This window comes from Frondihabitans sp. PhB161 (assembly GCF_003814635.1).
Taxonomy (GTDB): Bacteria; Actinomycetota; Actinomycetes; order Actinomycetales; family Microbacteriaceae; genus Frondihabitans.
Map to the genome: position 1 here is coordinate 1244685 of NZ_RKQW01000001.1, position 56399 is coordinate 1301083.

Sequence of the window (56399 nt, forward strand, 5' to 3'; positions counted from 1 at the left end):
GATCCGGGCGGTGGACGACCCGTCTCGCTCGCTGCCCGTCGGCTCAACCGGCCTTATCTGGATGCGACGCCAGGGCTCGCCGACCTACCGCTACCTCGGCGGCTCGTCGCGACGCGATCCGGAGGGCTGGGACACCCTCGGAGACCTCGGTCACGTCGACGCCGACGGCTACCTGTTCATCGCGGACCGAGCCGACGACGTCATTCTCCGCGGCGGCGTGAACGTGCTTCCGACCGATATCGAGCGCGTCGTCGAGGGCCACCCCTCGGTGCGGTCAGCCGTCGCCTTCGGGGTGCCCGACGACGACCTCGGTCAGCGCATCGAGGTCGTCGTCGACGTCGCGGGCCAGGACGAGGATCCCTCGGCCCTGCTCGAGTGGGCCCGGTCACGTCTCGACCCCGAGCGGCGCCCCTCGCGGGTGCACGTGGTGCACGACCCCGTGCGCTCTGACGCCGGCAAGACGAGTCGCCGTGCTTACGCCTCCCGTTTTGCCGACCGCTGATCGGCCAGGCGCGGCTGGCGTGCGCGTGCGGCCCGCCGAGATCGCAGTTGGCGTCGCCTGCACCCGACCACTACTGCGATCTCGGCGAGGAGCAGGTGCGGCGGCCCGGCAGCTGCAAATTCGAAGGAGAAACGCGTCGGCGCGAACGGAAACATCACGATCCGGCGGGGTCGAGCGGCAGTTTCTCCTTCAAATTTGCAAGCGCTACGCCGACGCTGGGCCGGCCTCCGCCGCGATACTCGCCACAGTCGCCGCATCGAGGTCGAAGACCGGGGCGCCGGCGGGGGCGGTAAACGGCAGGATCCGAGTGGTCCCGTCAGCCCGGAGCTTCACGACGCTCGCCGCACTACCCCGAAAGGCCCCCTCGGTGCCGGGCGCGGCAAAGAGGTCGGCCTGGTTGGTGACGCCGCCGCTGACGACGACGCGGGCCCCCGCGAGCTCGTCCAGGAGCGCGAGGTGGTAATGGCCGGCGAGCACCAGGCGGACGTCGGTTCCGGTGATGGTGGCGGCGAACTCCGTCGGATCCTGGAGTTCGAGGGCCGCGAGCAGCGGGGTCTCGGCGGAGACCGGCGGGTGGTGCATGGCGATCACGGTTCCGCGTGGGGCGGGCGTGGCGAGGATGCCGGCGAGCCAGGCCAGCTGCTCGGCCCCGACCCGGCCGTAGCCTTTGCCCGGGATCGACGTGTCGAGCGTGATAACCCGAACACCGTCGACGTCGATGACGCCTCGAAGCGGGTCGGCGCCGGGGGCCAAGACCTCGCGAAATCCGTCCGGGAGGTCGTGGTTGCCCATCGCGTAGGCGACGCGGGCGCCGCGGGCTGCAGCCCAGGGTTCGACGGTGTCGCGGAGGTGGCGGTACGACTCGGGTGATCCGTCGTCCGAGAGGTCGCCGGTGCAGGCGACGAGGTCGAGGCGGGCGATCGTCGACGCTCGGGCCAGAACGAGGTCGAGCTGCTCGCGTGTATCCACCTGGCCGTAGTGGCGTGTGTCGCCGGCCGCGAGGTGGGTGTCGCTCAGGTGCAGGATGTCGAACGTGTCGGCCATGGCTGTCACGCTAGCGCTCGCTGGCGGTCGGCGCCGCGCCACGGCCAGCGCCGCTCCGGCGACCAGCGCAGCCGCAGCCGCTCCCTACTTCCAGCGCGGCACGCCCGAGTAGCGCCCGGGCCGGTGATTGAGCGCGATCATCAGGTTGATGACGACGGCGCCGACGGCCGACAGCAACACGAGCCAAGCCGGCACGACAGTGAGTGCGGCCAGCACGACGGCGACGTCGAACGCCATCTGCACGTAGCCGGCCCGCCAGCCGAGACGCTCCTGCGCGATCAGGGCGACGATGTTGAATCCGCCGAGGCTCGCCCCGTGCCGGAACAGCACGATCATGCCGAGGCCCGCCAGCACGTTCCCGACGATCACCGCGTACACCGGCGACAGGTTCGACACGTCGAGGGCGGCGACGTGCACCGACGACAGCACGGAGACGAGAGCGACCGAGATCGCCGTCTTGAGGGTGAACAGCCATCCCTTCTTCCAGAGGGCCAGCACGAAGAACGGGGCGTTGACGACGAAGAACAGCACCCCGAACGGGATCGGCGCGGCGTAGCTGATCAGCAGCGAGAGCCCGGCGGTGCCGCCCGTGACGACACCGGCCGTCTTGAGCAGAGAGAGGCCGAGCGATGCGGCAAGCGTGCCGGTCGCGATACCCATCACGTCTTCGAGCACGGAGTGCCTCGATTCAGGCGGGGTCGCGGCGAGGGCGGCGGTCGAGGCATCGAGGATCCGGGTCACGGCCTCAATGCTGGGTAGCGGGCCATGTTCGCGCAACTCACCAGGGCACTGTTGCGCAGAATGGGTTGCAAAACGCCCAACGTCCTGCAGAATGCCTAGGTGACCATCGATTCTGTTGACGCTCGACTCATCCAGGTCTTGGATTCGGATCCTGACATCTCTGACGTGGCCCTCGCCCGAGCCCTCGTCATCTCGCGCACCACCGTGCACTCCCGGCGACGGCGGCTGGTCGACGACGGAGTGCTCGGCGCTCAGAGCCGACGCCTCGACCCGGCGTCGCTCGGTCGCCCGCTGATGGCGTTCGTGTCGATCGCGATCAGCCAGGCCGACGAGGAGCACGCCGTCGCGGGCCTCCTCGCGCTGCCCGAGGTCGTCGAGGTTCACGCGATCACGGGCGACAGCGACATGCTCGCGCGGGTGGTCGCGTCGTCGACCGACGATCTGCGGCGCGTGACGGGGGCGATCCTCAGGATCCGCGGAATCGTCCGCACCAACACCACGATCGCGCTCTCCGAGGTCGTGCCGCGACGGATGGCGCCGCTGCTGGCCGTCGTCGCGGGCCGGGGCTAGGTCTTTCGCGCCCGGGTCTCTCGACGCGCACGGGTCTCTCGACGCCGTTAGGTCAGGCTTGCCTAAGTAAGCCTTACCTAATACGGTGGCACGGCACCCAATCCGAAAGGCACCATCCCTTGTCTCAGAAACTTCTCCGCCGAGGAATCGCCGTCGTGGCCGCAGCAGCCCTGGCGTTCTCCCTCGCGGCCTGCAGCACGTCGTCCGACGCAGGATCCGGCAGCACGTCGGGCGCATCGGCCTCTGACGCCTTCCCGGTCACGATCAAGTCGGCCCTCGGCAGCGCGACCATCGAGTCGAAGCCCAAGCGCGTCGTCACCATCGGCTGGGGTGCGGCCGACACGGTCGTCTCGCTCGGCACCACGCCTGTCGGCATCGAGGAGGTCACCTGGGGTGGCGACTCCGAGAAGAACTACCCCTGGGTCACCTCGGCCATCGAGAAGCGCGGCGACGCTCTGCCCAAGACCTTCGCGGTCTACCCCGACATCGACATGACGGCCCTCGCCGAGCTGAACCCCGACGTGATCATCGCCCCGCAGTCGGGTATCACGGCGAAGCAGTACAAGACGCTCAGCGCCCTCGCGCCGACCGTCGCCTACCCCGGTGAGGCCTGGGGCACCTCGTGGAGCGACGAGATGACGATCATCGGCAAGGTGCTCGGCGAGAGCGACAAGGCCGCCGACCAGATCGCGGGCATCAAGACGACCCTCGCCAAGACGGCCGCTGAGAACCCCGACTTCGCGAAGTACAACTTCACCTACATCTACGCCGCCGAGCCGGGCTCGCTGTCGATCTACCAGAAGGGCGACCCGCGCGTCGACATCATCGCGGGTCTCGGCCTGACGCAGGAGAAGACGGCCGCGGCTCTGCCGAAGACCGCCGGCACCTTCGTCTCGACGATCGGCCTCGAGAAGGCCAATCTGCTCGACAAGACCGACATCGTCTTCACCTGGTTCAACGACGAGGCCAACCAGAAGCAGATCGAGAAGCAGCCCCTCTACGCGTCGATCCCGGCTGTGAAGCGCGGCTCGTACGTGCCGAACGTCAACCAGCAGCTCGCGATGGCCTCCACCGTCATCACGCCGCTGAGCCTGCCGTACGCGCTCGACAAGTACGTCGCCATGATCAAGACGGCGGCCGCCAAGGTCGACTGACCGGTTCTGCTCGCGCGGCGGGCCGTCGAGTGCCGCCTTATGCGGTGCCTGGCGGCCCGCCGTTGGCATAAGGCGGCACTCGCGAGTCGGGTCGGGCACCGGTGCCGCGGGCTCGTGCAGCGAGTGCCGCCATATGCCGTCTGAGGGCCCCCGCCGGCGGCATTAGACGGTACTCGGCGACACCGGTGCGCACTCACGAACGAAGGATCCGAGGACGCGCGGCTTCAGGGGCACCGAGTGCCGCCATATGCCGCGTGCGGGCCCCCGCCGGCGGCATTAGGCGGCACTCGGCACCAGATCGGTCAGCGCAGCGGCTCAGACGCAGGGCGGTGGCGCCGTGCTCGCCCGCACAACCAGGTCGACCGGCACCATCGTCACCGGCGCCGGCGTCGTCCGCTCGATCTGCGCCACGAGCATCGCGACCGACGACCGACCGACCTCGTCGAAGTGCTGGTGGATGGTCGTGAGCGGCGGCCAGAACGACTCCGACTCCGTCATGTCGTCGAAGCCGACGATGCTCAGGGTCGACGGCACTTCCCTGCCGAGCTCGTGGCATGCGCGCAGGAGGCCGAGGGCCATTCCGTCGTTCGCGACGAAGACGGCGGTGATGTCGGGGCGGCGGGCGATTTCGAGGCCTGCGCGGTAGCCGGATCCTGTGCTCCAGTCACCGGTGAACGGGGGAGGCACCTCGCGACCGTGCGACTCGAGCACCTCGCGCCAGGCGGCCTCGCGACGCCTGGCCGCGTAGAAGGTCGGCGGCCCGGCGATGTGCCACACGGTCTCGTGGCCCAGGTCGAGCAGGTGCTGGGTGGCCAGCCGGGCGCCGAGGGCTTGGTCGGTGTCGATGAATGGACGTTCGCTGAGGCGGCTGGAGTCGATGATCACGACCGGCACGTCGGCGGGCAGATCGACGTCGTCTTCGGAGAGCAGGTCGGCCTCGATGACGATGACGACTCCGTCGACGGCCTGCTCGGAGAGCCGCGCGATGGCGCCGGTGACCTCTCCGCGGGTGCGCTGCGAGACGGGAAGGAGGGTGATCGTGTAGCCGACCAGACCCGCGGCCTCGGCGATGGCCTCCAAGAACTTCGTGTTGCCGAACGACGAGAGCGTGAACATGATCACGCCGATCGTGTGGAACCGGCCCGATCGGAGGGCGCGGGCCGCACGGTTCGGGCTGTAGCCGAGCTCGACCATCGAGGCGCGCACCCGGTCGCGGGTAGCGGGCTGGACGTTCTCGAGATCGCGGGCGACACGCGAAACGGTCTGCATCGACACGCCCGCGTGGCGCGCCACGTCTGCGGCGGAGGCCTTCTTCGCGGCCGGGCCCGAAGCGGAGCCCACGGCAGGGCCCTCGTCGGGTGAAGGTGCGGAGCCCGCGGCCGGTGAAGGTGTCGCTGAGGTCACGATTTCCTCCAGGTCGGTGGCGATGTTGACGTTGCCATGCTACCGTCGCCTCGGTGATGTTGACGTAAACATCGTGGAGACGAGGAAGTTTCGATGAGTTCTGGAACCCTGACGGGCGCCAAGGCGGCACGGCTCGAGCCGACGCCTCGCAAGCGCCGGCGCACGGGCCGCGGCAAGCAGACGGGCTGGATGTTCGTTGCTCCGTTCATGGTGGTGCTGATCCTTATGTTGATCGTGCCGATCGGCTACGCGATCTACCTGAGCCTGTTCCGCGACCAGCTGATCGGCGGCAACCACTTCGTAGGCCTCGCCAACTACATCCAGCTGCTCCAAGACTCGAAGTTCTGGTCGAGCTTCGGGCGCGTGCTGATCTTCCTGGTGATCCAGGTGCCGGTGATGCTCGTTCTGGCACTGGTCGCGGCTCTCGCCCTCGACAGTGCTCGACTCCACGCCGCGAGCTTCTTCCGAATCGCGATCTTCCTGCCCTACGCGGTGCCTGGTGTCGTCGCAGCCCTCATCTGGGGCTTCATCTACGGCCCGCAGTTCGGCCTCACCGGCTCGTTCAACGATCTGCTCGGCAGCGACCTGCTCAAGCCGTTCACCTCGACCTGGATCCTGACGTCGATCGGCAACATCGTGACCTGGGAGTTCCTGGGCTACAACATGATCATCTTCTTCGCGGCCCTCCGCGTCGTCCCGGCCGAACTCTACGAGGCGGCGTCGCTCGACGGTGCCGGCAGCCTCCGCACGATCATCTCGATCAAGCTCCCGGCTCTCCGCGGCGCAATCGTGATCGCCTCGATCTTCTCGATCATCGGCAGCTTCCAGCTCTTCAACGAGCCCAACCTGCTCAAGACCCTGGCGCCGAACGTGATCGGCACCTTCTTCACCCCGAACATGTACGCCTACAACCTCTCGTTCGCCGGCCAGCAGTTCAACTACTCCGCCACCGTCGCGATCGTGATGGGCGTCATCACCGCCGTCATTGCCTACATCGTCCAGGTCCGCGGCACGCGACAGGAGAACCGATGAGCACCCTGACCAGCCCCGAGGTCATCCCCGAAGAACAGGGCCGAGGATCCGGCGGTCCGTCGAAACGCTCTCGTCGTGACCGGCCCGGCCCCAGTGGCTACCGCGAGAAGAAGTCGCGCGGCCTCACCGCGATCATGGTGATCTTCCTCGTCTACTCGCTCGTGCCGCTGTTCTACCTCGTCGTCAACTCGACGAAGTCGCAAGACTCCCTGCTGGCGTCGTTCGGTCTCTGGTTCGGCGACGGCTTCCACCTGTTCGACAACATCCAGCAGGTCTTCACCTACAACGGCGGCATCTTCGTCACCTGGTTCCGCAACACGCTGCTCTACGTGGTGGTCGGTGCCGGGGGAGCGACGCTGCTCGCGACCCTCGCCGGCTACGGTCTCGCGAAGTTCCGCTTCACCGGTCGACGTGCGGTGTTCGCCATCGTGCTCGGCTCGATCGCCATCCCGGGTACGGCCCTTGCCGTGCCGACGTTCCTGCTCTTCTCGAACATCGGCCTGACGAACACCCCGTGGGCGATCATCCTTCCGTCGCTCATCAGCCCGTTCGGCCTCTACCTGGTCTGGACGTATGCGGTCGACGCGATCCCCGAAGAACTGCTCGAAGCGGCCCGTATCGACGGCGCGGGTGAGATCCGCATCTTCTTCACGATCGCCATCCGGCTGCTGACGCCCGGTATCGTCACGGTGCTGCTGTTCTCGGTCGTCGCGACCTGGAACAACTACTTCCTCCCGCTCATCATGCTCAGCGACCCGAAGTGGTACCCGCTGACCGTCGGCCTCAACCAGTGGTCGCAGCAGGCGAACGGCGTCGCCGCCGACCCGATCTACAACCTGGTCGTCACCGGCTCGCTGATCACGATCGTGCCGATCGTCATCATCTTCCTGCTCCTCCAGCGCTACTGGCAGTCGGGCCTCGGCGCCGGCGGCGTGAAGCAGTAGACCAGCAGTTTCTCCTCCTCCCCCCAGCAATCCCTCCACTCCCCTCACCAACCCACACGAGTCATTCCCACCCTCCCTACCCACACAACGAAGTGAAAGGACCCCTCATGCACAAGCGCTTGAGGACGATCGTCGGTGCCGCAGTCACCACGATCGCAGTAACCGCAGCTCTCACCGGCTGCTCGAACAGCGGCGGCGGATCGTCGAACGACGGCGGAAACGCCGGCCAGGTCGACGCCGCCCTCAAAGCCGGCGGAACCCTGACCTACTGGTCGTGGACCCCGTCCGCGGCAGCCCAGGTCAAGGCCTTCGAGAAGGCCTACCCGAAGGTCACCGTCAAGCTCGTCAACGCCGGTACCGGCACCGACGAGTACACGAAGCTCCAGAACTCCGTCAAGGCAGGATCCGGGGCGCCCGACGTCGCTCAGGTCGAGTACTTCGCGCTGCCCCAGTTCGCTCTCGCCGACTCGCTGACCGACCTCACCCAGTACGGCTTCAACGACCTGAAGAGCAAGTACACCAGCGGCACCTGGGGCTCGGTGTCGCTCGACGGCAAGCTCTACGGCCTGCCTCAGGACTCCGGCCCCATGGCCATGTTCTACAACAAGACGCTCTTCGAGAAGTACTCCATCCAGGTGCCGAAGACGTGGGACGAGTACATCGCCGCCGCGAAGAAGCTGCACAAGGCCGACCCCAAGGCCTACATCAACTCCGACACCGGCGACGCCGGGTTCACGACGAGCATGATCTGGCAGGCCGGCGGCCGTCCGTTCGAGGTCGACGGCAGCAAGGTGTCGATCAACCTGCAGGATGCGGGCACCAAGAAGTGGGCCGACACCTGGAACGAGCTCGTCGAGAACAAGCTCCTCGCCCAGACCCCCGGCTTCACCGACGACTGGTACAAGCAGCTCGCCGGCGGCGAGATCGCGACCCAGATCACCGGTGCCTGGTTCCCCGGCGTCATCGAGTCGGGTGCCAAGGCCGGCTCGGGTGACTGGGCTGTCGCTCCGATCCCGACCTACGACGGCAAGACCGCTGTCACGGCCGAGAACGGCGGTGGCGCACAGGTCGTCATGAAGCAGTCGAAGAACCAGGCCCTCGCGGCCGGATTCGTGAAGTGGCTGAACTCGAGCGACGAGAGCGTCAACACGTTCCTCGCCTCGGGCGGATTCCCGTCGACGACCGCCACGCTCGACTCGAGTGAATTCCTCGCCACGAAGCCCGACTACTTCGGTGGACAGGCCATCAACGAGGTGCTCAAGAGCTCGTCCGACTCGGTCGCCTCCGGCTGGAAGTACCTGCCCTTCCAGGTCTACGCGAACAGCATCTACGCCGACACCGTCGGTCAGTCGTACGCCGACTTCTCCGACATCAACACCGGTCTGAAGGCCTGGCAGACGGCGCTCGTGAAGTACGGCAACGAGCAGGGCTTCACCGTCACGGCCAAGTAGCCCCACCAGCACTGCGTTCGACCAGCACCACAGTCACGGAGCGGGTGCGACCACCTCGGTCGCACCCGTTCTCCGTCCTCCGACTCTGAGAGAGACCCCATGACCACGAGCCGCTTCACGATCGGCGACGACGCCTTCCTCCTCGACGGGCGCCCGCATCGGATCCTCTCCGGGGCTCTCCACTACTTCCGCATCCACCCCGAGCACTGGGCCGATCGCATCCACAAGGCCCGGCTCCTCGGCCTCAACACCATCGAGACGTACGTGCCGTGGAACGACCACGCACCGACGCCCGACGAGTGGATCACCGACGGCCGGCTCGACCTCGGCGCCTTCCTCGATCTCGTGCACGAGGCCGGAATGCACGCCATCGTCCGGCCCGGCCCCTACATCTGCGCCGAGTACGACAACGGCGGCCTTCCGGGCTGGCTGTTCCGCGACCCCAGCGTCGGCGTCCGACGCTCCGAGCCCCTCTTCCTGGCGGCCGTCGAGACCTATCTCCGGCGCGTCTACGAGATCGTCGTGCCGAGGCAGATCGACCACGGCGGGCCGGTCGTGCTCGTCCAGATCGAGAACGAGTACGGAGCGTACGGCTCCGACGCCGCCTACCTCCGCGCCCTTGTCGACCTCACCCGCGACGCCGGTATCGACGTTCCACTCACCACGGTCGACCAGCCCGAGCCCGACATGCTCCGCAACGGCTCGTTGCCCGACCTGCTGAAGACCGGCTCGTTCGGCTCCCGCAGCCCCGAACGCCTCGCCACCCTGCGGGCCGCGCAGCCGACGGGGCCGCTGATGAGCTCCGAGTACTGGAACGGCTGGTTCGACCACTGGGGCGGCGTGCACCACACCACGCCCGCCGAGGCGCAGGCGCGCGATCTCGACGAGCTGCTCGCCCTCGGGGCGTCGGTCAACCTCTATATGGTGCACGGCGGCACGAACTTCGGCTTCACGAACGGGGCCAACGACAAGGGCGTCTACGAGCCGACCATCACGAGCTACGACTACGACGCACCGATCGACGAGGCGGGCCGGCTCACTGAGAAGTACTTCGCCTTCCGCGAGGTCTTCGCGAAGTACACCGACGTGCCCGATCTCGACTTCGACGACCCCAGGAGCATCGAGGATCCGACGGCTCACACCCCAGCACCCGTGCCGGTCGTCGAGATGGCCGGGTCGACGCCTCTGCTCGGCGTCCTCGGTCGACTCGGCCATTTCGCCCGCGCGTCCGCCGCACCGACCTTCGACGAGCTCGGCGTCTACCGCGGCTACCTCGTGCTCCGTGCGGCGCTGCCCGACGCCGGCTCGCCAACGTCGGGCGAGTCCCGCGGCCACGTGCTCGAGGTCGGCGAGGTGCGCGACCGCGCCATCGTCTTCGTCGACGGAGCTCGCATCGGCGTGCTCGAGCGGGCCCGCGGCGATCGACGCCTGGCCCTGCCCGCGGGCGCCGAGCTCATCGTGCTGCTGGAAGACCAGGGGCGGGTCAACTACGACCAGCGGATCGGCGAGCCCAAGGGGCTGATCGGCGAGGTCACGGTGGACGGACGCACCGCCGAGTGGACCGCACTTCCGCTCGACCTCGATCTGCTGGCAGCGAGCGGGGCCGGGGCGGATCCTTTGGTGTCTTCTTCGCCTCTCGTCGGGCCCGGTATCGCGCGCTTCGAGTTTTCGCTCGGGGCTCCCGCCGACCTGTTCCTCGACAGCGGTGGCCTCGGCAAGGGCGTCGCGTTCGTGAACGGGTTCCCGCTCGGGCGGTATTGGAGCGACGGGCCGCAGCGCACCCTCTACGTACCCGGCCCGGCGACCCGGTCGGGTATCAACGAGCTCGTACTGTTCGAAACCGAGGTCGACGCGCCTAGCCCGGCGTTCGCCGCCCTCGCCGACCTCGGCCCCGCGCGGGCGGATGCGTTCGACGTGCAGGGTGCCTGACCGCTCGCCGCTCGCCGCTCGCCGTACTGCGTCTCGCGGATTGGCCCACCTGCCGCGGCGCGCGGGTGTGACCGCGAGACGTTGCGCGGCGAGGTCGCCTAGCCGAGCGGCGTCCCCCGGATCCTGATCCCATAAACAACGCGGGGCGTTGACTCGGCGAAGACGACAGCCGTCGCCACGCGGGCACGGCGAGAAGGGATCCACCATGGCAACCGAGATCACCGAGGGCGGCCAGGCCACCATCGACGCGCTGGCGCGGATGCGCGACACCTCGCTCGAGATGGGCGACCGGTTCGACGTCGATTTCGTCGACCACGACCCCGCCGACGGTCAGCCCGCCGGAGGAGGCGGAATCGCCTGGTTCTGGGAGCAGTTCGGCACCTCGTTCAGCGACGTCGAGCGCACCGAGCTCGAAACGATCGTGACGCCGACGAAGTACATCACCATCGCCGACCTCTCGGCCACCCACACCGGCGAGTACCATGGGCACGCAGCGACCGGCAAGCGCTTCACTGTGCGCAACGTGCAGGTGATCGGCTTCACCGACGGCAAGGCCTCCGACCGGTGGGGCTCGACCGACGAGCAGGGCATCCTGCGGCAGCTCGGCCTTGCCTGAGCGGGGCATCCTCCGGCTAGACCCTCGCAGTCGGCTGCTGAGGTGGACCTAGGGCCACCTCGACTGCCGGCGACGAGGGTCTGTGCCGATCGCGCGGGTGTGGGCCGGTCGCGCGGGTCGGTGCCGGTCGCGCGGGTCGGTGCCGATCATGCGGGTCGATGCCGGCCTCGCGAGCATCCCCCGCGCGGGTGCCACCCCAACGTGGAGGCGCGCCGGGTTGCGGGCGGTGCCTAATCTGGCTGAGGAGCGCAGGATCCTGCGGCTCGTCACCCGGCAGAAGTGAGCTGCGCATGAACCCCGTCACCGGACTCGTCCGCGGCACCTCCGCCTACATCTGGTCCCTCGTCACCGTGGTCGCCGTCGCGTGCGTGGGCCTCGGCGTGCTCAGCCTGGTCGGGGCCGTGCTGGCGGTCGCCGCCAGTGGCCGAGCCGACCTCTCGCCCGTGGGTCTGCCGCTCGTGCTGCTGCTCGCCGGTGCGATCGCACTGCCCCTGAGCCGCCGCGCGCTGCCCCTCGTCACAGCCCGCGAAGCCGCCGCCGGGTACACCACCGTGCCGCTGTTCTCGGGTGAGCTGCCGCTTCGCGACCCGCGCGACGGCCGCGAGCTCATCGCCGCGGGGGCCGACGTGCCGCGGTCGTTCCGCGTCAGCCTGCGCCCTGCGCGCCGCGCTGCCCAGTTCGCGCCCGCCGCCGCAGCTGCCGCCTGACCCGAATTTGAAGGAGATCCGCGCCCGGGCGAACGGACTCATGCCGATCGGCGGGGGTCGGCAGCGCGTTTCTCCTTCAAATTTGCAGGGGGCCCGCGCCTAGGCTTGACGAATGAGCCTCGCCGACGAGTCAGCCCAGTCGCCCGCCACACCCGCAGCAGCACCCGCGCCCGCCTGGTGGACGAAGGCCGTCGTCTACCAGATCTACCCCCGCAGCTTCGCCGACTCCAATGGTGATGGCATCGGCGATCTCGGTGGAATTCGGCAGCACCTCGACCACCTCGTCGACCTGGGTGTCGACGTGGTCTGGCTGTCGCCCATCTACACCTCGCCGCAGGCCGATAACGGCTACGACATCAGCGACTACCGCGACATCGACCCGCTCTTCGGCACCCTCGACGAGTTCGACCTGCTGCTGGCCGAGATGCACGAGCGCGGCCTCAAACTCGTGATGGACCTCGTCGTCAACCACACGAGTGACGAGCACGCCTGGTTCCGGGAGTCGAAGTCGTCTCGCACGAGCCCGAAGCGCGACTGGTACGTCTGGCGCGACGGCGTCGACCGGAGCCCCCGAGACGGCCGCACCGAGCCGAACCTGTGGCGCAGCGCCTTCAGCGGCCCGGCCTGGACGCAGCTCGTGGCCGCCGACGACCCCGCCGGCAACCGATTGACCGACAACCGATTGACCGACAACCGATTGACCGACAACCGATTGACCGACGGCCCCGCCGACAGCCGATCGACCGACAACCGATCGGTCGACGACCAGTACTACCTCCACCTCTTCGCGCCCAAGCAGCCCGACCTCAACTGGGAGAACCCGGAGGTGCGCGACGCGATCTACTCGATGATGAACTGGTGGCTCGACCGGGGAGTCGACGGCTTCCGCATGGACGTCATCAATCACATCGCCAAGATCCAGAGCGACCTCGTGAGCGACAGCGATGGCTTTTCGATGGGCCCGCAGATCCACGAGTACCTGCGCGAGATGAACGAGCGCGTGTTCGCCGGGCGCGAGGCCGACCTGATCACGGTCGGCGAGATGCCCGGGGTGACTGTCGACGACGCGAAGCTCTTCACCGGCGCAGATCGGCTCGAGCTCGACATGGTGTTCCAGTTCGAGCACGTCGGGCTCGATCACGGCCCGGCCTCGAAGTTCGACAACGTGCCGCTCGATCTCCGCGACCTGAAGCGCTCGCTCAGCCGCTGGCAGGAAGGCCTCGCCGACACCGGCTGGAACAGCCTCTACCTCGCCAATCACGACCAGCCGCGCTCGGTCTCCCGCTTCGGCGACGACGACGAGTTCCGCTTCGAGTCGGCGACTCTGCTCGCGACGATCCTGCACCTGCATCGGGGCACGCCCTACGTCTACCAGGGCGACGAGATCGGCATGACGAACGCCGGATTCGCCTCGATCGACGACTACCGCGACATCGAATCGCTCAACTGGTTCGCCGAGCAGCGCGAGGAGGGCCGCGACCCCGAAGAGCTTCTCGAGTCGCTCCGGTTCCGCTCGCGCGACAACGCGCGCACCCCGGTGCAATGGACCGAAGGATCCGAGGCGGGTTTCACTTCGGGCTCACCCTGGCTGGCGGTGAACCCGAACGCCGCTCTGATCAACGTGCACGCCGACCGCCAGTCCGATCGCTCGATCTTTGAGCACTACCGTCGGCTCATCGCGTTGCGGCACTCGTCCGAGGTTGTCGCTCTCGGCTCGTACACGCTCCTCGAGCCCGACCATCCGACGCTCTTCGCGTTCACGCGCACCCTCGCCGACGAGTCGTTCCTCGTCGTGGGCAACTTCTCGTCGGAGGAGCTCGACGCCCCGGCGCTTGGGTCGGGTTCGTGGGGGCGCGGATCCTTGGTTCTCGGCAACTACGCCGACCCCGGAGAGGCGACGACTCTGCGCCCGTGGGAGGCCCGCATCGTCCGTCGCGGCTAGTCGAGCCCCGAATTTGAAGGAGATCCGCGCCGAAAAACCGAAAGTGAGGCGGATCGGGCGGCGTCGTCGCGGGTTTCTCCTTCAAATTCGGAAGGCGAGCGAATCAGGGGATACCCTTGCAGTTGATTTCGAGCGAAGACGACGAACCAGCGCCCTCGCCGGCCTCCTCGTTCGTCAAGAAAGAGGAAAAATGGCCGAGCTGCCGCACATCGTCATCATCGGAGGTGGCTTCGCGGGCATCGCGACGCTGAAGGCACTCAAAGATGCGCCGGTGCGGGTGACCCTGATCGACCGTCACATCTACAACATGTTCCAGCCGCTCATGTACCAGGTGGCGACCGGCGGGCTCAACGCCGGCGACGTCACCTACTTCCTCCGCAGCCTCCGCAGCACCCAGCCGAACGCGAACTTCCAGCACGGGCTGCTCAAAACCATCGATGCCGAGGCGCAGGTCATCGAACTTGCCGACGGCGAGAAGATCTCGTACGACGCACTCGTTCTGGCGAACGGCGTCAACACCAACTACTTCGGCACCCCCGGCGCCAAGGAGTACGCGAAATCGATGTACTCGCGATCACAGGCGCTCAGGATCCGCGACGAGCTCTTCACGCAACTCGAAAAGGCCGCTGTCCGCGAAGATACCTCCGAGGTCCGCGTCGTCATCGTCGGCGGCGGAGCAACCGGCGTCGAGATGGCCGGCGCCCTCGCCGAGCTCCGCGACCAGGCGCTCGTGACGGCCTATCCCGAGATCGACCGCAAGAGCATCACGATCACCCTGGTGCACCGGAGCGGCGAACTCCTCAAGCCGTTCGCACCGCGACTGCGCCGCTACTCGGAGGGCGCCCTCCGCAAACGCGGCGTCGAGCTCCGCCTCAACACCGGCGTCGCCGAAGTGCGCAAGAACGGCGTCGTCACCGCGTCCGGCGAAGAGATTCCGGCAGAGCTCGTGATCTGGGCCACCGGAGTGACTGCACACGGAGAAGTCGACGGCTGGGGGCTCGAGCAGGGTGCGGGTGGCCGGATCCTCGTCGGTTCCGACCTGCGCGTCAAAGGCCACGACCGCATCTTCGCCGTCGGCGACATCGCGCTCACGCCCAAGCCGCTCGACCAGCTGGCGCAGCCGGCACTGCAGGGAGGCGCGCACGTCGCCGAGCAGATCGCGCGCGTGCTCACAGGCAAGCCGACCCGGGCCTTCAAGTACCACGACCGCGGCACCATGGCGACGATCGGCCGCCACGCCGCCGTCGCCCAACTCCGCGGCGGGATCACCCTGACCGGCGTGCTCGCCTGGTACACCTGGATCGTCATCCACATCTACAGCCTGCTCGGCAACAGCAACCGGGTAACCACTATGGCGCACTTCATCTCGCGCTACGCCTGGTTCGCCTACCGGAAGGCCGTGCCGATCGTCGGCGACGTGCGCCCCGTGCGCAAGAACGGCGACCGGGCAGAAGAGATTCCGGCTACGACCGACGCTCGCGGGTAGGTTCGTCGCCCTCGAACGCTTCTCGCTGGGCGAGAGGCGTTCGGGGACGGCGAACCTGCTGGTGCTTGCTGGCGCCTTCGGCGCGCGCGGCGCGAGGCCTTCGGCCCGCACCGCGGCCGCAGCGCCTTCGGCGTGCGGCGAGGGGGCCGGTGTCGAGATCGCAGTTGGGGTCGGGTGGGGGCGACCGGAAGTGCGATCTCGGCGAGCGGCGCGGCGCCGCGTGCGCGAGGTGGCCCGATCTACGTCGTTTGGGGGCGCGTGGCGGTAGTTTCGGCCACCTCGCGTGTCGAGATCGCAGTTGGGGTCGGGTGGGGGCGACCACAAGTGCGATCTCGGCGAGCGACGCGGCGACGCGTGTGCGAGGTGGCCTGATCTGCGCAGGTTGGGGCGCGCGTGGCGGTAGTTGCGGCCATCTCGTGGGTCGAGATCGCAGTTGGGGTCGGGTGGGGGCGACCACAAGTGCGATCTCTGCGAGCGGCGCGGCGCCGCGCGCGCGAGGTGGCCTGATCTACGTGGACGGCGCGCGCGGGGCGGGAGGTTGGGCCATCTCGCAAGGCCACCTGAACCGGTATTCCAGCCACCTGCACCTGCACCTGCACCTGCACCTGCACCTGCACCTGCACCTGCACCTGCACCGCCTCCAGCGCCAGCCCCGCGCGCGAGCACCCGAACCCCGACCCACCCGCCGCACAGCCCGGCGAGCGGCGTCAGAACAGGGTCGGCGCTGCGGGCGCGTCGGAGGGCGCGGGCGACGGGCGCTTGCCGCGAAGCTGGAAGAGCTCGTGGGTGTCGCGATTCGGGATCGGCAGCCCGTGCCGCACAAGAGCATCGCGAAGGCGCCGGTAGACGAGCTTCTGGTAGTCGCCACTCGCCTGGGTGCCGCCGGCGTAGAGGCGACGGTAGCCGGCGACGAGGTCGGGCCGCTCGCGCTGCAACCAGGCGAAGTACAGCTCCTTCACGCCGGGCTGGAGGTAGAGGAGCGTCGGCAGCACGTTGGTGGCGCCGGCATCGGCCAGGGCGCCCACGAGCGAGTCGATCTGCTCGGCGCTGTCGGCGAGCCCGGGCAAGAGCGGCGCCGCGAAGACGGTGCAGTCGAGGCCGGCGTCGCGGATCGCCTTGAGGGTCTCGAGCCGGGCCGTCGCTGACGGGGTGCCGGGCTCGATCGAACGCTGGAGGTCGTCGTCGAGCACGGCGATGGACAGCCCGAGCTGCACGTCGACGTGATCAGCGGCTCGACGCAGACGGCCGATGTCGCGTCGAATCAGCGTGCCCTTGGTGAGGATCGAGAACGGCATTCGTGCGTCGGTCAGGGCATCGATGATGCCGGGCATGAGCGCGTAGCGCCCTTCGGCCCGCTGGTACGGGTCGGTGTTGGTGCCGAGGGCGACCCGGTCGGGCAGAACGCGTTTGCGCGACAGCTCCCGTCGCAAGACCTCGGCGATGTTGGTCTTGACGACGATCTGCGTCTCGAAGTCGTCTCCGAGACCCATGCCGAGGTGCTCGTGGGTGGGTCGGGCGTAGCAGTAGACACAGGCGTGTGAGCAGCCGCGGTAGGGGTTGATCGTGTATTCGCCCGGCATCACGCGGGCTGTCGCCGCCACGTGGTTGAGAGCGGATTTGGCGAGCACCTCGTGGAACGTGATGCCCTGGAACTCGGGGGTCTGCACGCTCCGTACGAGGCCGGTGATCTGAGCGAGACCGGGGAGCGCACCGCCGTCGACCGCATCGACCCGTTGACCCTGCCAGCGCATCGCGGGGGCCTCGGTCTTCGTGCCGGTCGGCCGGAAGGGTGTCGGTTCGCTCATGGTGTCAGAACGGTATCGAAGACCACCGACACTGCGGCGCGGTTAGGAGACGAGAACGGCTACGCGGCGCGAGGCAGGCGGATCGAGCCGGTCGAGGTGTATCGAACGGAGACCGAGGCGGAGCGCGGCTGAACCTTCTCAGCGGCGACATACGAGCCGACGACGTCCAGGTGCGTTGTGCGTCCGGTGTAGGTCCCGGCGAAGGGGCGCGATTCGAGGCCGCTGATGTAGGAGCCCACGACGCCGTCGCGCGGTGCGGGGGTGGTCACGTAATGGCCGGTGATGGGTGTGGTGAGGGCCTCGGGGGAGGTGGTGATGGAAGACATGGGGCGGATCCTTCGCTCTGGAGAACGATCGTTCTCTTGGTAGACAAAACGATAAGGGAACGATCGTTCTCGCGCAAGTAGACTGGTCTCATGACGGAAGACGAAATTCGCGATCGGATCGTCGCCACGGCCGACGAGCTCTATTACGCACGCAGCATTCAGGCGGTCGGAATGGATGATCTGCGGCAGGCGGCCGAGGTGTCGTTGAAGCGTCTCTACAGTCTTTTTCCGTCGAAGGAGTCGATCGTCCTCGCGGTGTTGGTGCGCCGGCACGAGCGATGGACCACGGGGCTCGAGGCTGCGGTCGACGGAGAGAAAGTGCCCGAGGGCCGCGTGCTGGCCGTGTTCGACTACCTACTCGACTGGTTCGACACCGACTCGTTTCGCGGCTGCGGGTTCATCAACGCGTTCGGCGAGCTCGGAGCCGTGTCGCCGGGCGTCGCGAACGCGGCGCGCGTGCACAAGAGGTTGTTTCAGGATTACGTCGCGCGGCTCGTGTCCGACGCCGGGGGAGGGCCCGAGCTCGCGGCCCAGCTGGCGATCCTCGCCGAAGGGGCTCAGACGACCGCGGCGATCAGCGGCGAAAGCACGGCAGCGGGGCAGGCTCGCCGAGCGGCTGAGACGCTGATCGCTGCTGACCTCCGGTCGATGGCCCACTCGTAATACTCGCGCCGCGCCTGTGCGAATCCTCTACGCTCTGGCGCAGACGAGCGCACGAGCGTAATCTCAGCCGTGTTCGGCTCGGACATCGAAGACGCTGCTGACCGCTCCCCGGGGAGGCCTTCCGCAGTAGTGCGTTTGCTGTCTGCACGTCGATGGCATCCCGCGAGGAGTCAACCGCCCTCGCGACAACCGAACCCAGTGGGCACGGAGCCCGCGGAGAGATTCTCATGACGCGTGCAGTCCTCGAGGCATCCATCATCTCCACGCGGCTGAGCCTCCTCGCCCAGCTCGATTCGTCGGCTGGCGTCTCGTTCATGAACCGCGCCGAGCTGCGGCTTCGCATCTTCGGCGTCGTCGACGCGCTCGACCGCGGAGTGATCACGGCCGACAAGGCACGCGAACTCTTTGCCCGGGTGCAAGGCGACATCTCGACCCTGATCGCAGCCGACCAGCGGTAGGTCGAACCGATCAGCTCAGCGTCTACTTCGAGGCGGGCCGACCGGTGTCGTCGATGAGTCGCACCTTGACGTTGATGGCGAGGGGCCCCGCTTCGCCCAGTGTGCTTCGGATGAGCTCGCCGACCGCTCGCAGGGTCTCGGTGGCGGGCACGGCCGCGCTGGTCGCGATGTGAGCGCTCACGGTCGTGAAGCCGTCGGCGCGATCGATGTCGACGAGGACGTCGGGTTGCCGGAGGGCGAGCCGCACGGCGACGGCATCGACGGCCGCCTCGACGCTCGGTTGCGCGGGATAGACGCCCGTGACTCCCTCGGTGGAGCGAATCGCGGCGGTGAGCTCGCGGGAGAGCGCGGTGTCGTCCTGCCCGGAGAGCGCGGTGTCATCGTCTCCGGAGAGCGCGGCATCGTTTCCGCGTGCGAGCTCGATTTCGTCGCTCATGACCGCGGCCCTTCAGTCGTGTAGATGTCGTCGATCGTCACGTCGATCGTGCTCACCACGAGTTCGGTATGGCGGGCGAGGGCGTAGCCGATGCGCTCGCGGAGCTTCGCGGCCGTGTCGGCGAGCGAGAGACCGAACTCGAGGCTCGCGGTGACATCGACGCGAATCGGCTCGCCGGGGGTGGTCACGTCGCCGTCGAGAATGCACCGGCCCATGATGAGGCCACCCATCGTGTCGCCGGCTCGCCGGATCATTCCGCGCACGGCCGCCTCGGTCAGAGCGAGTCGAAGCGCAGGATCCGAGTGGCTCACGGGGATGTCCCGACCCGAAGTGATCTCGGCTTTGATCGTGTCGAGGAGCCCGGAGATCCAGGTGTCGTCACGACCCGGCATGGCACGGGATTCGCGGACGAGCACGGTCTGCGAAAGCTCGCGCATGCGTGTCATTCCGCTGAGCGCGAGGCGGCACGAGGCGGAGTTCTCGATTCCGGGGTCGTACGGGGTCCGGCCTCGGTCGAGGTAGTCGCCGAGCTCTTCCATCGTGTAGCCGTCGAGGTCGTCGGCGGCGGAGACGGGCAGGTCGTCGGGGTTGGCTGGGGTGGCAGGAACGGCACCGTCGTCGGGAGCGGCACGGTCGTCGGGTGTCATCGCCATGCCTCCATTTCGTGGAGCACGTATCGGCGTGCCCGGGCCAGGAGGCCGCGGACGGTAGGAATCGGGAGTTCGAGAGCGTCGGCGATATCCTGGTAGCTGTAGCCGGCGGTCTCACGTAACAGCCAACACCGTCGCTGGTCGGCTGGCAACCGGTCGAGTGCCTCCGATACCGCGTCGAGTTGCAGGCGAGTCTCGACGATCCGCTCGGGATTGGTCGTCGCGGGCGCGGGCGGATCCCAATCGTCGATGTCGTCGTGCTCGCGCCTGACTCGAATGCGGTCGATGGCTTTGCGCGTGACGATGCGCATCAGCCAGTTGCGGATGTGCGCCGGGCTGTCGAGCTCGGAGATCTGTCGCCAACCGGTGAGGAACGCCTCTTGGACGACGTCGTCCGATTCGACATCGGAGCCCAGAAGTTTTGCGGAGTACACCCGCATGAGCGGCCCGTGACGCCGCGCAAGCACCTCGAACGACTGGACGTCGCCGTCGGTCGCTCGTGCCGCGAGCGTCGCGTCGGCGGCGGCGGAGAGCTGGGCGTGATCGTCGATGACGTCCTCCCTGCTCGATCTTGTGCGTGTGGCTACGGTCTGCTTCTCCTGAATACCACTTCGTTCATACGGCCCGCCAGTTGATGGCCCATTCGCGACGGTGCGTGGAGCTACCGGTGGGCGTACCGGTCGTTCTACCCGCGTACTGGGCCGCGAAACCGAGCCATCCTCGAAACGTGTCTCTCCGAAATACTTCCATGCGAATTCGTGACATCCACGCGTCGGCACACGTCTCCATAGTGGCGGAACCCTCGTGGTCTCCGTCCGACTCCGATCGCGATGCGATCGACAGAAGGAGAGAAGTGAGCACCATCCTGCCCTCGGCGCCCGATGCCGATGACGACGTCGTTTCGCAGCGCATCGAGGATCCCGCAGCACGTCTGCCAGGCACGACGAACCTTGCGACCGACGGTGGCGACCCCGATCCGGTCCTCGCCGAGGGGGGCGCGCCGTTCGTCCACCGGGAGATGTCCGGTCGGAGTCGCGAGGAGGCCGCCCGTCTGATGGAGCGCTTCTACGGCGGTGCTCGGGTTCGCAGTGTGCCCTCGTCGCGTCCGTTCCAGTTTCGATTCGCCTCGTCGGGCGATGCCCACATCACCCTCCGCATGGCGAGCGTCACCGGCACGATGACCAGCGAGGTGTCGAAGCTCGACGACTACGTGGTCACCTGGCTCCGCGAGGGCGCGGCCACCCTGACCGTGGGCGACACCCCGTTCGCGTTGACGGAGGGGCAACCCGTGCTCCTGCCGACGACGGTCCCCTTCGTCTTCGAGGCCCAGCCCAGTCGGCAGAACCTCGTGCAGATTTCCGGGCCCTTCCTCGACGGCGTCGCTTCGGAGCGCCACGGTGGAGACGTTCAGCCGCTCGTCTTCCGATACGGCACGCCCCTGCCCGACGATGCCGTCGCCACGTGGCGACGGGCCGTCACCGCGGCCACCCCCGTGTTGACCGACGCCGCAGCCACGCGCCTGGTGCGGATGGAGACGAATCTGCAGCTGGCTCGCACTCTGCTCGACGTCTTCCCGTGGCACACGCAGCACGTGCCCGACGCGTTCCTCGTGCCTCGCCTCACGCGGGTCCGGGCCGCCGTGGAGTTCCTGCACAACAACGCCCATCTGCCCATCACGCCCGCGGATGCCGCGGCGAATGTGGGCCTCCATACCCGGTCGCTACAGAACGCCTTCCAGCGGCACCTCGAACTGTCACCGACCGAATACCTGCGCAGGATCCGGCTCGACCGTGTGCGGCGAGACCTTCTCGAGCACACCCCGAAGACTGCCACCGTCAACGACCTGGCACGGGCGTGGGGGTTCGGAAACCTCGGTCGATTCGCCACCGCGTACCAACAGCGCTTCGGGGAAAAACCGAACGAAACGCTCCGGCGTTAGGGGTACATCGAGCCCCGATCGCTAGCCGGAAAGCGCCACCAACTGAACACAATCTGATGATCGCCTGGACGAGCATGACGCGCGTTCGGGTGCATGCGTCTGAATGATGTGCCTGATGACTTCGGGCCTCGCTCACCGGGACCCCGGGGAGCACCACCACCAGCTAATGGAGAGAAAAATGACGAACGTCACCCCCACTTCCAGCTCGACCGTCGCCAAGAACTCGGCCGGAGCGCACGCCGCCACCGGCAAGAACACCATCGCCGAGGGTGTCGTCGAGAAGGTCGCCGGCATCGCTGCCCGCGAGGTTCCCGGCGTGCACGACCTCGGCAACGGAGCAGCCCGTGCCATCGGCGCCATCCGCAGCGCCATCAACCAGCAGGACCGCGGCCAGGGCATCAAGGTCGAGGTCGGCGAGAAGCAGGTTGCCGCCGACATCATCGTCGTCGCCGAGTACCCCGTCGAGCTTCAGAAGCTCGCCGACAGCGTCCGCGCCAGCGTGACCGAGGCCATCTCGACGGTCGTCGGCATGGAGGTCACCGAGGTCAACGTCACCGTCTCCGACGTCTACATTCCGTCCGACGACGACGACAACAACGACGAGACCGAGAGCCGCGTCAAGTGACCCCGACCACCAAAGGAATGCTGATCGGTGCCGTCCTGGCACTGGCAGCAGTCGCGTTCGGCTTCTGGGCGATGATCCTGGTGGCTGTCGCCATCGTGATCGGCTGGGGTGTCGGACGGGTCGTCGAGGGCAAGCTCGACGTGAAGTCTCTTTCCGACACGCTCCGCGGGCGGCGGTCCTCGTGACCGCGGCGGTGATGGCCGACGCTGTGCCGGCCACCTCCGGCCTCCACGGTCGTACGAAGATCACGTCGCGCGCTGTGCGTCGGGTCGTGTCGGCCGTCACCGCGGACGCTCTCAGCGTCAGTGCGTCCGACGTCTCGGTGGAACTCACCGACGACAACGGCTCGCTCACCGTGATCGCCAAGACACCCATCCACATCAGCCCCCTCGGCGTCGTCGGGCGTCGCTCGAACGGAACACTGCTCGAGCGTCTGACCGCGGCCCAGACCACCATCCGCAACCGATGCCTGGAGCTCACCGGCTCCTCCGTCGGGCGGGTCGACCTCCGAATCACGGGTGTCGAACTCCGAGAACGAAAGAGGGTCTCATGACCAGCCCGGCGATCTACCGGCGAGTTGTTCGCCGTGAGGCCCATTCCTCCCGATCGGGCATCGCCATCGCACTGGCCGTCCTTCTGATCGTGGTGTTCGCCTGGTTTGGCGTGGAATCCGTGTTGGCCGCTCTGGGCCAGCCGGCACTCCTCGTCTCGCCGAAAGACGCCGTAGTCGCTGTGCTCGGCGCCGTGAGTGGCCCGGTCGGCCTCCTCACCGCCGGAGGCGCCGTTGTCGCCGTGATCGGACTCGTTCTCATCGTCGTCTCGCTCGCTCCCGGGCGAAAAGGGCGTCGAGGTTCGGTCTCCGAGCGCATTGCATCGCTGGTCGACGATCGGGTCATCGCGCAGAGCGTGGCCCAGACCGGTGCCTACGCCGGAGACATCGATCCCGACCAGGTGAAGGTCACCGTCGGCAAGCGCACCGTCGACGTCGACGTCACACCGACGTCGGGCCGTACTGCGGACGTCCGCAGCATCGAGGAGGCCGTGAACGACGAGCTGAAGTCGTACGACTACAGCCCGAGCCTCCGCTCTCGGGTTCGCGTCTCCGAGAAGGGAACCCTGAGCTGATGACCAACACGAATCGCTTCCTCAACCGCGCCCTCGTCTTCGTGATCGGGCTCGTGCTCCTCCTCGCCGGCGGCGCAGTCGCCGTCGGTGTCCTCCTGCCCGACGTGCAGAAGCCGGTGTCGCAGGGTGCCGACGATGCCGTAGGGCCGACGTCCGATGCCCTCTCGGGTGGCCAGCCCTGGATCCTCTGGGTCGTGGCGGCCGCAGCCCTCGTGCTGATCGTGCTGCTTCTCTGGTTCATCTTCCGTCAGGGGCACGGCCGCACGAACACGCTCCTCACCGTCGACAGCGGCGAGGGTCGCGACAAGACGACCGGCGGCAGCCTGAGTGTCGACGCCAAGGTGGCCGAGCAGGTTCTCGAAGAGAGCCTCACCCGCGATCCCGGAATCATCTCGGTCGACGTCACCGCATTCGAGGTCAAGAAGCAGAGTGTGCTTCGCGTCACCGTGCAGACCCGCCGCGGCGTCTCGCCCGTCGACATCGGCGCCACCGTCGACAAGGCGGTTGCCGAGTGGGATGCCCTCCTCGGCACTCAGACGCCGATCGTCGTGCAGATCGTCGGCGGTTTCCGTGCCCAGATGAGCGGAACCGCTCGCGTCGTCTGATCTCGGGTCTCCGTCGAGAGGGGCTCGGGTACTCCGGGCCCCTCTCTCTACTCACCACGTCACCAAAGGTTTCTCATGAGCACAGGCAAGCGTCCTGTCAGCCGGTCCACCGCCGAACAGCGCGGTCAGAAGGCACAGACTTACCCCGCCACCTCCCGGCTCCTCGCCGAGGTCTTCGGCACATTCCTGCTGGTCTTCGGCGGTGTCGGCACGGCCCTGTACGCCTCCGCGTTCCCCACCAGCGCCAACACGCTCGGTGTGGGTTTCGTCGGCGTCGCGCTGGCCTTCGGGCTGACGGTCATGGCCGGCATCTACGCCGTCGGTCACATCTCGGGCGGGCATTTCAACCCCGCCGTCACGGTCGGTCTGGCCATCGCCGGTCGCACAGAGTGGCGTCACGTGCCCGGATACGTCGTCGCCCAGATCGTCGGCGGTGCGGCGGCTTCCAGCGCGCTCGCCGTCATCGCCGCGGCCGGCCCCGGAAACTACTTCGCCGCGGCCCGCGACAGTGGATTCGCGTCGAACGGGTTCGGAGACGCCTCACCCGGAGGCTTCGGGCTCGGAGCGGTCTTCCTCACCGAGGTCATCCTCACGGGCGTCTTCGTGGCATTGATCCTTTCGATCACCGCCAAGCCCGAATACAAGGCTGTCGCCCCGCTCGGAATCGGCCTGACGCTCACCCTGATCCACCTGATCAGCATTCCCATCAGCAACACGTCTGTAAACCCGGCCCGTTCCATCGCCGCCGCACTGTACGGCGGGCTCACCGCGCTCTCGCAGCTCTGGGTCTTCCTCGTCGCTCCGCTCGTCGGCGCCGCGATCGCCGGGATCCTCCACCGCCAGCTGTCGCGAACCCGCGCCCTGGCTCTCACCGACTAGGCCCTCACCCGCCGAGTCCCATCCTGCTATTCCGCTTCACCGAAGGAGAACCGAATGTCCGACACCGTCATGGGAGACGCCACCCGTCCTCAGCCCTCTCCAGTCGACCTCACTGGAATCGACGCCACCCACGGTGCCGACGAGAGCCCGGCCCAGCTGCTCAGCACGACGGTGGCCGAGACCGCCTCCGGAGTGACCGGCGTGCACCACCTCGGAGGCCTCGCCGCCCGAACGCTCGACCGAGCCAGCCGGCAGATCCGCGGCACATCGAGTGCACCGGGCGTGACGGTCTCCGACGAGGACGGCGTCACCACGGTCGACCTCGACCTCGTCGTCGAGTACCCCCACCCCGTCGACAAGGTCGTCGAGACCACGCGCGACCAGGTGAGCCGGGCGGCGACGCAGCTCGTCTCAGGCAGCGTCGTGATCAACATCACGGTGACCGACATTCACGGGCCGTACGACAAGGATCCTGCGGTTCTGGACGCCATCGACCGTGCCGGTGAGAAGGCGGGCGATTTGAAAGACAAGGCCGGCGATCTCGCCGAGCAGGCCGGCGACAAGGCGGGCGAACTGAGAGACAAGGCCAGGGACAAGGCGGGCGAGTTGAAAGACAAGGCCGGCGAGAAGGCGGGCGAGCTGCAGGCGCAGGCCGGCGATCTCAAGGCCGATGCCGACGCCAAGGTCGGCGACTTCCGGGCGCAGGCCGACACGAAGATCGGCGAGCTGCGGAACGGAGCCGCCGACCTCGTCGAGCAGGCCGGCGCGAAAGCCAGCGAGCTCAAGGCGCAGGCTGACGACAAGGTCGCCGACTTCTCCGCAAAGGCCGACGAGCGCGTAGCCGACTTCCAGGCCAAGGCGGAAGCCACGGCCGACGAGGTGGCGGCGGCTGCGGACGACCGCTCCGGTGCTGATGCCGTCTCGACCCCGAGTGCCGTCTCGACCCCGGAGGCCGTCTCAACCCTCGACGAGCTCGAGGCGAAGGCGGACGAGAAACTCGACGAACTCGACGAGAAAGCCGACGAGAAGCTCGACGAACTCGATGCGAAGGCGGACGAGAAGCTCGCCGAGATCGATGCTCAGGCCGACGCGCCCCGAGTGCAGCTCGACGCGAAGGCGACTTCCGCCAGTGACGAGACGCGGGCGTGAAGACCCGCTCGTTCAGCGAGGGGCAGCGACGCCGGCCCCGCGCGGTCTGGGCAGCGCTGATCACCGGCGTGATCGTGTCTGTGGTGATCGTTGCCGGGATCCTTCTTCCCGTTCTCGGTCTGATCGGGGCGGCTGACGCCACGACGTTCGGAGCCCTACGCGTTCCCGTCGGGGCGATCACCGCTGCGATCGTGATCAGCTACCTCGTCGGGCTCGGATTCCTCGTGCTGACATTCGTCGCCCGCATCGGGGCGCTGGCCTGGATCACCGCCGTCGCAGCCATCATCGCGACTCTCGTCGGTTCGCTCTGGCCCCTGGTCGCCACGGCCTTCGCCAGCGTCGACCAGGTGCAGGATGTCATTCCGTTCATCCAGCAGCTCATCGGTCAGTTCACCGGCAACAATTAGCCGATCTCTCTTCAGAAAGCAGGCACTCCGTGCGCAAGATCCTTCTCATCGTCCTTTGCTTCTTCTTCCCGTTCATCGCGGTGCTCCTGGTCGACGGCCCCAGCATCAAAGTGCTCTGGGCGTTCCTGCTGCAGCTTCTCGGTCACGTTCCCGGCGTCATCTACGGCATCTACCGCGTCACTCGTAACTGATCTGGGGGCCTGCGCCTGACGGTCTCGCCGAGATCGCACTTGTGGTCGTCCTGAACCGACCGCAAGTGCGATCTCGGCGCGCGCTTTCGCTCTCGGGCGGTGCGAGATGGCCGAATCTCCGGCTTCGGGCCCTGTTGGGCGTAGTTAGGGCCATCTCGCCGCGCCGCCCAGCGCCACGCCACTCCGGCGCGGGAACAGGCCACGGCCTAGCCGACTACCGTTGTCTCAGAGGTCGGAGGCACCGACCCGCCACAAGGAGGCACCTGTGTTCGAACCGGAGAACCTGCGCGATTGGATCGGCCTGCCGGTCGTCGACCAGAGCGGCGACAAAGTCGGCACGCTCGAGAGCCTGTACTTCGACACCTCCACCGACCAGCCGGCATTCGCCACGGTCGAAACCGGTGTGCTCGGCGGTAAGAAGCTCGTCTTCGTCCCGCTTCAGGGCGCCACCGTCGCGCCGAAGCACCTCAAGGTGGAATACGGCAAGAAGAAGATCAAAGACGCACCGTTCATCGCGACCGACGGCGAGCTCCAGGCAGCCGACGAGCCCGCGATCTACACGTACTACGAGGTGCCGTACCAGACGGGTTCCGGCGGCGAGCGTCGCCTCGGCCGCAGGTAGAACGACAAGAAGCGCAGGATCCGAGCCAACCACACTCGGATCCTGAGCTGTGTTCGTTTAAGCGCGGGGCGGCCGAAAGAACTGGCGCGGCGCGGCCCGCAGTGCCGGGCGACCGGAGCGCATTGCGTTGCGGCCACTGTGCCGGGCGACCGAGGCCTGTCCGAGGTCCGGCACCGTGGTCGCAACGCAATCCCACGGACACAGCGGAGGTCCGGCACCGCGGGCCGCGTCGCACACGAAAGAATCAGCCGGTGTTCTGGAGGCCGGCGGCGATGCCATTGACCGTCAGCAGCAGCAGGCGGTGGTCGGCGTCAGCCGGATCCTTCTCCACCGATCGACGGATGCCGCGCAACGCACGAAGCTGCAACAGCGACAGAGCATCGACGTAGGGGCTGCGGAGGCGGACAGCGCGACTGAGCACAGGTCGACCGCCGAGCACATCCGTCGATCCACTGATCTTGATGACCCAGTCGCGGGTCAGCGTCATCTCGTCCATCACGGCGTCCGTGAGGTCGGCGCGGTCGGCGAGAGCCAGATACTGGCGCGCAATCGTCTCGTCGGTCTTCGCGAGCGACATCTCGACGTTCTTGATCATGGCGGCGAACAGCGGCCAGTTGGCGAACGCGTCGCGGAGCACGTCGACGTCGCCGATCGACTCGAGCGCTGACCCGAGGCCGTACCAGCCGGCCAGGTTGATCCGGGCCTGCGACCACGAGAACACCCACGGGATCGCCCGGAGGTCTTCGAGCGACTCGACCGACAGGCCGCGGCGGGCCGGGCGGGAGCCGAGCGCGAGCAGGCCGATCTCTTCCATCGGGGTGACGGCGGCGAACCACTTCGCGAATCCGTCGGCCTTGATGAGGGCGAAGAAGCGCTCGCGCGATGCCGCGTCCATCTGCTCGGCGAGCGACCCGTAGCGGGCAGCCGCGTCGGCGTTGAGCTTCTCGTTCGACGGGCTCGACGCCATCAACGTCGCGGCCGCCATCTGCTCGATGTGGCGCGCGGCGATCGTCTTGTCGCCGTACTGGGCGAAGATGACCTCGCCCTGCTCGGTGATCTTGAAGCGACCGTCGACCGATCCGGGGGGCTGAGCCATGACGGCCTCGTTCGCCGGCCCGCCGCCTCGGCCCATTGCACCGCCGCGTCCGTGGAACAGCGTCAGCTCGATGTCGTTGGACTCGGCCCAGTCGGCGATCCGCGCCTGCGCGTCGTAGAGGGCGAAGGTCGCCGACACGGGCCCGACGTCTTTCGACGAGTCGGAGTAGCCGAGCATGACCTCGACTTTGCGGCCCGTGGCTTCGAGGCGTGCCTGGTAGGGCTCGCTCGCGAGAGCCTCGCTCAGGATCCGAGTGCTCGCCGACAGGTCGGCGAACGTCTCGAACAGCGGGATCACGTCGAGCACGGGTCCGGCTTCGCCGGATCCTGAAGCGATCTCCGCCAGCGCGAACACGTTCTCGATGTCGGCGGACGACTGCGTGAACGACACGATGTAGCGGGCGGCCGCGCGGTGCCCGTAGCGCTTCTGCAGCGAGGCGATCGTGCGGAAGACCTCGAGCACCTCGACGGTCATCGGGCTGAGCTCGCCGCCCGCCCGCACCTCGGCGAGGGCGTTGCGGTGTACCTGCGAGTGCTGGCGCACCTCGAGTTCGGCGAGGTGGAAGCCGAACGTCTCGACCTGCCAGATGAGCCCCTGCAGCTCGCCGTAGGCAGCACGATGGGCCCCGGCGTCGCGGAGAGACAACTGGATGGTGCGCAGCTCGTCGAGCAGCACGTCGGGGGAGGAGTAGCCAAGGGCGTCGCCGCGGCGGGTGGCCTCGATGCGCGCCGAGATGAAGAGGAGCACGCGGCGGTGGGTCTCTTGCGGCGAGCGGAGCCCGATGCGTCCGGCGAGGTCGGGGTCGAGGGCGTACTGCGCGTCGGAGAGAGCTGTGAGGCCTGCGCTGGGCGGGGTGTCGTCCTCGTCGAGCGTGAGAGTGCCGCCGATGCGCGACGCGGCGCGGTAGAGGCCGAGGAGCACGTGCTCGGCAGCGATCTCGGCGGCCTGGCGCGTCACGTCGGCGGTCACGTGCGGGTTGCCGTCGCGGTCGCCGCCGATCCAGCTCGAGAGGCGGAGGAACGCGGGGGCGACGGGCGGCTTGGCCCCGGCGTCGGGCCCCTGCAGACGATCGTCGAGCAGGCGGTAGACGCGCGGCACGACCTCGAACAGGGTCTGGTCGAAGATGTTCATCGCCGTGCGGACCTCGTCGAGCGGGGTCGGCCGGGTCGTCCGGATCGGCGAGGTGCGCCACAGAGTGTCGATCTCTTCGAGCAGCCGGCGCTCGACGGCAGCGGTCTCGACGTCGTTCTCGCTCCGGTCGCGCGCCTCGAGCAGGTCGCTGATGCGGCGGATGCCCGAAGCGACGGCGCGGCGGCGGGCCTCGGTCGGGTGAGCGGTCAGCACAGGCTGGAAGCGAAGGTTCTGCAGGCGCTCGGCGGCCTGATCGGCTCCGACCTCGTCGGTCAGCAGGTCGAGGGTCGCGGTGAGCGAATCGGAGGCCGACCCGGCGGTCGACCCGCGGCGGCGCAGAACGCGCACGCGGTGGTGCTCTTCGGCGAGGTTCGACAGGTGGAAGTAGCAGGTGAACGCGCGAGCGACCTCTTCGGCGCGCTCCTGATCGAGGCTGTCGATGTGCTGCTGCGCGGCCTCGACCGAAGCATCGGCGTCACCCTCGTAGGCGGCGATCACGGAGCGGCGGACGCGCTCGACGTCGGCGAGCAGATCGGCGCCACCCGACTCGGTGAGCACGCGGCCGAGCAGGTTGCCGAGGTAGCTGACGTCTTCGCGCAGAGACGCGTCGACCGCGCCCCGCACGTCTTCGCGGCTGTGGCCGTCGCCGCGTCGGGCGCCTTCGAATACGGTCATGGCAGATTCCTTCGGAGGCGTCGGGTCGTCACCCCTAATAGTTACCACGAGTCGGCGGGACGTTACGTCGCTCGGCTCCCGGCCCTCTTTGCAAATTGGAAGGAGATCCGCGACGTCGACCCCGCCCGATCCGCATGGCTTCGTCGCCGGCCGCGCGTTTCTCCTTCAAATTCGGAAGCGGGCCGGGCGGAGTCAGCGCAGCCGCCCCAGCACGCCGCGCACGAACGCGTCCTTGCCCCGCGTGAACGGCGGGTACGCGATGCGCAGAGTGTCGGGGTGCAGCGGCTTCGACAGCACGGCTTTCTCGTGGCTGAACGTCAGCAGACCGCGCTCGCCGTGATAGGCGCCCATGCCGCTGGTGCCGACGCCGCCGAACGGCAGACCGGCGACCGACAGGTGCGCCGAGGGAGCGCCGAACGAGACGGCTCCTGACGACGTGTCTTCTAGGATCCTGCGCCTCGCCTCCTCCGACTCGGTGAACGCGTAGAGGGCGAGCGGCTTCGGACGCGACCGGATGACGAGGATCGCCTCGTCGAGGTCGCGCACCTCGACGATCGGCAGGATCGGCCCGAAGATCTCGTTCTGCATGATCTCGTCGTCGAGACCCACGCCCGAGAGGATGGTCGGCTCGAGGTACCGGGTCGCGCGATGGTGCCGGCCGCCGAGCACCGCACCGCCTGTCGGCTCTCCGTCGGGGCCGCTCTCCGGGAGCAGCGCGACGAGCCTGTCGAACTGGGCGTCCGAGACGATGCGACCGTAGCTATGGCTGACGGCCGGATCGTCGCCGTAGAAACCGTGGATCGCCTGCGCGACAGCCTCGATGAGCCGGGGCGCGAGCGCGGGAGTCGTCAGGATGTAGTCGGGCGCGACGCAGGTCTGCCCCGCGTTCATGAACTTGCCCCAGGCGATGCGTTTCGCGGCGACGTGCAGGTCGACCGTGTCGTCGATCCACACCGGCGACTTGCCCCCGAGTTCGAGCGTGACCGGTGTCAGCTGCTCGGCCGCGGCCCTGGCGACGATCCGCCCGACGCGCTCACCCCCGGTGAAGAAGATGTGGTCGAACCGCTGTTCGAGCAGCTTCGTCGTCGCGTCGGCACCGCCCTCGATCACGGCAACGGCTTCAGGATCCAAGTGCTCACCGACAAGACGGGCGAGAGTCGCCGAGGTGGCCGGCGCCAACTCGCTCGGCTTCAGCACGACCGAGTTTCCGGCCGCGAGTGCCCCCACCAGTGGGTCGAGGAGGAGCTGCACCGGGTAGTTCCACGGCGCGATGATCAGGACGACCCCGAGCGGCTCGCGGACGATCCGCGCGGTCGCCGGCGCGATGAGAAGCGGCACCGGGCTGCGCTTCGGCAGCAACCACTCGCGCAGATGACCCAGCGCATGGTCGATCTCGGCCACGACGATGTCGATCTCGGTGAGGCGCGCCTCGTCGGCGTTCTTGTGCAGGTCGTCGAACAGCGCCTGCTCGAGGTCGGCGGAGTGGTCGACGAGCAACGCGCGCAGCGCCGTCAGCTGAGCCGTGCGCCAGGCGAGCGGCTTGGTGCGGCCCGCGTCGAACGCGGCTCGGAGGCGGGTGACGGTGAGAGCGGCGTCGGTCATGCCTCATCCTCGCGCGTGCGGGTGCGAATTCGGCCGCGGCGCCGCGAATTTGCGAGCGATTCGGTGGGCGGTCCAGGCAGCGGCGCCGAAAAATGGGGCGGGGCACCGGGATCGCTATCAAATTGGCGCCTGGGCCACCCGAGCCGCCGGGGCTGCCCAGGCCGCGCGCCCGTCAGCGCGCCGGAGCCGTCAGCGCGGCGCGTTCAGCCAGGGCCTCAGGAGCCGCGTCGCCAGCGGCAGCACCCAGTACGCCATGATCGGCGTCAGCGTCAGCGTCGTGATCAGCACCTTCGGCAGGATCGGCAGTGACGCCCAGCCCGGGATGAGCAGCGTGGTCAGGTAGGTGAAGAGCAGGTTGACCGGGAAGAAGCCGACCCAGATGCTCGTCGCCTGCTTCCAGCGTGGCGGCGGCACCGCGCTGGCATCCGAATCCGACCCGGCGCCCATGGCCCCGTTCTCGTGCGAGTCAAACCACCCCTCGATGCCCGTCCGCTTCTCGATGCGTGACTCGACGACGAGGTCGCGGCCCTCGGCGAGCCAGGCGGTCCGCTCGGGCGAGGATTCCCATCGGTCGAGGAGATCGGGATCCGCGAAGCGATACAGCATGTGCCACTCGTCGCTGGTGCCGTGCGAACGCACCCACCCCGATCCGAGGAATCCCGGATAGCGATTGGCGAGATTCACCCCGGCCTGCACCCAGCCGGTGGCTTCGGGAATCCGATCCGGCTGGACGATACGGGTGATGGACACGGTGACGGGAGTGGCCGGGGGCGCTTGTGGCGCAGTGGCGGTCCGCGTCTCTTCTGGAGACATGCTGACGATTCTCGCCGACGCGTGTTTCGGTCTCGTTACCGCAGTTGCTGGGCGGCTTCTGGTGTGTGCCGCGGGAGGGAACCTTTACGGGGTCCTCCCGGCCGTGTTACATCCACCCGTGCGCGTAGATCCCCGGTCCGTTTGCCCGGAAGTACTGGATGCCCTCCTTCGTGGACCAGCTCCCACCTAGCCATGGCGCGGGCCCTCGGCGGACGGAGATTTTCGCTCGAAACAGAGCCTTTCCGCCAGAAAGCAAAGGTGCATAGTCGAAGGTTGAAATCTCGGTGAGAGGTTGATAGTTGTGGAGCACTTGTGATCCCTTACCGGTCGTCTTCAACACCTTTCCGGAACCGGTCACGTAGTCACCCCAGACCCGGGTCTTGGTCAGAGATATGCCCGCAAACTTGAAAGTCTCATCGGCCGAGCTGTGAACGTTGTACTTGGCCACGCGCGTCGAATCAGTGGTTCGAGTCGTGGTTTCGGAAGTCTCTGAGACCCACTCGGCATCGCCGAGCTTGTGAATTGACCGACCGTCTCGCGAAAGGGTCGTCTCGCCGTCAGGGCGGGCGTAGTCCGTAGCGCTTTCGCCGGTGAGGAACAGTCCAAGCCGCTTTGTCTCGGCACTGGTCATCGAGTTGAGGCGCTCGAGATCTCGGTGGGCCTCTTCGTCGCCCCCGGCGAGTCGGGACGCAAGGTCTTGAACCACACTCATTTCGGATGCTTCTCGAGGTGCGGTCGCCGCCTGGGCTGGGGATGTGCCGAGGCAAGCGAAGACGAGCGCACCTGTAAGGGCTGTGACTGGGAGTGACGGTCGAACCAGCGATTTGGGTCTCATGCGATCAACATAGCCAGAATCCGACATGCTAGACAAATCATTCCGTCTGTCGGATTCCGGGGCTATCATGGGTGTGTGAACCCTCTCGTGCCAACATCCTCAGACATCATTTTCGGAGTCGCGACAATGACCGCGCTGGCCGCGTTTGCCTATGCGGCCTACAAGCTCCTGCTACCGCGCGGTCACCGAAAACAATCGCGCGAGTGAGGGAGGGGGGACAGCTCCGACTTCTCCCCTTACGTGCGGACCCTGTCGAACGGTCCCTGAAGGGAAGCCGTTCGTTGCTGGGCGGCTTCCGAGTAAGCACTGAGTAGTCTCGGAGCCATGTCATCCGAACGCAGTGACGAGGTCGATCTTCTGATCGATGCGTGGGCCGGTCAGCTTCCCGAGACCGACTTCTCGCCCCTCGACGTGATGTCGCGCCTCCGCCGTGTGGCGCTGAACCTCAACACCGTTCGAGCCGCCGCGTTCAAGAGCGCTGGCCTCGCCATCTGGGAGTTCGACGTGCTCGCCGCCCTGCGCCGCGCCGGCGAGCCCTTTGAGCTCAGCCCCGCCCAGCTCGTCCGCATCACGATGGTGACGAGCGGCACGCTGACCAATCGGCTCGACCTACTCGAAGAGCGAGGGCTCGTCGAGCGCCGCAAGAACCCCGACGACGGCCGCGGCGTACTCGTGCACATGACCGATCCCGGTCGCGAGATGGTCGACCAGGCAATGCTGCAGCTCGTCGCCGAAGAAGAGGTGAAGCTCGCGCCGCTGACCCGCCAGGATCGCGCGCAGCTCATCGAGTTGCTTCGGCGGCTCGGCACCGACTCGAATCCGGCCGACCCCGCATAGCTGGGCCGGCTAGCGCGACGGGAGCACGGCGACATCGTGCGAATCGGCCGTCCTCGCGCGCCGCGGCGCTGTGACACTGGCCGATTCACGCGACCTCGGCGGCGACACCCCCGCGAGCACGCACCCTCACACCAGTCGGGCGGCCTCCAGCAGCGTCGCCCGGAGGATCTGCTCCATCTCGTCGAACTCGGCCTGACCGGCGATGAGGGGCGGCGCGAGCTGGATCACCGGGTTCGCGCGGTCGTCGGGCCGGCAGTAAAGGCCGTTCTCCATCAGCGCGCCGGGTAAGAACTGCTTGATGAGGAGCTCGCGTTCGGCCGCATCGAACGTCGTCTTGGATCCTTTGTCTTTGACCAGTTCGATGGCCCAGAAGTAGCCGTCACCGCGCACGTCGCCGACGATGTCGAGGTCGAGCAGCTTCGACAGTGTGGCCCCGAAGGCACCCTCGGTGTCGAGCACGCGCTGGTTGAGGCCCTCGCGCTCGAAGAGGTCGAGGTTGGCCAGTGAGACGGCCGCCGAGACCGGGTGCCCACCAAAGGTGTAGCCGTGCGGGAAGAAGTCGGTGCCGTGCAAGAAGGGCTCCATCACGCGCTCGTTGGCGATCATCGCGCCGATCGGCCCGTAGCCCGACGACATGCCCTTCGCGCAGGTGATGATGTCGGGCTCGTAGCCGAACTTCTCGCAGGCGAACATGGTGCCGTGGCGTCCGAACGCGCAGATGACCTCGTCGGAGACCAGCAGAACGTCGTACTTGTCGCAGATCTCGCGGACACGAGCGAAGTATCCGGGCGGCGGCGTGTAGCAGCCTCCCGAGTTCTGCACCGGCTCGAGCACGACGGCCGCCACGGTGTCGGCGCCTTCGAACAGGATCGCCTCCTCGATGCGGTTGGCCGCCCAGAGTCCGAAGGCTCGTTCGTCGCCGTTCCACTCGTCGGTGGCGCGGTAGAAGTCGGTGTTCGGCACGCGGAATCCGCCCGGTGTCAACGGCTCGAACGCCTGCTTCATCGCGGGGAGGCCGGTGATCGCCAGCGCTCCCTGCGTGGTGCCGTGGTACGCGGCCATCCGCGAGATGACCTTGTGCTTCTGCGGCTTGCCGGTCAGCTTGAAGTACTGCTTCGCGACCTTCCACGCGCTCTCGACGGCTTCGCCGCCGCCCGACGTGAAGAAGACCCGATTCAAGGATCCCGGTGCGTACGTCGCGAGACGCTCCGCCAGTTCGATCACGGGCCGGTTCGCATGGCCCCACACCGGAAAGTAGGCGAGCTTCTTGGCCTGCTCGGCGGCGGCTTCGGCGAGTTCGTGGCGGCCGTGGCCGGCCTGGACGACGAAGAGGCCGGCAAGACCGTCGAGGATCCGCTGGCCGCGATCGTCCCACAGGTACATTCCTTCGGCATGGTCGATCACCCGCATCGGCTTCGACTGGAACGGCGCCATTCGCGAGAAGTGCATCCACAGGTGATCGCGACCGGCGGCCTCGAGCGGGGTGAAGTCGCTGTCGGTGCGGAGGAGCGCGTCGTTCGTCGTCGTCATCGGGCCATGGTGCCGGGCCCCTGCGCCGGCGGGAATCGACGTTCTGTCGCGCGGGGTGCGTCGCTCTGCCGTTCTGGCCGCGAGTGCCGCCTTTTCTCGCGCCGTTACCGCGCGCCGCGGCATTCGGCGGCACTCGGTGGCCCGGCCGATCGACGCGCGGCCGCGAGTGCCGCCCAATGCATCGGCGAGCCCGTGCCGCGCGGCATTTGGCGGCACTCGGCATGTGGCACCCGCCCCGCGGTGCCTCCCCTCGGCCTCAGAGCAGCGCGCGACCCCGAGTGCCGCTTATTGCCGCACCACGATCGCGCGCGGCGGCATTTGGCGGGACTCGGCGGCCCGGCCTCCCGGTGCGGTGGCGCGACCGGGTGACGCAAGGCCGCGAGTGCCGCCTAATGCATCGGCGAGCCCAGGCCGCGCGGCATTTGGCGGCACTCGGCAATCGGCATTCGGCGGCAATCGGCCCCGCGGCCAAAGGCATGTTAGCGTAAACATTGCCCCCGATCGAAGGAGATCCACCGATGAGCAGCACCCCCGACTACGTCACCGCCATCACGCCCGGCACCGGTCGCCGAGCTGCGGCACGGTCGTGGCTGCACACCGACGCGCCGAGTCTCGATCTGTCGGGTGAGTGGGCATTCCGGCTTCTTCCGCACGCCGCCGGAGACACGGCGTTCGTCGATCCCGACACGAGCGTCGACGACTGGGAGTCGATGGCCGTGCCCTCGCACTGGGTGCTCGGGCACGACGGCCGCTACGGTTCGCCGATCTACACGAACGTGCAGTTCCCGTTCCCGGTCGACCCTCCGTTCGTGCCCGACGCGAACCCCACCGGCGACTACCGCCGCGACTTCGAGATCGCCGGCGGACAGCCCGAGGGAGCTGCCGGCGGCAGTGCTGACGGCGTCGACGCCTGGACCGCCGCCGCCACACACCTCCTTCGCTTCGACGGCGTCGAGTCGACCTACAAGGTGTGGCTGAACGGTGTCGAGATCGGCACGGGCGCGGGCAGTCGCCTGGCGCAGGAGTTCGACGTGACCGGCGTGCTGCGCCCGGGTCGGAACACACTCGCCGTGCGGGTGCACCAGTGGTCGGCCGCGAGCTACGTCGAGGATCAGGATCAGTGGTGGCTGCCGGGCATCTTCCGCGAGGTCACGGTGGTGGCGCGGCCGGTGGGCGGGCTGGACGACGTGTGGCTGCGCACCGGATGGTCGGTGCGTGATGGCGGGTCGCTGGATCCTGAGATCCGTGCCGACGAGTCGGCGTTCCCGGTGCGGCTCACGATCGCCGAGCTGGGCGTCGACGTGACCTGGGTGAGCCCGGCCGAGGTCGTCCCGCTGAGTGTGGCGGGCGCCGAGCCCTGGTCGGCCGAGTCGCCGCGCCTGTACGAGGCGACCGTGACGAGCGTCGGCGAGACGGTGACCCAGCGCGTCGGCTTCCGCACGGTCCGCATCGACGGCGATCTGCTGCTGGTCAACGACCGTCGCCTCGTGTTCCACGGCATGAACCGGCACGAGTCGCACCCCGACCGTGGGCGCGTGTTCGACGAGCAGCACGCCCGCGACGATTTGGCGCGGATGAAGCGCTTTAACGTCAACGCGATCCGCACGAGCCACTACCCGCCGCACCCGCGCCTGCTCGACCTGTGTGACGAGCTCGGCCTCTGGGTCGTGCTCGAGTGCGATCTCGAGACGCACGGATTCGAGCGCGGAGCGTCGCAGAACGGGCTCGAAGGCTGGTGGGATCGCCCGGCCGACGCCTGGGTCGACAACCCGAGCGACGACCCGCGCTGGCGCGACGTCTACGTCGACCGCATGGAGCGCACGGTCGAGCGCGACAAGAACCACGCGAGCATCGTCATCTGGTCGCTCGGCAATGAGGCGGGCACCGGCTCGAACCTCGCCGCCATGAGTGCCTGGGTGCACGATCGCGACCCCGAGCGTCCGGTGCACTACGAGGGTGACCGCACCGGCTCGTACACCGACGTCTACTCGCGCATGTATTCGTCGATTCCCGAGACGGAGTCGATCGGCAGCGACACCACCGAGCTCATCCAGGGGGCGACGGCGGCCGAGTCGGCTCGGCTGCGGCAGCGCCCGTTCCTCCTCTGCGAGTACGTGCACGCGATGGGCAACGGGCCCGGAGCGATCGACCAGTACGAAGACCTCGTCGACCGGCACCCGCGCCTGCACGGCGGTTTCGTCTGGGAGTGGCGCGACCACGGCATCCGCACCCGCACGGCCGATGGCACCGATTTCTTCGGTTACGGCGGCGACTTCGGCGAGGTGGTGCACGACGGCAACTTCGTGATGGACGGCATGATCCTCTCCGACGAGACGCCGACCCCGGGTCTCCACGAGTACGCGGCGGTCGTCGCGCCGTTCCGCTTCGCGTTCTCGGTCGAGAACGAAGGATCCGGCCTCACCATCTCGAACCACCGCCACTCGCGCCTCTCCGACGATGTCCGCTTCGTCTGGCACGCCGAGGTCGACGGGGTCGAGGTCGCTTCGGGCGCCCTCGAGGTGCCGAGCATTGCAGCGGGGTCGTCGGTCGCTGTGCCTCTGCCGACGATCGACGTGGGCGACGACGGCGAGACCTGGCTCACCGTCGAGGCCGTCACGTCGGCCGACGCCGTGTGGGCTCCCGTCGGGCACGTCGTCGCGGCCGGGCAGCACGATCTGACGCCGCTTCGGTCGACCAGGCCGCTCCGGTCGGCGTTCGGCAGCCGCCCAGCTCGCTCGCTCGAGGCTCTTCCCGCGGGTGTGCACCGCCTCGGCCCCGCCGTCTTCGAGGGTGGCCAGCTCGTCGAGCTCGCCGGTCGGCCGGTCGCCGATCCGACCCTCGCGCTGTTCCGCGCACCCACCGACAACGACTCTCTTTCGCACGCCGGGCAGTACGACTCTGCCGGGGTGACGCCGAACTTCGGCACCGGCGAGCCCGGGTTCGCGCTGGGGCTCCTGTGGGAGGCGGCCGGTCTCGATCGGATCACCCGGCGGATCCTGCGTTCTGAATCGGACGGCACCTCGGCACGGCAGCTCGCGCGCTACGCCGCAGCGGCGTCGCGGCATTCGGTCAGCGTCGAGACGACGTGGGAGGCCTCCGGCGACGACGTGCTGCTGAGCGTGGCGATCGCGTTCTCGTCGCGGTGGGATCTGATCCTGCCCCGCATCGGCATGCGCCTCGATCTTCCTGGGGCAGTTGACGAAGCGTCGTGGTTCGGCACCGGTCCGGGCGAGTCGTACCCGGACAGCATGCGTGCCGCCCGGGTAGGCCGGTTCGCCGCCGGGATCGACGAGCTGTCCGCCCAGTACGCGCGCCCCCAAGAGACCGGTCACCGCTCGGCGTTCCGGTCGCTCGACCTCGCCGCTGCCGGCTCGCCCTGGCTGCGGGTTGCGGCGCTCGCCGACGAGGCCGGGCGCCGGCCGGGCTTCACGCTCTCACGGCACACCGCCGAGGAGATCGCGGGCGCCGCTCACCCGCACGAGCTCCCGACGTCGACCGGCACGCACCTGTACGTGGATGCGGCGCAGAACGGCCTCGGCTCCCGCGCCTGCGGTGTCGACGTGTGGCCCGAGTTCGCGCTGCGTCCTGAAGCGCGTGCGCTGAGGCTGGTGCTTTCGGCGCTGTAGCTGCGTGCCCGTGCAAATTTGAAGGAGAAACCGCCGCTCAGCAACCACTTCATGCGGATCGGGGGCCGCCCGCCCGTGTTTCTCCTTCAAATTCGGGCGGGCCCCAGTTGCGGTGCGGCTGCGCGACTCCTACTGTGAGCGGCATGCAACGGCCTCCGGGCGAGGCGGGCGGCACACGAGCTGTGCCGCCCTCTCCGGGGCTACCCCGGGGGACGAAGATCGACGAGAGCACGACACCGCGAGAGGCCGAGCGCGCTTCGCGCGCCCTGCCTCCCGCACCGGCGGATGAGTCGTTCGGAGGCCGTTCGCAACACGACGCCAACGCAGACATCGAGCACGAGCCGCCCGGCGCCACTCTCGCCGAAGTCGCCCGCGCGCTGGCCGATGCATTTCACGCGGCGCCGGAGTGGTCGGCGCCGAGCCTGCTGGCGGCTGGGTCGAGCGTCGTCGGGTCGCGTCGGGCGTTCGTTCGGGTGGCGGTGGGCGGGATCCTCGAGTCCTTGTCCCGCCCCCTGCCCGATTCACCCCGCCTGCTCGCTCGCCTGATCGCCGACCTGCCGGGTTTCGCGGCGTCGTTCCGGCGAGGCACGCGGCGAACGCCGGTCAGGATCCGCAGCCGGGCCATCGCTCCCACCCGCGCCGTGGGGCCGGGCCCGCGCGTCGACACCGTCGTCGACCTCGCGCGTCTGCTCGGCGTGACCGTGGGGCGCCTCGAGTGGTTCGCCGACACCCAGGGCTGGAACCGTCTCGCCGAAGAGGGACCGCTGCACCACTACCGCTACGAGTGGCGTGTTCGCCCGGGGCGGGTGCCTCGTCTGCTCGAGGTTCCACTCGACCGGCTGCGGACGATGCAGCGGATCATCCTCGACGAGCTGCTCACGCCGATGCCGCTGCACGACGCGGCGCACGGCTTCGTCGCGGGCCGCAGCGCGATCACCGGAGCGGCCGAGCACACCGGCCGCGACGTCGTGATCGGGCTCGACCTCGTCTCGTTCTTCGCATCGGTCACCGCGAAGCAGATCTACGGACTCTTCCGGCGGGCCGGCCTTCCCGAGACGGTCGCCCACCTGCTCACCGGAGTCTGCACGCACTCGGTTCCGCCGAGGGTGCTGCGCGCCATGCCCGCGGGCGGCTCGGCCTCGGCGCGGTTCGCCCTGCGTCAGGCGCTGTCGATGCCGCACCTGCCGCAGGGTGCGCCCTCGTCGCCGGCCCTCGCCAACCTGAGCCTGCAGCGCCTCGACTCGCGGCTCGCCGGCTGGGCCGACGCCTTCGGCGCCACCTACACGCGCTACGCCGACGACCTCGCGTTCTCGGGCGACGCCTCACTGGCCTCGATGGTGCGGGAGTTCGTCCGCGGGGCCACGGCGATCGTCGTCGACTCGGGTCACACGATCAATGCTCCGAAGACGAGGATCCGACGGGCCGGCACCCGGCAGACCGTCACCGGCATCGTGGTCAACGCCACCACTGCTCCCGGGCGTCGCGAGTATGACCGACTCCGGGCAGTCGTCCACAACTGCGTCACCCACGGGCCGGAGGGGCAGAACCGCGACGGCCATCCGGCCTTTCGGCAGCAGTTGCTCGGCCGGATCGCGTGGGTGTCGCAGCTGCATCCGGAACGTGGCGCCCGGCTGCGCCGCGAGTTCGAGCTCATCCGCTGGTGACTCGCGCGGCGAGATCGCGCTGGTGGTCGGGTGGACCCGACCACTACTGCGATCTCAGCGCCCGGAGGCCCGTCCGGCCCAGACGGGGGACTGGCGTAGAACGCCTCGTCCCCTAATCTGGGGGGATGACTTCGCCCGGATCTTCTGCGACCGCGCTGCCCGATGCTCGCGCGACCATCGATGAGGCCGCGCGGACGATCGCCCTGTCGTCGGGCCTGACAGCGATCACGCTGCGCCGAATGGCGTCCGTCTCGAGCCTGTCGCCCGGGGTCATCGCCGCAGAAGAACCCTCGATGCACGCACTCGCCGCTCGCACCTTCTCCGACCTCGCGCTGAGCGAGCTGGGGCGGGTCCGGGCGGTAGCAGCCGCGGCGTCGACCCCGCTGGAGGCGCTGCGGATCCTCGTGTCCGCCCTGCTCGCCACCGACCACTGCCTGTCGAAGACGATCTGGGCCGATGCCTGGAGCATCGGCCGCCACAACGACTTCGTGGCCGTGGCCGCGCGCGAGTGCATGACAACGTGGCAGGAGTTGGCGGTCTCGATCCTCGACGCCGGCAACGCCAGCGGCGACTTCCACGTGACGAATGCGCCTCTCGCCGCTCGTCAGTTCTTCGCTCTCATCGACAGCACGACGGCCTACGGGCTCGTCGGCTACCTGACCGAGGAGGAGCGCAGCCAGCTCGTCACCCGCTCGGTCGAGGTGAGTGTCGGACTCGCCGAGGGCACTCTCGCCGGGGGGTAGCGTCGAGGGCTGACCGTGCCACGGATCGCGGCGCGGGCGATCGAGAGGAGACGAGCACCATGGTCTATACCGCCCCGAGCGACTTCACGACGAGGCCCGACCTCAAGGGCACCTTCGGCATGACGTCGTCGACGCACTGGCTTGCCACGGCTTCGGCCCAGGCTGTCCTCGAGCGGGGCGGGAACGCCTTCGATGCCGCCGTCGCGGGTGCGTTCGTGCTCCACGTGGTGGAGCCGCACCTCAACGGCCCGGGTGGCGACCTGGTCGCGCTGTTCGCGACTGCAGCCGACCCCTCGACTCCTGTCGTGCTCATGGGGCAGGGCCCCGCGCCCGCCGGTGCGACCGTCGAGCACTACCGATCGGAGGGCCTGGAGCTCGTCCCCGGGTCGGGCGCGCTGGCCGCCACCGTCCCTGCCGCCGTCGACGCCTGGCTGCTGCTGCTTCAGGAGCACGGCACCTGGGAGCTCAGTGACGTGCTCTCGTACGCGATCGGCTATGCCCGCGACGGCCATCCGCTCACCGCCCGCGTTGCCACGACGATCGCCACCGTCGCCGATCTCTTCCGCGAGCACTGGCCGACCTCCGCCGACCGCTGGATGCCCGGGGGCCGCCTCCCGTCGCCGGGTGAGCTGATCGTCAACGACGCGTACGCGGCCGTCTTGGAGAACCTCATCAGCGCAGGATCCGAGGGCGTCACCCGGGAGGACCGCATCGCGCTGGCCCGCACCGAGTGGGCCGAGGGTCAGGTGGCACAGGCCATCGACCGCTTCGCGCGGACACCGCACCACCACTCGACGGGAACAGACCACGCGGGCGTCATCCGCGCGTCCGATCTGGCCGCGTTCCGGGCGTCGTTCGAGGAGGCGGCGACCCTTTCATTCCGCGGCGTGACGATCGCGAAGACCAAAGCCTGGGGTCAGGGGCCGGCCCTTCTGCAGGTGTTGGCCATGCTCGAGCCGCTCGCCGACGAGCTGCTCGATCCGCAGACGGCAGCCGGCGCCCACACGATCATCGAGGCGCTGAAACTGGCCATGGCCGATCGCGAGGCCTACTACGGCGATCACGACGTCCCCCTCGATGCTCTGCTGTCGGAGGAGTACGCGACAGCCAGAAGGCAGCTCATCGGCGAGACGGCATCCCTCGAGGTGCGCCCCGGCCGGGTCGGTGGCGGAGGCTCCGAGATGCCTCCGATCCGCACCGGCTACCAGCCTCCCGCCGTCGCCGACGGTTCGGGATTCGCCGGTGTGAGGTTCGCTGGCGTCGGCGAGCCGACATTCGGCGACCTCGCTACAGCCCCGACGGGCGACACCCGTGGCGACACCTGCCACATCGACGTCGTCGACCGCTGGGGCAACATGGTCTCGGCCACTCCGTCGGGCGGCTGGCTGCAGTCGTCGCCGACGATTCCGGAGCTCGGCTTCTGTCTCGGCAGCCGCCTGCAGATGACCTGGCTGGAGGAGGGCACCGCATCGACGCTGACGCCGGGCCGCCGTCCGCGCACCACCCTGACGCCGACGCTGGTCTTCCAGGACGGCCAGCCGATCGTCGCGCTCGGCTCGCCCGGCGGCGACCAGCAAGACCAGTGGCAGCTGCTCTACCTGCTGCGGACCATCGTCGGCGGCTACTCGCCGCAGCAGGCGACCGACGCGCCGGCCCTCCACACGACGGCCTTTCCCGGCTCGTTCTGGCCGCGCACCTGGGAGCCCGGGGGCGTCGTGGTTGAAGACGCTCTGGGAGACGACGTGATCGACGGGCTCACTGCGCGGGGGCACGTGGTCACCCGGGCCGGCGACTGGAAGCTCGGCCGCCTCTCGAGCGTTAGTCGCGACCCGGAGACCGGCGTCGTCGGTGCTGCCGCGAACCCTCGGGGCGCGCAGGCGTACGCCGCGGGCCGTTGACGCTTTCGCCCGCGAGTGGGCGGGTGTCGCCCGCGAGTGGGCGGGTGTCGCCCGCGAGTCGGCGGGTGTTCTCAGGTGTCGGCGGGTGCTCCAGCACCCGCCGACTCGCAAGAACACCCGCCGACTCGCCAGCCGCCGTGCGACGCTTGGCGCATGGATCTCGAGGTGTCGCCCGCGCTCACGATTCCCGCCGGGGAACTCGTGTGGCGCTTCTCCCGATCGTCGGGGCCGGGCGGCCAGCACGTCAACACGTCTGACAGCCGGGTGCAGCTCTCGTGGAGCCCCGCCGAGTCGGCCGTGCTGAGCGAGCAGCAGAAGTCGCTGTTGCGTGCGCGGCTCAGCCGTCGTCTCGTCGGGGGAGCGCTGACCGTCTCGGCGTCCGAGCAGCGATCGCAGCTGCGCAACCGCGAGAGCGCCCTTCTCAAGCTCGCCGAGCTCGTAGCTGCCGGCCTCGCGCCCGAGGGGCCGAGCCGACGTGCGACGAAGCGCACCCGAGGCTCGGATCGCCGTCGGTTGGCCGCGAAGGGCGCGCGGTCGGAGACGAAGCAGCAGCGTCGGCGGCCGTCGGCCGAGTAGCTCGCAGGCCGGCGCAGCATTCCGGCGGCGAACGTGCCGAAACGTCGAACGAGTGCGACCCGACCCCGGCGCTACTGTCGGCGCATGACGACACCGCTCCAGAACTTCATCGACGGCGACTACGTCGAGGCGACCGGCGAGACCACCTTCGACCTGATCGACCCGGCGACGGAAGAGGTCTACGGGTCGTCGCCCGTCTCGGATCCTGAATCGGTCGATCGCGCCTACCAGGCGGCGGCGCGGGCTTTCGAGACCTGGGGTGAGACGACTCCCGCCGAACGGCAGCTCGCGCTGTTCCGGATCGCCGACGCCATCGAGGCCCGCGCCGACGAGTTCGCCGACCTCGAGTCGCACGACACCGGCAAGCCGCGCGCGACTCTCGTCGACGACGAGATCCTGATGTCGGTCGACCAGATCCGGTTCTTCGCGGGCGAGGCGCGCCACCTCTCGGGCATGAGCGCTGGCGAGTATCTCAAAGACCACACGTCGTTCATCCGCCGCGAGCCGATCGGCGTCGTCGGCCAGGTAACACCCTGGAACTACCCGCTCAACATGGCGGTCTGGAAGTTCGCGCCCGCGCTCGCCGCGGGCAACACCACGGTGCTCAAGCCGAGCGACACCACCCCGCTCTCGACGCTTCTGCTCGCCGAGGTCGCCGCTGAGTTCCTGCCGCCGGGGGTGCTCAACGTCATCACGGGCGACCGGTCGACCGGAGCGGCGATGATCGACCACAGGATCCCGCAGCTCGTCTCCATCACTGGCTCTGTGCGGGCGGGCATGGCCGTTGCCGAAGCAGCCGCCAAGGATCTCAAGCGGGTGCACCTCGAGCTCGGCGGCAAGGCCCCGGTGATCGTGTTCGACGATGCCGACATCCCTGCGGCTGTGGAGGGCATCGTCGCGGCGGGGTTCTTCAATGCCGGTCAGGACTGCACGGCGGCGACGAGGGTGCTCGTTCAGGCCGGCATCCACGACGAGTTCGTGAAGGCGCTGGCCGAGCGCGCGCGTGACCACGCCCGCGTGGGTGCGCCGTCGGATCCTTCGGCTTTCTTCGGCCCGGTCAACAACCGGGCGCAGCTCGAGCAGGTGCAGGGGTTCCTCGAGCGTCTGCCCGAGACGGCCGTCATCGAGACCGGAGGATCCCGCGTCGGCTCGATCGGCTACCTGCACGAGGCGACCGTCGTCTCGGGCCTCACCCAGCGCGATGAGGCCGTTCAGAACGAGATCTTCGGCCCCGTGGTCACCGTGCAGAAGTTCACCGACGAGGCCGAGGCGCTGCGCTTCGCCAACGACGTGCAGTACGGCCTGGCGTCGAGCGTCTGGACCACCGACCACGCCACCGCCATGCGCTGTGCCAAGCGGCTCGACTTCGGCTGCGTGTGGATCAACACGCACATACCGATCGTCGCCGAGATGCCGCACGGCGGCTTCAAGCACTCCGGCTACGGCAAGGATCTCTCGTCGTACGGCTTCGAGGATTACACCCGTGTGAAGCACGTGATGTCGTACCTCGGCTGACCCGTCGAGCGGCTACCTCTCGAGGACTATTTCCCGACGAATACATGTGCCCTCTTCGCTATCCGGGCGTGAGCCGTTTACCGTTAGGGCGTGACCCGATCATCTGCACCCCGCGTCGTCGGCGCCCTCCTGGGCTTCGTCGGCCTCTCCACCGTGGCCGGACTCCTGGCCGCCCTGCTCGTCGTGCCGTCCATCGCGGTCGCAGGCGAGGGGGTCGTGACCGCGGCCGACACGTTCAACGCGCTGCCGAGCTTCCTCAAGATCACGCAGCCCGCGCAGTCGTCGTCGATCTACGCGAAGAAGAACGGCAAGAACGTCAAGCTCGCGACGTTCTACGTGCAGAACCGCACCGACGTCTCGCTCGCCGAGATGTCGCCGTGGGTAGCCCGATCGGCCATCGCCACCGAAGACCCGCGGTTCTTCGAAGAGGGAGCGATCGACCTCCAGGGCACGATTCGCGGAGCCCTTTCGACCAGCATCGGCCACTCGGTGCAGGGTGGCTCGTCGATCACTCAGCAGTACGTCAAGAACGTCCTCGTGCAGCGATGCGCCCAGGAGAACGACGGCACGTCGAAGAAGGCTGTCGCGGCAGCGACCAAGTGCTACGAGGAGGTCACGGCGACGACGCCGGCCCGCAAGCTCCGCGAGATGCGGTACGCCATCGGTGTGCAGAAGCGGTACTCGAAGCACGACATCCTCCGCAGCTACCTCAACATCGTCGGCTTCGGCGGCACCGTCTACGGCATCCAGGCCGCGGCCGAGTACTACTTCGGCGTTCCGGCGAAGAACCTCAGCCTCGTGCAGGCGGCGACTCTGACCGCGATCATCAACAACCCGTCGAACCTCCGCATCGACCACCCGTCGAACAAAGACAACGGCTCGGCGAACCACTACGCCAAGACCAAAGACCGCCGCGACTACGTGCTCACGCGCATGCAGAAAGAGGGCAAGATCACCGTCGCCCAGCGCGATAAGGCGATCGCCACGGCGGTCAGGCCGAAGATCACCCCGCAGGCCAACGGCTGCGCCACCGCGGTCAAGTACGACGCCGGCTACTTCTGCAAGTACGTCGAGCTGTCGATGATCAACGACAAGGCGTTCGGCAAGACCTCCGCGGAGCGCATCGAGAAGCTCACCGAAGGTGGCCTCAAGGTCTACACGACGCTCAACCTCGACCTGCAGGCGAAGGCGCAGGCCGCGGTCAGCGCGTCGATGCCCGCCAGCGTGCCGGGGCTCAACGTGGGTGCCTCGAACGTGGCGGTGGAGCCCGGAACAGGCCGCATCGTCACCATGGTGCAGAACACCAAGTTCGACGAAACTGCTTCGGCGTCGGCCGGCACGACCAGCGTCAACTACAACACCGACCACAATCGGGGCGGCTCTCAGGGGTTCCAGACCGGTTCGTCGTTCAAGGCGTTCACGCTGGCCGCCTGGCTGGAGGCCGGGCACACGCTCAACGAGTCGGTCAACACGACCGAGCACGCTCTCCCCTTCTCGGAGTTCACGAACTCCTGCTACGGGCTCGGCAACGAAGTCTGGAACGTCGCGAACGCCGAGGCGGCACCCGCCTCGATGACGGTGCTTCTCGCCACCGAGGAGTCGATCAACACCGCCTACGCCGCGATGGGTCGCAAGCTCGACCTCTGCAACATCCAGAAGACCGCCTTCAACATGGGCATCCACGCGGCCGACCCCGACGCCAACCCGTTCACCTCACCGCCGTCGATGATCCTGGGCACCAACTACATCGCCCCGCTGACGATGGCCACGGCCTACGCCGGCATCGCCAACCACGGCGTGGTCTGCACCCCGGTTTCGATCACCCGCATCGAGGGCGCCGACGGCAAGAGGATCGCCCCGACGGCGACGAAGTGCACCCAGGGTATGTCGACAGACGTGGCCGATGGCGTGGCATACGCGCTGCAGACCGTCCTCAAGCCGGGCGGAACGGCGGCCAGCGCCAACCCGGGCGATGGTGTGCCGATCATCGCCAAGACCGGCACCACCGACGGTGCCGTGCAGAACTGGCTCGTCACGTCGACCTCGAAGATCGCCCAGGCCACCTGGGTGGGCAACATCTCGGGGAGCGCCGGCTTCTACAAGACCTACATCAACGGCCAGTACGGTTACGGGCTCAAATTCACGATGGACAAGACGATCATCGCCGACCTCAATGCCGCCTATCCCGGTGCGGCGCAGTTCCCCGCGCCTCCCCAGTCGGAGATCGGCGTGGTCGCCAAGCCGAAACCCGCCGCGACCAACGACTCCAAAGACGGCGCGGCCGGCACCGACAAGAAGACGAACGACACCGGCAATGCAGACAGGGGCAACCCCGGCAAGGGCAACCCGGATAAGGGCAAGGGTAAGAACTAAGTCGCCGCGGCACGCACTTCGACTAGGCGACGAACGCTGGATCGCTCAGGCTGCGGCCCGCGTGGCCTCCTGATCGCACGGCGGTCCAGGCATCGGCGAGGCGGGTGAGACCCTCCGTCAGGGTGGCCTCATCGGCGGTGATGGGGATCCTGACCCGCCGTTCGAAGGCACCGTCGATGCCGAAGCGCGAGCCCGCGGTGACGGTCACGCCGCGCGCGCGCCCGGCCTGCACGAGCGCACTGCTGAGCGGTGCCCCGAGGTGCACCCAGAGCGCCAGACCACCGTCGATCGCCGGCACGTGCCACTCGGGCACCAGCGACCGCAGCAGCGCGGTGGCATGGTCTCGGCCGTGCCGGAGCTCGTCGCGACGAGACTCGAGGATCCGAGGAAGGTCGCCAATCGCCTCCTGAGCCACCAGCTGCTCGATGACGGCGTTGCCCATGTCACCCGCCGGGCGCGCGAGAGCGAGCCGCTCGATCAGGTGCCGATCGGCGCGGATCCAGCCGATGCGAAGCCCGCTCCACACGGTCTTGCTGAGCGACCCGACGGTGATCACGGTGGCGCCGTGGTGCGGAACTGCGGCGAACGGGGTTGCGGTGAACGGCCGGTCGATGTCGAGGTCGGCCGTCGTCTCGTCGATGAGCAGCGGGGTGCCGGTCTGGGCTGCTGCGCGCAGGATGCGGAGGCGCTCGTCGTCGTCGAGCGACGCACCCGTCGGGTTCTGGAAGTCGGGCATCAGGTAGGCGAGCGCGGGTCGCGCGCCGCGCAGGGTGTCGACCAGTTGGTCGGTGTCGTAGGTCGAGGCGCCGTTCTCGAGCGACGCTTCGGCTCGGCTGTCGAGCGGGCTCGCGATCAGGCGCGCCCCCGCTGCGAGGAAGGCGTCGAGCGCGTGCGGGTAGCTCGGCGACTCGACGACCACTCGATCGCCGCGCCCGAGGAGGGTGCGGGCGACGAGGGCGATGGCGTGTTGGGCGCCCAGCGTCACGAGGATGTTCTCGGGGGAGGTCGGGGCCCCGCGCTCGGTGTATCGGCGGGCGATCGCTGCACGGAGGTCGGGTAGCCCGAAGAAGTCGATTCCGGCGTGGCTGAGGTGGTGCGGGAGACGCTGCAGCGCTCGCGCCGAGAGGTCGGGCAGCTCATGCCAGGCGCGGGGCACGGCTTTGCTGAGGTCGAGGTCGAGCGGCGCCGAGTCACGACGTCGCGGCACCGAGGGGAGCTCGAGCACGCTGCCCGAGCCCTGAATGCTTCGTAAGATGCCCTTCTCTCGGAGCACGCGGTAGGCCGACACGATGGTGGTGCGGCTGACCCCCAACGCCTTCGCCATCTCCCGCTCGGCAGGCAGACGGGTACCCGACGCGACTCGCCCGTCGAGGAGAAGTACCTCGAGCTTCGCGGCCAGGTCGGCGTGCGCGTGGCCGCCCACTCGCCACTCGCCGAGGAGTCCGGTCAGGGCGGTTGTTCCGATCAGCATGGTGCCACTGTAGCCGTATTGGACCTTGGTGCTATGGCTCAATTCGCGATTGGATCGCACCATGAATCAATTGGACTGCGCGACTCTCGCCATCTTCGTGTTTGCCGGGCTCGGGATCCTTGCCGCCCTTGTCACCATCGTCGCCGCCGCTCGCGACGGGTACGGCCGGGTGGCCGAGGTGTCGCCTGCCGACCGGGAGTCGCGGTGGCGGTAGTCATGCTGGTGCTGGTGTAACCGCGGCGATCGCGGACCCGCATGATCGGCACAGACCCGCTTCGTCGGCGTGGGCACTCGACCTAGGCTGCGGGTTTTGGCCGGCCGTGAGGGTTTATGCCGACTCGGCGGGTTTTGGCCAAGCGAACCCGCGCCCACCCGCCCCACCCGCGCCCCCGACCTCGGGCGGTCAGCGCCGAAGCGTCACGGCCGGGTACTCCGCGAACCGCTGCACGTAGGCCGACGAGAAGCGGCCGGAGTGCGCGAAGCCCCAGCGCTGCGCGATTGCGCCCACCGTCGCGTCGGTCGGCGAGGCTGCGAGCAGCTCGGCGCGGACGAGATCGAGCCTGACCCCGCGCAGGTAGTCGGTGGGTGTGGTGCCGAGCTGGTTATTGAAGGCGTGCTGGAGCCCGCGCAGGCTGAGGCCCGCCGCCTTGGCGATCAACGAGGTGGTGATGGCCTCGGCGGCGTGGTGATGGATGTATTCGAGTGCCGTGGCGAGGCGCGCGTTACCCGGCGGCAGAGCGACGGTCGCGACCCGTGGCCCCTGGTGCGGAAACGTGTCGAGAAGCGTTGAAGCTGCGAGTCGCTTGGCCTCGGCACGTAGCAGAGGGTCGGGCTCGCTGCCGAGCATGGTCCGCGCCACCGACGAGACGACGTCGTGCCACCGCTTCAGTGCGGTGGGATCGAGCTGGGCAGTGTGGTCGAAATGCAGCTTTTGCGGTTCTCCTCCGGTGCGCTCGGCGGCGAGTCGCTCGAGGTAGCCCGCGTTGAAGTGGATGAGATTCTGTCTGACGTCGCTGAAGTGGAAGGCGTAGCGCTTGCCGGTCGGAAACATCGCCGGCCGTCCGGGCGACATCTGAACCTCGTCGCCGCCGATGTCCATGACCGCTCTGCCGGTGGTGATCCACGAGACCACGTACTCGTCTTCGGGTTCGATGGTGCCCCGCATCGAGGCGGTGAACGACGACGAGCGGAGCGTCATCTCGTCGTCGCCCACGACCGTGTAGCGGAACGAGAAGGGCCCGTCCGTCGGTTCGGCGTAGAACCCGGACCCGTTGTATCCGCCCGAGTAGAGGTCGATGGCCTCGTCGGGTTCGTGGCCCCCGTAGGCGGCCCGCTGCATCGCGTCATCGGATCGCGAAGCGGCGTCGTTCTGGCTCATCGTGGTGGATTCTCGCACGTGATCTGATCGCCGGTAAATCCCCTTTCGTGGTTTCTGCGCCAGTGCTAAGACCACGTTTCTCGGCAGCTGTCGGAGAGACTTCAGGGTCTCGGGCCAGAGTGGGTGGTTCACACCCCTGCAAGGAGACCCCGATGACCGACCCCACCCCCACCGGGCCCGCACGAGGCCCCAGCGACGACACTCCCACCGAGCGTCCCGCCGTTCCGCAGTACGGCGAATACGCCGCCCCCGGAACGCAGCCCGTCGTTCCCCCGCAGCAGCCCCAGGCCGAGTCCACCGGATCGGCAGCTGAATCCGCCGGCGGCGTCGGAGCCTTCGTCGGTGGCGCCTATCCGCAGGTGGTCGCCACCTTCACGAAGTACGAAGACGCACAGCGCGCCGTCGACTACCTGAGCGACGAGGGCTTCCCGGTGCAGAACGTCTCGATCGTGGGCCACGACATCCGCACGGTCGAGAACGTCTCCGGTCGCCTGACCAAGGGCAAGGCCGCGAGCCGCGGCGGTCTGAGCGGCCTCTGGTTCGGCCTCTTCCTCGGCCTGCTGTTTGCGGTCTTCGTGCCGGGAGTGCAGATCATTCCGGCGCTCCTGACTGCCGTCGTGGTCGGTGCCCTCTGGGGTGCCCTCTTCGGCTTCGTCGGTCACGCCATGACTCGCGGCCAGCGCGACTTCTCGTCGGTGAAGACGATGGAGGCGGGCCGCTACGAGGTGCTCGTCCGCGGCGAGTTCGCGACGAAGGCGCAGCAGATGCTCACCGACAACGTCTACAAGTAGGCGTCCGGTCTCGAGACGATCAGCCCCCGCGACCCTGCGTCGCGGGGGCTCCGTGCATCTCGAGCCGACTACAGTGCAGGGCATGAGTACTGCCCCGACAGCCCTCCCGTCCGTCTTCGTCGTTGGAGAGGCGCTGATCGACATCGTCGTCGACGGCGACTCGACCGCCGAGCACCCGGGCGGTAGCCCGATGAACGTCGCCTTCGGGCTCGCCCGACTCGGTGTGCCGACGTCGTTCCGCACCTCGCTCGGGCGTGACGAGCGCGGCAACGCGCTGCGCCGACACCTCGACTCGGCGGGTGTGCAGCTCGATTCAGCGTCGGTCACCGACGAGGCGACATCGACGGCAAAGGCAAGGATCCAGCCCGACCGCTCGGCGCAGTACGACTTCGATATCTCGTGGAACCCGGGCTCCCTCTCCGTGCCGACCGGGGTCGCCGTCGTGCACACGGGCTCCATCGCCACCGTGCTCCACCCCGGGGCGGATGCCGTCGCCGACCTGTTCACCGCGGCGCACGACTCGGTGCTCCTCTCCTTCGACCCGAACGCGCGCCCCAGCGTCACGCCCGACCGAGACGCGGCGGTGCTCGACGTCGACCGTATCGCCGAGGTCTCGCACGTCGTCAAGCTGAGCGACGAAGACGCCGCCTGGCTGCACCCCGGCGCAACGCTCGACGAGGTGCTCGACCGCTATCTCGGCCTCGGTGCCGGGCTTGTGGCGATCACCTGCGGCGGCGAGGGCTGCATCGCGGCCTCGCCGGACGCCCGGATCGCGGTCGCCGCACCGCCCGTCGACGTCGTCGACACGATCGGCGCCGGCGATGCGTTCATGTCGGGCCTGCTGTTCGGCATCCTGTCGAACGACCTGGTCGACACGGTGCGCTCCGGCGGTCTCGCGCAGGAGGGGCTCGAGGCCATCGTCGGCACGGCCCTCGTGAGCGCGCAGATCACGGTGTCGAGGGCGGGCGCGAACCCGCCCACCCCGGACGAGCTGTACGGGCCGTCCGAGGCGTAGACATCAGGGCCTAAGCGGCAGGGCCCATGCGGCAGGGCCGGGCCGCTGGGCCTGGACGGCAGGGCCTGGCCGGCAGGGCCTAGGGGCGCAGGGCGTCGACGGCGGGTTCGGCGGACCTGGGCTCGGAGAGCGGCGCTGCTGCGGGGTCGGCCGGGCCCGGATCCTCGGTTCTGCCGCCTCGACCGAGCGTCAGCAGAACGACAGCGCCGACCAGGGCGAACGCCGCCGCGATCGTGAAGTCGAGACCGTACCCCGACGACGACACCGCGATGCCGCCGAGCACTGATCCGGCAGCGATCGACAGCTGGATTGTCGTGACGAAAAGCGCGAGGCTGCCCTCGGAGCCGCCCGGGGTGGCAGTGGCCATCCAGGTCTGCATGCCGAGCGGCATCGCACCCCAGACGAAGCCCCACAGAGCGAGCAGCACGAAGACGCCCGGCACCGACCAGGCGAGGATCGGCAGCAGCACGATGGCCACGGCGAGAAGCACCTTGCCGACGGTGAGCGTCGCGACCATGTTGCGCGACAGGGTGGCCCCGGCGACGAAGTTCCCCGCGATTCCGGCGACGCCGAACAGGAGCAGCGCGAGCGTGATTGTGCCCGCGGTGACCTTGACGAGATCCTCGAGGTAAGGGGCGACGTAGGTGTAGGCGGCGAACTGGGCGAGGAACACGAAGACCGTCGCGATCAGGCCGATGCGAGCGCGCGGCACCCGCAGCAGACCGCCGAGGGTGGCGAAGCGCACACGCTGCACCGCCGGAATCGACGGCAGGAGCACGAGTTGGCCGACCAGTGCCAGGGCGGCGAGGGCGGCGCTGATCAGGAATGCGACGCGCCAGCTGGCGAAGCTCGAGACGAACGCGCCGAGCGGGAGGCTGGCGACGGTGGCGACCGAGATGCCGGCCGTGATGATCGAGGTGGCCTTGATCACCGACCGGGCTTCGACGAGTCGGGCGCCCATGCCTGCACCGATGGCCCAGAAGCCGCCGAGGGCGACGCCCAGCAGCATGCGGGCGACGATCAGCAGCCCGAACGTGGGGGCGAAGGCGCCGACGAGGTTGGCGACCACCAGCAGGACCGTGAGCGACCAGAGAACGGTGCGCCGGTCGACCCGCGAGGTCAGCACGGTCACGACGGGCGAGCTGACCGCCGCCGTCAGCCCGGTCGCCACGACGACGAGGCCCGCGGTGCCGATTCCGATGTGGAGGTCGTCGGCGATCGCGGGCAGAAGCCCGATCGGAAGGAATTCGGAGAGCACCAGCACGAACGACCCGAGCGCTACCGAGAGCACTCCGAGCCAGCCGCGCCGATCAGGCGTCTGAGTCATGCTCACCCCAAGCGGTGCTCCGAGCGATCCATTCCCGCGTACCGTGAGATCGTGCCGCACGAGACGACCGAGCCGAGGATCCCGGTGCTCGGCATTCCGACGCCGGTCACCATCGAGGCTCTGCTCGCGTCTCCTCGCCACCGCTACGCCGGTCGGCCCGGCGACGGTGCCCTGCCCGCGACCGAGCTCGGACTCGCTCCGGGGGAAAGCGAGTCGCGCACTTCGGTGACCGTCCGCGGCGGTCTCGGAATCGTCGGCGACCGCTATTTCGGCAAGCCCGCGCATCGGGCGGCCTCGGTGACGCTGTTCGACCTGGACGCCCTCGACGAGTCGGCCCGGGAACTCGGCCTCGACGCGCTCGATCCCCTCGCGACCCGGCGCAACGTGCTGCTGCGCGGCGTCGCTGTCGACCAATTGCGGGGTGCCGTTTTCACCCTCGACTCAGGATCCGGGCCGGTCGCCTTTCGCGCTGGCCGGCCCGCGAATCCGTGCGCGTGGATGGACCACGAGCTCGCACCCGGTGCGTTCGCGGCCCTTCGGGGGAGGGGCGGCATGCGGTGCGAGCCTCTTGCCGATGGCGTACTGCACGTTGGCAAAGCCACCTTTGTGCTGCTCTCGTCTCCCGTGCCTCCGGCGAGGCGACAGCGCTGATCCTCGGCTGGTCGGGCGCTCGCGGGGTCGACCCGTCGACGGCGTGGTTTTGCTGACAATTGTTTGATACTTTGGACGCACCCACGGTAAGGATCAGGATCGTGGGGCAGATGGCATTCGTGCCGTCGCGAGGCCGGTCGTTTGGGTCGGCCGGCCTCGCTTCTTGACTTCTCTGTCCTTTCGACTTCTCTGTCTTTTCGCCTTTTCTGTCTCTCTTGCCGCTTGCGGTGCTTTGTCGCGAGGCATCCGTTGTCGGAGGGCTACGGTGTCAGCGTGGATCCCCGAGCCCGTCGTAGTCGTGACCGCCTTTTCGCGGCCGTCCTCGAGCTCGCGGCCTCGGGCCGGGTCGACGATGTCAGCGTCTCGGAAGTCGCGCGGACGGCCGGCGTCACCCGCGACACCTTCTATCGGCATTCCGGCTCGGTCTCGGAGCTGTTGACGATGGCGCTCTCGGAACGCCTGCTCGGCTACCTCGCGGGCCATGTCGGCGAGGAATATCCGACACCCTCCGAACTGGTTGACGTGTTGGCGAGCGCGGAGCTGGCTCTTCTCCGCCACATCGCCGACCTCGGATCCGTCTATCGAGCAGCCCTCGGCGGATCGAGTGCCGCTCCCGTGCGTCGAGCGCTCACGTCGTTTCTCCAGGAGAACATCGAGGTCGCGCTGCGCCTCTACCCCGAAATCGCGCCGCTCCCCGAGAACGAAATGGACGACCTCTCGCGGGCAATGATCGCCGCGTACGCCGCCTCTGGCACGGTGGGCGCCATCGAGGTGTGGCTCCACTCCGGTGACCTCGACGACCCGGCCGGCGCGAGTCTCATCATCGCCGCAGGAGCACCGACCTGGTGGCGGAAGGCTACGGGAAAGAACGCCTGACTGCTTCTTCGGGGGTCTGGAGAATCCCGGGTGCGGCTCGTAGACTTCTCACTGGAAGCACCGAGGGTTCCGGCCGAGACGCCCTCAGTGCTCGCCCCGTACCGCTCTTCCTTCGATCACTCTCTTTTGTGCGACGTTCGCGCACCCTGTTCTGAGCCGGAAGGGCTGTATGCACGACCTCACCATCGAATTCGTCGTCCGCGATCACTCGGGAGCCATCGCCGCACTCGTGACACCGGACGGCGTCATCGACGCCGAGGCGGCCTCCGGCCAGATCGCCCGAGGCGAAGCACACTACTTCGCCGGCCCCGACTCCTACGCGCGCACCCGGGTTCGCTCGATCCCCGCACTCGGCGGCCCGTACCTCTATGCCAACTGGGACGGCACGCGGCGCAACAACCTCCACGACCTCGCCCGCGGTCTCGCGCGCATCGACCGCCGCACCGCCGCTCGCTTCGTCGCCGCGCGCGGCCCGTGGTTCCGGCGCCTCTTCGGCCAGGCCAAGGCCTACCTCGCGGCGTGAGCCGTCGGTCGTCTGACTGCCAGCCCGCATCGGCTTTTCACAGGCTGCGAT

At 68.4% G+C, this 56399-nt stretch carries 54 protein-coding genes (1 of these 54 only partly in view); 38 read left to right on the forward strand and 16 right to left on the reverse strand.

All coding sequences use genetic code 11. The annotated features are described in order from the left end of the window. Positions 1–502, forward strand: partial view of an AMP-binding protein gene (locus EDF39_RS06010; RefSeq protein ID WP_158613168.1) — the end only. It extends 977 nt beyond the left edge of the window; 502 of the gene's 1479 nt are visible here — the last part of the coding sequence; the start codon falls outside the window, past its left edge; it ends in the stop codon at positions 500–502. 204 nt (positions 503–706) lie between these two features. Here the strand turns inward: EDF39_RS06010 and EDF39_RS06015 are convergent, their stop codons facing one another. Further along, positions 707–1546, reverse strand: a complete 840-nt coding sequence (locus tag EDF39_RS06015) for a metallophosphoesterase (protein ID WP_123941322.1) — start codon at positions 1544–1546, stop codon at positions 707–709. A gap of 84 nt (positions 1547–1630) precedes the next feature. After that, a complete protein-coding gene (locus EDF39_RS06020) occupies positions 1631–2206 on the reverse strand; it encodes a YitT family protein (RefSeq protein WP_084816162.1) in 576 nt (191 codons plus the stop codon). A gap of 180 nt (positions 2207–2386) precedes the next feature. Here EDF39_RS06020 and EDF39_RS06025 point away from each other — a divergent pair, with 180 nt between their 5' ends. Both EDF39_RS06025 and EDF39_RS06030 read left to right on the forward strand, forming a co-directional pair. After that, positions 2387–2857 carry an Lrp/AsnC family transcriptional regulator gene (locus EDF39_RS06025; RefSeq protein ID WP_199726150.1) on the forward strand — a complete coding sequence of 157 codons (471 nt, stop codon included), beginning with the start codon at positions 2387–2389 and terminating at the stop codon, positions 2855–2857. Positions 2858–2976: 119 nt separating this feature from the next. Next, positions 2977–4011 carry an iron-siderophore ABC transporter substrate-binding protein gene (locus tag EDF39_RS06030; RefSeq protein WP_055960407.1) on the forward strand — a complete coding sequence of 345 codons (1035 nt, stop codon included), beginning with the start codon at positions 2977–2979 and terminating at the stop codon, positions 4009–4011. A 315-nt stretch (positions 4012–4326) separates the two neighbouring features. Here EDF39_RS06030 and EDF39_RS06035 read toward each other — a convergent pair whose 3' ends face one another. Further along, a complete protein-coding gene (locus EDF39_RS06035; RefSeq protein WP_233572986.1) occupies positions 4327–5352 on the reverse strand; it encodes a LacI family DNA-binding transcriptional regulator in 1026 nt (341 codons plus the stop codon). A gap of 156 nt (positions 5353–5508) precedes the next feature. On the opposite strand from EDF39_RS06035, the gene EDF39_RS06040 reads away from it, so the two are divergent. From EDF39_RS06040 to EDF39_RS06075, 8 genes are all read left to right on the forward strand, one after another. Then, positions 5509–6447: a carbohydrate ABC transporter permease gene (locus tag EDF39_RS06040; protein ID WP_055960402.1), complete on the forward strand. Its 939-nt coding sequence runs from the start codon at positions 5509–5511 to the stop codon at positions 6445–6447. Continuing rightward, complete coding sequence (locus tag EDF39_RS06045; RefSeq protein ID WP_123941324.1) at positions 6444–7391, forward strand: carbohydrate ABC transporter permease; 948 nt, start codon at positions 6444–6446, stop codon at positions 7389–7391. Before EDF39_RS06040 ends, EDF39_RS06045 begins: the two co-directional genes overlap by 4 nt. A gap of 107 nt (positions 7392–7498) precedes the next feature. After that, positions 7499–8842 carry a sugar ABC transporter substrate-binding protein gene (locus EDF39_RS06050; protein WP_123941326.1) on the forward strand — a complete coding sequence of 448 codons (1344 nt, stop codon included), beginning with the start codon at positions 7499–7501 and terminating at the stop codon, positions 8840–8842. 99 nt (positions 8843–8941) lie between these two features. Further along, entirely contained in the window at positions 8942–10771 is a 1830-nt protein-coding gene (locus EDF39_RS06055) for a beta-galactosidase family protein (RefSeq protein WP_123941328.1), read from the forward strand. 205 nt (positions 10772–10976) lie between these two features. Next, positions 10977–11387, forward strand: coding sequence for an ester cyclase (locus EDF39_RS06060; RefSeq protein WP_123941330.1), 411 nt, complete (start codon positions 10977–10979; stop codon positions 11385–11387). Positions 11388–11677: 290 nt separating this feature from the next. Further along, on the forward strand, positions 11678–12094 hold the full coding sequence (locus EDF39_RS06065; protein WP_123941332.1) for a hypothetical protein: 417 nt from the start codon (positions 11678–11680) through the stop codon (positions 12092–12094). A 112-nt stretch (positions 12095–12206) separates the two neighbouring features. Further along, on the forward strand, positions 12207–14036 hold the full coding sequence (locus EDF39_RS06070; protein ID WP_123941334.1) for an alpha-glucosidase: 1830 nt from the start codon (positions 12207–12209) through the stop codon (positions 14034–14036). 190 nt (positions 14037–14226) lie between these two features. Further along, positions 14227–15522 (forward strand): NAD(P)/FAD-dependent oxidoreductase, encoded by a 1296-nt coding sequence (locus tag EDF39_RS06075; RefSeq protein ID WP_199726151.1) that lies wholly within the window; start codon positions 14227–14229, stop codon positions 15520–15522. Between the two features lie 707 nt (positions 15523–16229). Here the strand turns inward: EDF39_RS06075 and EDF39_RS06085 are convergent. After that, entirely contained in the window at positions 16230–17273 is a 1044-nt protein-coding gene (locus tag EDF39_RS06085) for an Rv2578c family radical SAM protein (protein WP_123942327.1), read from the reverse strand. A 113-nt stretch (positions 17274–17386) separates the two neighbouring features. Continuing rightward, a complete protein-coding gene (locus tag EDF39_RS06090) occupies positions 17387–17653 on the reverse strand; it encodes a hypothetical protein (protein ID WP_123941336.1) in 267 nt (88 codons plus the stop codon). Positions 17654–17743: 90 nt separating this feature from the next. Between EDF39_RS06090 and EDF39_RS06095 the strand changes: the two genes are divergently transcribed. Both EDF39_RS06095 and EDF39_RS06100 read left to right on the forward strand, forming a co-directional pair. Next, positions 17744–18316, forward strand: coding sequence for a TetR/AcrR family transcriptional regulator (locus EDF39_RS06095; protein WP_123941338.1), 573 nt, complete (start codon positions 17744–17746; stop codon positions 18314–18316). A gap of 227 nt (positions 18317–18543) precedes the next feature. Further along, complete coding sequence (locus EDF39_RS06100) at positions 18544–18774, forward strand: hypothetical protein (protein ID WP_123941340.1); 231 nt, start codon at positions 18544–18546, stop codon at positions 18772–18774. Between the two features lie 22 nt (positions 18775–18796). Here EDF39_RS06100 and EDF39_RS06105 read toward each other — a convergent pair whose 3' ends face one another. From EDF39_RS06105 to EDF39_RS06115, 3 genes are read right to left on the reverse strand one after another with little or no spacing between them, the layout of a single operon-like run. Continuing rightward, positions 18797–19210 (reverse strand): hypothetical protein, encoded by a 414-nt coding sequence (locus tag EDF39_RS06105; protein ID WP_123941342.1) that lies wholly within the window; start codon positions 19208–19210, stop codon positions 18797–18799. Continuing rightward, positions 19207–19863, reverse strand: a complete 657-nt coding sequence (locus EDF39_RS06110) for an Asp23/Gls24 family envelope stress response protein (protein ID WP_123957796.1) — start codon at positions 19861–19863, stop codon at positions 19207–19209. Before EDF39_RS06110 ends, EDF39_RS06105 begins: the two co-directional genes overlap by 4 nt. After that, positions 19854–20411 (reverse strand): RNA polymerase sigma factor, encoded by a 558-nt coding sequence (locus EDF39_RS06115; protein ID WP_370275171.1) that lies wholly within the window; start codon positions 20409–20411, stop codon positions 19854–19856. The genes EDF39_RS06110 and EDF39_RS06115 overlap by 10 nt, the downstream gene beginning before the upstream one ends. A 302-nt stretch (positions 20412–20713) precedes the next feature. On the opposite strand from EDF39_RS06115, the gene EDF39_RS06120 reads away from it, so the two are divergent. The 11 genes from EDF39_RS06120 to EDF39_RS06170 all read left to right on the forward strand — a co-directional run bounded on the left by EDF39_RS06120 (position 20714) and on the right by EDF39_RS06170 (position 27402). After that, positions 20714–21799 carry a helix-turn-helix domain-containing protein gene (locus EDF39_RS06120; RefSeq protein ID WP_158613169.1) on the forward strand — a complete coding sequence of 362 codons (1086 nt, stop codon included), beginning with the start codon at positions 20714–20716 and terminating at the stop codon, positions 21797–21799. Positions 21800–21977: 178 nt separating this feature from the next. Further along, complete coding sequence (locus EDF39_RS06125; RefSeq protein WP_055960360.1) at positions 21978–22424, forward strand: Asp23/Gls24 family envelope stress response protein; 447 nt, start codon at positions 21978–21980, stop codon at positions 22422–22424. Next, entirely contained in the window at positions 22421–22609 is a 189-nt protein-coding gene (locus EDF39_RS06130; RefSeq protein WP_055960357.1) for a DUF2273 domain-containing protein, read from the forward strand. Before EDF39_RS06125 ends, EDF39_RS06130 begins: the two co-directional genes overlap by 4 nt. Continuing rightward, positions 22606–22977, forward strand: coding sequence for a hypothetical protein (locus tag EDF39_RS06135; protein WP_055960354.1), 372 nt, complete (start codon positions 22606–22608; stop codon positions 22975–22977). Before EDF39_RS06130 ends, EDF39_RS06135 begins: the two co-directional genes overlap by 4 nt. Then, a complete protein-coding gene (locus tag EDF39_RS06140) occupies positions 22974–23549 on the forward strand; it encodes a DUF6286 domain-containing protein (RefSeq protein WP_123941348.1) in 576 nt (191 codons plus the stop codon). The genes EDF39_RS06135 and EDF39_RS06140 overlap by 4 nt, the downstream gene beginning before the upstream one ends. Next, on the forward strand, positions 23549–24154 hold the full coding sequence (locus EDF39_RS06145) for a hypothetical protein (RefSeq protein ID WP_123941350.1): 606 nt from the start codon (positions 23549–23551) through the stop codon (positions 24152–24154). The genes EDF39_RS06140 and EDF39_RS06145 overlap by 1 nt, the downstream gene beginning before the upstream one ends. Positions 24155–24229: 75 nt before the next feature. After that, positions 24230–25033 (forward strand): aquaporin Z, encoded by an 804-nt coding sequence (aqpZ, locus tag EDF39_RS06150; RefSeq protein WP_123941352.1) that lies wholly within the window; start codon positions 24230–24232, stop codon positions 25031–25033. A 54-nt stretch (positions 25034–25087) separates the two neighbouring features. Next, positions 25088–26182 (forward strand): Asp23/Gls24 family envelope stress response protein, encoded by a 1095-nt coding sequence (locus EDF39_RS06155; RefSeq protein WP_123941354.1) that lies wholly within the window; start codon positions 25088–25090, stop codon positions 26180–26182. Continuing rightward, positions 26179–26589: a hypothetical protein gene (locus EDF39_RS06160; protein ID WP_123941356.1), complete on the forward strand. Its 411-nt coding sequence runs from the start codon at positions 26179–26181 to the stop codon at positions 26587–26589. The genes EDF39_RS06155 and EDF39_RS06160 overlap by 4 nt, the downstream gene beginning before the upstream one ends. 29 nt (positions 26590–26618) lie before the next feature. After that, positions 26619–26780: a YqaE/Pmp3 family membrane protein gene (locus EDF39_RS06165; protein WP_194601749.1), complete on the forward strand. Its 162-nt coding sequence runs from the start codon at positions 26619–26621 to the stop codon at positions 26778–26780. A gap of 265 nt (positions 26781–27045) precedes the next feature. Beyond that, positions 27046–27402 (forward strand): PRC-barrel domain-containing protein, encoded by a 357-nt coding sequence (locus tag EDF39_RS06170; protein ID WP_123941358.1) that lies wholly within the window; start codon positions 27046–27048, stop codon positions 27400–27402. Between the two features lie 244 nt (positions 27403–27646). On the opposite strand, the gene EDF39_RS06175 is transcribed toward EDF39_RS06170, so the two are convergent. The 4 genes from EDF39_RS06175 to EDF39_RS06190 form a co-directional block, all read right to left on the reverse strand. After that, the gene (locus tag EDF39_RS06175; protein ID WP_123941360.1) at positions 27647–30304 is read right to left on the reverse strand and encodes a phosphoenolpyruvate carboxylase; all 2658 of its coding nucleotides are present in this window, start codon (positions 30302–30304) and stop codon (positions 27647–27649) included. Positions 30305–30496: 192 nt separating this feature from the next. Beyond that, positions 30497–31906, reverse strand: coding sequence for an aldehyde dehydrogenase family protein (locus tag EDF39_RS06180; protein ID WP_123941362.1), 1410 nt, complete (start codon positions 31904–31906; stop codon positions 30497–30499). Between the two features lie 189 nt (positions 31907–32095). Further along, positions 32096–32719 carry an antibiotic biosynthesis monooxygenase gene (locus EDF39_RS06185; protein WP_123941363.1) on the reverse strand — a complete coding sequence of 208 codons (624 nt, stop codon included), beginning with the start codon at positions 32717–32719 and terminating at the stop codon, positions 32096–32098. 106 nt (positions 32720–32825) lie between these two features. Continuing rightward, the gene (locus EDF39_RS06190; protein ID WP_123941365.1) at positions 32826–33431 is read right to left on the reverse strand and encodes a hypothetical protein; all 606 of its coding nucleotides are present in this window, start codon (positions 33429–33431) and stop codon (positions 32826–32828) included. 447 nt (positions 33432–33878) lie between these two features. Between EDF39_RS06190 and EDF39_RS06195 the strand changes: the two genes are divergently transcribed. Beyond that, positions 33879–34391, forward strand: a complete 513-nt coding sequence (locus tag EDF39_RS06195) for a MarR family winged helix-turn-helix transcriptional regulator (RefSeq protein ID WP_123941367.1) — start codon at positions 33879–33881, stop codon at positions 34389–34391. Positions 34392–34517: 126 nt separating this feature from the next. On the opposite strand, the gene EDF39_RS06200 is transcribed toward EDF39_RS06195, so the two are convergent. Next, positions 34518–35921, reverse strand: a complete 1404-nt coding sequence (locus tag EDF39_RS06200) for an aspartate aminotransferase family protein (RefSeq protein WP_123941369.1) — start codon at positions 35919–35921, stop codon at positions 34518–34520. Between the two features lie 518 nt (positions 35922–36439). On the opposite strand from EDF39_RS06200, the gene EDF39_RS06205 reads away from it, so the two are divergent. From EDF39_RS06205 to EDF39_RS06235, 7 genes are all read left to right on the forward strand, one after another. Beyond that, the gene (locus EDF39_RS06205) at positions 36440–39547 is read left to right on the forward strand and encodes a glycoside hydrolase family 2 TIM barrel-domain containing protein (protein WP_123941371.1); all 3108 of its coding nucleotides are present in this window, start codon (positions 36440–36442) and stop codon (positions 39545–39547) included. Positions 39548–39690: 143 nt separating this feature from the next. Then, positions 39691–41211, forward strand: a complete 1521-nt coding sequence (locus EDF39_RS06210) for a reverse transcriptase family protein (RefSeq protein ID WP_123941373.1) — start codon at positions 39691–39693, stop codon at positions 41209–41211. Positions 41212–41336: 125 nt separating this feature from the next. Next, positions 41337–41954: a TetR/AcrR family transcriptional regulator C-terminal domain-containing protein gene (locus tag EDF39_RS06215; RefSeq protein ID WP_123941375.1), complete on the forward strand. Its 618-nt coding sequence runs from the start codon at positions 41337–41339 to the stop codon at positions 41952–41954. A 59-nt stretch (positions 41955–42013) separates the two neighbouring features. Beyond that, positions 42014–43852, forward strand: coding sequence for a gamma-glutamyltransferase family protein (locus tag EDF39_RS06220; protein ID WP_123941377.1), 1839 nt, complete (start codon positions 42014–42016; stop codon positions 43850–43852). A 153-nt stretch (positions 43853–44005) separates the two neighbouring features. Next, positions 44006–44428 carry an alternative ribosome rescue aminoacyl-tRNA hydrolase ArfB gene (arfB, locus tag EDF39_RS06225; protein WP_055960311.1) on the forward strand — a complete coding sequence of 141 codons (423 nt, stop codon included), beginning with the start codon at positions 44006–44008 and terminating at the stop codon, positions 44426–44428. Between the two features lie 84 nt (positions 44429–44512). Then, on the forward strand, positions 44513–45943 hold the full coding sequence (locus tag EDF39_RS06230; RefSeq protein WP_123941379.1) for a gamma-aminobutyraldehyde dehydrogenase: 1431 nt from the start codon (positions 44513–44515) through the stop codon (positions 45941–45943). A gap of 90 nt (positions 45944–46033) precedes the next feature. Continuing rightward, positions 46034–48316 carry a transglycosylase domain-containing protein gene (locus tag EDF39_RS06235; protein ID WP_123941381.1) on the forward strand — a complete coding sequence of 761 codons (2283 nt, stop codon included), beginning with the start codon at positions 46034–46036 and terminating at the stop codon, positions 48314–48316. A 22-nt stretch (positions 48317–48338) separates the two neighbouring features. Here EDF39_RS06235 and EDF39_RS06240 read toward each other — a convergent pair whose 3' ends face one another. Then, positions 48339–49787 (reverse strand): PLP-dependent aminotransferase family protein, encoded by a 1449-nt coding sequence (locus EDF39_RS06240; RefSeq protein WP_123941383.1) that lies wholly within the window; start codon positions 49785–49787, stop codon positions 48339–48341. A 61-nt stretch (positions 49788–49848) separates the two neighbouring features. Between EDF39_RS06240 and EDF39_RS17470 the strand changes: the two genes are divergently transcribed. Continuing rightward, positions 49849–50001, forward strand: a complete 153-nt coding sequence (locus EDF39_RS17470) for a hypothetical protein (protein WP_158613170.1) — start codon at positions 49849–49851, stop codon at positions 49999–50001. Between the two features lie 189 nt (positions 50002–50190). On the opposite strand, the gene EDF39_RS06245 is transcribed toward EDF39_RS17470, so the two are convergent. After that, positions 50191–51165 (reverse strand): AraC family transcriptional regulator, encoded by a 975-nt coding sequence (locus EDF39_RS06245; RefSeq protein ID WP_123941385.1) that lies wholly within the window; start codon positions 51163–51165, stop codon positions 50191–50193. A 152-nt stretch (positions 51166–51317) separates the two neighbouring features. Between EDF39_RS06245 and EDF39_RS06250 the strand changes: the two genes are divergently transcribed. Then, positions 51318–51956: a general stress protein gene (locus tag EDF39_RS06250; protein WP_228514046.1), complete on the forward strand. Its 639-nt coding sequence runs from the start codon at positions 51318–51320 to the stop codon at positions 51954–51956. Positions 51957–52038: 82 nt separating this feature from the next. Continuing rightward, positions 52039–52971, forward strand: coding sequence for a carbohydrate kinase (locus EDF39_RS06255; protein WP_123941387.1), 933 nt, complete (start codon positions 52039–52041; stop codon positions 52969–52971). 79 nt (positions 52972–53050) lie between these two features. Here EDF39_RS06255 and EDF39_RS06260 read toward each other — a convergent pair whose 3' ends face one another. Then, the gene (locus EDF39_RS06260; RefSeq protein WP_123941389.1) at positions 53051–54298 is read right to left on the reverse strand and encodes an MFS transporter; all 1248 of its coding nucleotides are present in this window, start codon (positions 54296–54298) and stop codon (positions 53051–53053) included. A 51-nt stretch (positions 54299–54349) separates the two neighbouring features. Here EDF39_RS06260 and EDF39_RS06265 point away from each other — a divergent pair, with 51 nt between their 5' ends. From EDF39_RS06265 to EDF39_RS06275, 3 genes are all read left to right on the forward strand, one after another. Continuing rightward, on the forward strand, positions 54350–54949 hold the full coding sequence (locus EDF39_RS06265) for a molybdenum cofactor biosysynthesis protein (protein WP_370275161.1): 600 nt from the start codon (positions 54350–54352) through the stop codon (positions 54947–54949). A 273-nt stretch (positions 54950–55222) separates the two neighbouring features. Next, a complete protein-coding gene (locus tag EDF39_RS06270; RefSeq protein WP_158613171.1) occupies positions 55223–55825 on the forward strand; it encodes a TetR/AcrR family transcriptional regulator in 603 nt (200 codons plus the stop codon). 169 nt (positions 55826–55994) lie between these two features. Further along, complete coding sequence (locus EDF39_RS06275; RefSeq protein WP_123941393.1) at positions 55995–56348, forward strand: hypothetical protein; 354 nt, start codon at positions 55995–55997, stop codon at positions 56346–56348. Positions 56349–56399: the final 51 nt, after the last annotated feature.

Coding starts and splice junctions, on each gene's coding strand:
- EDF39_RS06015 (WP_123941322.1), bottom strand. CDS start 1,546: ATGGCCGACACGTTCGACATCCTGCACCTGAGCGACACCCACCTCGCG.
- EDF39_RS06250 (WP_228514046.1), top strand. CDS start 51,318: ATGACCGACCCCACCCCCACCGGGCCCGCACGAGGCCCCAGCGACGAC.
- arfB (WP_055960311.1), top strand. CDS start 44,006: ATGGATCTCGAGGTGTCGCCCGCGCTCACGATTCCCGCCGGGGAACTC.
- EDF39_RS06210 (WP_123941373.1), top strand. CDS start 39,691: ATGCAACGGCCTCCGGGCGAGGCGGGCGGCACACGAGCTGTGCCGCCC.
- EDF39_RS06045 (WP_123941324.1), top strand. CDS start 6,444: ATGAGCACCCTGACCAGCCCCGAGGTCATCCCCGAAGAACAGGGCCGA.
- EDF39_RS06240 (WP_123941383.1), bottom strand. CDS start 49,787: ATGCTGATCGGAACAACCGCCCTGACCGGACTCCTCGGCGAGTGGCGA.
- EDF39_RS06230 (WP_123941379.1), top strand. CDS start 44,513: ATGACGACACCGCTCCAGAACTTCATCGACGGCGACTACGTCGAGGCG.
- EDF39_RS06060 (WP_123941330.1), top strand. CDS start 10,977: ATGGCAACCGAGATCACCGAGGGCGGCCAGGCCACCATCGACGCGCTG.
- EDF39_RS06055 (WP_123941328.1), top strand. CDS start 8,942: ATGACCACGAGCCGCTTCACGATCGGCGACGACGCCTTCCTCCTCGAC.
- EDF39_RS06050 (WP_123941326.1), top strand. CDS start 7,499: ATGCACAAGCGCTTGAGGACGATCGTCGGTGCCGCAGTCACCACGATC.
- EDF39_RS06185 (WP_123941363.1), bottom strand. CDS start 32,719: ATGTCTCCAGAAGAGACGCGGACCGCCACTGCGCCACAAGCGCCCCCG.
- EDF39_RS06110 (WP_123957796.1), bottom strand. CDS start 19,863: ATGGCGATGACACCCGACGACCGTGCCGCTCCCGACGACGGTGCCGTT.
- EDF39_RS06245 (WP_123941385.1), bottom strand. CDS start 51,165: ATGAGCCAGAACGACGCCGCTTCGCGATCCGATGACGCGATGCAGCGG.
- EDF39_RS06070 (WP_123941334.1), top strand. CDS start 12,207: ATGAGCCTCGCCGACGAGTCAGCCCAGTCGCCCGCCACACCCGCAGCA.
- EDF39_RS06190 (WP_123941365.1), bottom strand. CDS start 33,431: ATGAGTGTGGTTCAAGACCTTGCGTCCCGACTCGCCGGGGGCGACGAA.
- EDF39_RS06180 (WP_123941362.1), bottom strand. CDS start 31,906: ATGACCGACGCCGCTCTCACCGTCACCCGCCTCCGAGCCGCGTTCGAC.
- EDF39_RS06205 (WP_123941371.1), top strand. CDS start 36,440: ATGAGCAGCACCCCCGACTACGTCACCGCCATCACGCCCGGCACCGGT.
- EDF39_RS17470 (WP_158613170.1), top strand. CDS start 49,849: ATGAATCAATTGGACTGCGCGACTCTCGCCATCTTCGTGTTTGCCGGG.
- EDF39_RS06195 (WP_123941367.1), top strand. CDS start 33,879: ATGTCATCCGAACGCAGTGACGAGGTCGATCTTCTGATCGATGCGTGG.
- EDF39_RS06275 (WP_123941393.1), top strand. CDS start 55,995: ATGCACGACCTCACCATCGAATTCGTCGTCCGCGATCACTCGGGAGCC.
- EDF39_RS06100 (WP_123941340.1), top strand. CDS start 18,544: ATGACGCGTGCAGTCCTCGAGGCATCCATCATCTCCACGCGGCTGAGC.
- EDF39_RS06040 (WP_055960402.1), top strand. CDS start 5,509: ATGAGTTCTGGAACCCTGACGGGCGCCAAGGCGGCACGGCTCGAGCCG.
- EDF39_RS06255 (WP_123941387.1), top strand. CDS start 52,039: ATGAGTACTGCCCCGACAGCCCTCCCGTCCGTCTTCGTCGTTGGAGAG.
- EDF39_RS06155 (WP_123941354.1), top strand. CDS start 25,088: ATGTCCGACACCGTCATGGGAGACGCCACCCGTCCTCAGCCCTCTCCA.
- EDF39_RS06200 (WP_123941369.1), bottom strand. CDS start 35,921: ATGACGACGACGAACGACGCGCTCCTCCGCACCGACAGCGACTTCACC.
- EDF39_RS06065 (WP_123941332.1), top strand. CDS start 11,678: ATGAACCCCGTCACCGGACTCGTCCGCGGCACCTCCGCCTACATCTGG.
- aqpZ (WP_123941352.1), top strand. CDS start 24,230: ATGAGCACAGGCAAGCGTCCTGTCAGCCGGTCCACCGCCGAACAGCGC.
- EDF39_RS06140 (WP_123941348.1), top strand. CDS start 22,974: ATGACCAGCCCGGCGATCTACCGGCGAGTTGTTCGCCGTGAGGCCCAT.
- EDF39_RS06215 (WP_123941375.1), top strand. CDS start 41,337: ATGACTTCGCCCGGATCTTCTGCGACCGCGCTGCCCGATGCTCGCGCG.
- EDF39_RS06020 (WP_084816162.1), bottom strand. CDS start 2,206: ATGGGTATCGCGACCGGCACGCTTGCCGCATCGCTCGGCCTCTCTCTG.
- EDF39_RS06075 (WP_199726151.1), top strand. CDS start 14,227: ATGGCCGAGCTGCCGCACATCGTCATCATCGGAGGTGGCTTCGCGGGC.
- EDF39_RS06095 (WP_123941338.1), top strand. CDS start 17,744: ATGACGGAAGACGAAATTCGCGATCGGATCGTCGCCACGGCCGACGAG.
- EDF39_RS06175 (WP_123941360.1), bottom strand. CDS start 30,304: ATGACCGTATTCGAAGGCGCCCGACGCGGCGACGGCCACAGCCGCGAA.
- EDF39_RS06085 (WP_123942327.1), bottom strand. CDS start 17,273: ATGCGCTGGCAGGGTCAACGGGTCGATGCGGTCGACGGCGGTGCGCTC.
- EDF39_RS06105 (WP_123941342.1), bottom strand. CDS start 19,210: ATGAGCGACGAAATCGAGCTCGCACGCGGAAACGATGCCGCGCTCTCC.
- EDF39_RS06260 (WP_123941389.1), bottom strand. CDS start 54,298: ATGACTCAGACGCCTGATCGGCGCGGCTGGCTCGGAGTGCTCTCGGTA.
- EDF39_RS06125 (WP_055960360.1), top strand. CDS start 21,978: ATGACGAACGTCACCCCCACTTCCAGCTCGACCGTCGCCAAGAACTCG.
- EDF39_RS06145 (WP_123941350.1), top strand. CDS start 23,549: ATGACCAACACGAATCGCTTCCTCAACCGCGCCCTCGTCTTCGTGATC.
- EDF39_RS06090 (WP_123941336.1), bottom strand. CDS start 17,653: ATGTCTTCCATCACCACCTCCCCCGAGGCCCTCACCACACCCATCACC.
- EDF39_RS06220 (WP_123941377.1), top strand. CDS start 42,014: ATGGTCTATACCGCCCCGAGCGACTTCACGACGAGGCCCGACCTCAAG.